General features: G+C 74.6%; 51 protein-coding genes. 24 read left to right on the top strand and 27 right to left on the bottom strand.

Annotated features, from left to right (window positions below; genetic code table 11):
- The 5 genes from DT057_RS16045 to DT057_RS16025 form a co-directional block, all read right to left on the bottom strand.
- A partial coding sequence (locus tag DT057_RS16045; protein ID WP_128563108.1) for a biotin/lipoyl-containing protein occupies positions 1-508 on the bottom strand: 508 nt, incomplete at its 3' end.
- 40 nt (positions 509-548) lie between these two features.
- Positions 549-833: a DUF5076 domain-containing protein gene (locus tag DT057_RS16040; protein WP_128563107.1), complete on the bottom strand. Its 285-nt coding sequence runs from the start codon at positions 831-833 to the stop codon at positions 549-551.
- A gap of 5 nt (positions 834-838) precedes the next feature.
- Positions 839-2,362, bottom strand: a complete 1,524-nt coding sequence (locus DT057_RS16035; protein ID WP_128563106.1) for a pyruvate dehydrogenase complex E1 component subunit beta — start codon at positions 2,360-2,362, stop codon at positions 839-841.
- Positions 2,363-2,401: 39 nt separating this feature from the next.
- Positions 2,402-3,448: a pyruvate dehydrogenase (acetyl-transferring) E1 component subunit alpha gene (gene pdhA, locus DT057_RS16030; protein WP_128563105.1), complete on the bottom strand. Its 1,047-nt coding sequence runs from the start codon at positions 3,446-3,448 to the stop codon at positions 2,402-2,404.
- 141 nt (positions 3,449-3,589) lie between these two features.
- Positions 3,590-3,901 (bottom strand): FtsB family cell division protein, encoded by a 312-nt coding sequence (locus DT057_RS16025; protein WP_128563104.1) that lies wholly within the window; start codon positions 3,899-3,901, stop codon positions 3,590-3,592.
- 147 nt (positions 3,902-4,048) lie between these two features.
- Here DT057_RS16025 and DT057_RS16020 point away from each other — a divergent pair, with 147 nt between their 5' ends.
- Positions 4,049-4,279 (top strand): addiction module antidote protein, encoded by a 231-nt coding sequence (locus tag DT057_RS16020; protein WP_128563103.1) that lies wholly within the window; start codon positions 4,049-4,051, stop codon positions 4,277-4,279.
- Positions 4,280-4,302: 23 nt separating this feature from the next.
- On the opposite strand, the gene DT057_RS16015 is transcribed toward DT057_RS16020, so the two are convergent.
- Positions 4,303-5,169 carry a helix-turn-helix transcriptional regulator gene (locus DT057_RS16015; protein ID WP_128563102.1) on the bottom strand — a complete coding sequence of 289 codons (867 nt, stop codon included), beginning with the start codon at positions 5,167-5,169 and terminating at the stop codon, positions 4,303-4,305.
- 184 nt (positions 5,170-5,353) lie between these two features.
- On the opposite strand from DT057_RS16015, the gene DT057_RS16010 reads away from it, so the two are divergent.
- Entirely contained in the window at positions 5,354-6,277 is a 924-nt protein-coding gene (locus DT057_RS16010; protein WP_128563101.1) for a DMT family transporter, read from the top strand.
- Between the two features lie 43 nt (positions 6,278-6,320).
- Here DT057_RS16010 and eno read toward each other — a convergent pair whose 3' ends face one another.
- Entirely contained in the window at positions 6,321-7,601 is a 1,281-nt protein-coding gene (gene eno, locus DT057_RS16005; RefSeq protein ID WP_128563100.1) for a phosphopyruvate hydratase, read from the bottom strand.
- Between the two features lie 140 nt (positions 7,602-7,741).
- On the opposite strand from eno, the gene queF reads away from it, so the two are divergent.
- On the top strand, positions 7,742-8,209 hold the full coding sequence (gene queF, locus DT057_RS16000) for a preQ(1) synthase (protein WP_128563099.1): 468 nt from the start codon (positions 7,742-7,744) through the stop codon (positions 8,207-8,209).
- An 82-nt stretch (positions 8,210-8,291) separates the two neighbouring features.
- Here the strand turns inward: queF and DT057_RS15995 are convergent, their stop codons facing one another.
- The 5 genes from DT057_RS15995 to DT057_RS15975 all read right to left on the bottom strand — a co-directional run bounded on the left by DT057_RS15995 (position 8,292) and on the right by DT057_RS15975 (position 12,088).
- Entirely contained in the window at positions 8,292-8,651 is a 360-nt protein-coding gene (locus DT057_RS15995; RefSeq protein ID WP_128563098.1) for a hypothetical protein, read from the bottom strand.
- Positions 8,652-8,771: 120 nt separating this feature from the next.
- The gene (locus DT057_RS15990) at positions 8,772-9,944 is read right to left on the bottom strand and encodes an MFS transporter (RefSeq protein WP_128563097.1); all 1,173 of its coding nucleotides are present in this window, start codon (positions 9,942-9,944) and stop codon (positions 8,772-8,774) included.
- A gap of 14 nt (positions 9,945-9,958) precedes the next feature.
- Positions 9,959-10,816 carry a 3-deoxy-8-phosphooctulonate synthase gene (kdsA, locus tag DT057_RS15985; RefSeq protein WP_128563096.1) on the bottom strand — a complete coding sequence of 286 codons (858 nt, stop codon included), beginning with the start codon at positions 10,814-10,816 and terminating at the stop codon, positions 9,959-9,961.
- Positions 10,817-10,934: 118 nt separating this feature from the next.
- Positions 10,935-11,153 (bottom strand): hypothetical protein, encoded by a 219-nt coding sequence (locus DT057_RS15980; RefSeq protein ID WP_128563095.1) that lies wholly within the window; start codon positions 11,151-11,153, stop codon positions 10,935-10,937.
- Positions 11,154-11,404: 251 nt separating this feature from the next.
- A complete protein-coding gene (locus DT057_RS15975) occupies positions 11,405-12,088 on the bottom strand; it encodes a gamma-glutamylcyclotransferase (RefSeq protein WP_128563094.1) in 684 nt (227 codons plus the stop codon).
- A gap of 255 nt (positions 12,089-12,343) precedes the next feature.
- On the opposite strand from DT057_RS15975, the gene DT057_RS15970 reads away from it, so the two are divergent.
- Both DT057_RS15970 and DT057_RS15965 read left to right on the top strand, forming a co-directional pair.
- Positions 12,344-12,652, top strand: coding sequence for a hypothetical protein (locus tag DT057_RS15970; RefSeq protein WP_128563093.1), 309 nt, complete (start codon positions 12,344-12,346; stop codon positions 12,650-12,652).
- A 105-nt stretch (positions 12,653-12,757) separates the two neighbouring features.
- Positions 12,758-13,042, top strand: coding sequence for a hypothetical protein (locus tag DT057_RS15965; protein WP_128563092.1), 285 nt, complete (start codon positions 12,758-12,760; stop codon positions 13,040-13,042).
- A 60-nt stretch (positions 13,043-13,102) separates the two neighbouring features.
- Here DT057_RS15965 and DT057_RS15960 read toward each other — a convergent pair whose 3' ends face one another.
- Both DT057_RS15960 and DT057_RS15955 read right to left on the bottom strand, forming a co-directional pair.
- On the bottom strand, positions 13,103-13,837 hold the full coding sequence (locus DT057_RS15960; protein WP_128563091.1) for an alpha/beta fold hydrolase: 735 nt from the start codon (positions 13,835-13,837) through the stop codon (positions 13,103-13,105).
- Positions 13,838-13,970: 133 nt separating this feature from the next.
- Complete coding sequence (locus DT057_RS15955; protein WP_203236293.1) at positions 13,971-14,453, bottom strand: hypothetical protein; 483 nt, start codon at positions 14,451-14,453, stop codon at positions 13,971-13,973.
- 324 nt (positions 14,454-14,777) lie between these two features.
- Here DT057_RS15955 and DT057_RS37520 point away from each other — a divergent pair, with 324 nt between their 5' ends.
- From DT057_RS37520 to DT057_RS15925, 7 genes are all read left to right on the top strand, one after another.
- Positions 14,778-15,029 (top strand): ATPase domain-containing protein, encoded by a 252-nt coding sequence (locus DT057_RS37520; protein ID WP_407068076.1) that lies wholly within the window; start codon positions 14,778-14,780, stop codon positions 15,027-15,029.
- Positions 15,013-15,378: a P-loop NTPase family protein gene (locus DT057_RS15950; RefSeq protein ID WP_407068075.1), complete on the top strand. Its 366-nt coding sequence runs from the start codon at positions 15,013-15,015 to the stop codon at positions 15,376-15,378. Before DT057_RS37520 ends, DT057_RS15950 begins: the two co-directional genes overlap by 17 nt.
- A complete protein-coding gene (locus tag DT057_RS15945; RefSeq protein WP_128563090.1) occupies positions 15,365-16,405 on the top strand; it encodes a sensor histidine kinase in 1,041 nt (346 codons plus the stop codon). Before DT057_RS15950 ends, DT057_RS15945 begins: the two co-directional genes overlap by 14 nt.
- A gap of 143 nt (positions 16,406-16,548) precedes the next feature.
- Positions 16,549-17,346, top strand: coding sequence for an alpha/beta hydrolase (locus tag DT057_RS15940; protein WP_128563089.1), 798 nt, complete (start codon positions 16,549-16,551; stop codon positions 17,344-17,346).
- 184 nt (positions 17,347-17,530) lie between these two features.
- A complete protein-coding gene (locus DT057_RS15935) occupies positions 17,531-17,821 on the top strand; it encodes a GlsB/YeaQ/YmgE family stress response membrane protein (protein WP_128563088.1) in 291 nt (96 codons plus the stop codon).
- 159 nt (positions 17,822-17,980) lie between these two features.
- On the top strand, positions 17,981-18,943 hold the full coding sequence (gene lipA / locus DT057_RS15930) for a lipoyl synthase (protein ID WP_128563087.1): 963 nt from the start codon (positions 17,981-17,983) through the stop codon (positions 18,941-18,943).
- A gap of 7 nt (positions 18,944-18,950) precedes the next feature.
- Positions 18,951-19,406 carry a type II toxin-antitoxin system RatA family toxin gene (locus DT057_RS15925; protein WP_128563086.1) on the top strand — a complete coding sequence of 152 codons (456 nt, stop codon included), beginning with the start codon at positions 18,951-18,953 and terminating at the stop codon, positions 19,404-19,406.
- 36 nt (positions 19,407-19,442) lie between these two features.
- On the opposite strand, the gene DT057_RS15920 is transcribed toward DT057_RS15925, so the two are convergent.
- The 3 genes from DT057_RS15920 to DT057_RS15910 all read right to left on the bottom strand — a co-directional run bounded on the left by DT057_RS15920 (position 19,443) and on the right by DT057_RS15910 (position 22,642).
- Positions 19,443-20,771 (bottom strand): GDSL-type esterase/lipase family protein, encoded by a 1,329-nt coding sequence (locus DT057_RS15920; RefSeq protein ID WP_128563085.1) that lies wholly within the window; start codon positions 20,769-20,771, stop codon positions 19,443-19,445.
- A gap of 147 nt (positions 20,772-20,918) precedes the next feature.
- Positions 20,919-21,419 (bottom strand): CinA family protein, encoded by a 501-nt coding sequence (locus DT057_RS15915; RefSeq protein ID WP_128563084.1) that lies wholly within the window; start codon positions 21,417-21,419, stop codon positions 20,919-20,921.
- Positions 21,416-22,642: a bifunctional 2-C-methyl-D-erythritol 4-phosphate cytidylyltransferase/2-C-methyl-D-erythritol 2,4-cyclodiphosphate synthase gene (locus DT057_RS15910; RefSeq protein WP_407068074.1), complete on the bottom strand. Its 1,227-nt coding sequence runs from the start codon at positions 22,640-22,642 to the stop codon at positions 21,416-21,418. The genes DT057_RS15915 and DT057_RS15910 overlap by 4 nt, the downstream gene beginning before the upstream one ends.
- Before the next feature lie 206 nt (positions 22,643-22,848).
- Here DT057_RS15910 and dusB point away from each other — a divergent pair, with 206 nt between their 5' ends.
- The 8 genes from dusB to hflX all read left to right on the top strand — a co-directional run bounded on the left by dusB (position 22,849) and on the right by hflX (position 33,926).
- Positions 22,849-23,898 carry a tRNA dihydrouridine synthase DusB gene (gene dusB / locus DT057_RS15905; protein ID WP_128563083.1) on the top strand — a complete coding sequence of 350 codons (1,050 nt, stop codon included), beginning with the start codon at positions 22,849-22,851 and terminating at the stop codon, positions 23,896-23,898.
- A gap of 68 nt (positions 23,899-23,966) precedes the next feature.
- Entirely contained in the window at positions 23,967-25,070 is a 1,104-nt protein-coding gene (locus tag DT057_RS15900; RefSeq protein ID WP_128563082.1) for a two-component system sensor histidine kinase NtrB, read from the top strand.
- Between the two features lie 4 nt (positions 25,071-25,074).
- Positions 25,075-26,529: a nitrogen regulation protein NR(I) gene (ntrC, locus tag DT057_RS15895; protein ID WP_128563081.1), complete on the top strand. Its 1,455-nt coding sequence runs from the start codon at positions 25,075-25,077 to the stop codon at positions 26,527-26,529.
- Positions 26,530-27,448: 919 nt separating this feature from the next.
- Positions 27,449-27,886 carry a Ros/MucR family transcriptional regulator gene (locus DT057_RS15890; protein WP_128563080.1) on the top strand — a complete coding sequence of 146 codons (438 nt, stop codon included), beginning with the start codon at positions 27,449-27,451 and terminating at the stop codon, positions 27,884-27,886.
- Positions 27,887-28,187: 301 nt separating this feature from the next.
- Positions 28,188-30,452, top strand: a complete 2,265-nt coding sequence (locus tag DT057_RS15885; protein ID WP_238312950.1) for a sensor histidine kinase NtrY-like — start codon at positions 28,188-28,190, stop codon at positions 30,450-30,452.
- 121 nt (positions 30,453-30,573) lie between these two features.
- Positions 30,574-31,944 carry a nitrogen assimilation response regulator NtrX gene (ntrX, locus tag DT057_RS15880; RefSeq protein ID WP_128563078.1) on the top strand — a complete coding sequence of 457 codons (1,371 nt, stop codon included), beginning with the start codon at positions 30,574-30,576 and terminating at the stop codon, positions 31,942-31,944.
- Positions 31,945-32,186: 242 nt separating this feature from the next.
- A complete protein-coding gene (hfq, locus tag DT057_RS15875; protein WP_048429571.1) occupies positions 32,187-32,441 on the top strand; it encodes an RNA chaperone Hfq in 255 nt (84 codons plus the stop codon).
- Positions 32,442-32,549: 108 nt separating this feature from the next.
- Positions 32,550-33,926, top strand: coding sequence for a GTPase HflX (gene hflX, locus DT057_RS15870; RefSeq protein ID WP_128563077.1), 1,377 nt, complete (start codon positions 32,550-32,552; stop codon positions 33,924-33,926).
- Positions 33,927-34,091: 165 nt separating this feature from the next.
- Here the strand turns inward: hflX and DT057_RS15865 are convergent, their stop codons facing one another.
- From DT057_RS15865 to mazG, 4 genes are all read right to left on the bottom strand, one after another.
- Positions 34,092-35,072 carry a catalase family peroxidase gene (locus DT057_RS15865; RefSeq protein ID WP_128563076.1) on the bottom strand — a complete coding sequence of 327 codons (981 nt, stop codon included), beginning with the start codon at positions 35,070-35,072 and terminating at the stop codon, positions 34,092-34,094.
- 232 nt (positions 35,073-35,304) lie between these two features.
- Positions 35,305-35,868 carry a GNAT family N-acetyltransferase gene (locus DT057_RS15860; protein ID WP_128563075.1) on the bottom strand — a complete coding sequence of 188 codons (564 nt, stop codon included), beginning with the start codon at positions 35,866-35,868 and terminating at the stop codon, positions 35,305-35,307.
- Positions 35,869-35,882: 14 nt separating this feature from the next.
- Positions 35,883-36,500 (bottom strand): helix-turn-helix domain-containing protein, encoded by a 618-nt coding sequence (locus tag DT057_RS15855; protein WP_128563074.1) that lies wholly within the window; start codon positions 36,498-36,500, stop codon positions 35,883-35,885.
- Between the two features lie 171 nt (positions 36,501-36,671).
- Positions 36,672-37,499 (bottom strand): nucleoside triphosphate pyrophosphohydrolase, encoded by an 828-nt coding sequence (gene mazG, locus DT057_RS15850; RefSeq protein ID WP_128563073.1) that lies wholly within the window; start codon positions 37,497-37,499, stop codon positions 36,672-36,674.
- 1,136 nt (positions 37,500-38,635) lie between these two features.
- Here mazG and DT057_RS15840 point away from each other — a divergent pair.
- Positions 38,636-39,733, top strand: coding sequence for a replication protein RepA (locus DT057_RS15840; protein WP_128563071.1), 1,098 nt, complete (start codon positions 38,636-38,638; stop codon positions 39,731-39,733).
- A gap of 91 nt (positions 39,734-39,824) precedes the next feature.
- Positions 39,825-40,280, top strand: a complete 456-nt coding sequence (locus DT057_RS15835) for a winged helix-turn-helix domain-containing protein (protein WP_128563070.1) — start codon at positions 39,825-39,827, stop codon at positions 40,278-40,280.
- Between the two features lie 46 nt (positions 40,281-40,326).
- On the opposite strand, the gene DT057_RS15830 is transcribed toward DT057_RS15835, so the two are convergent.
- From DT057_RS15830 to DT057_RS15810, 5 genes are all read right to left on the bottom strand, one after another.
- Positions 40,327-41,316, bottom strand: a complete 990-nt coding sequence (locus tag DT057_RS15830) for a glucokinase (protein ID WP_128563069.1) — start codon at positions 41,314-41,316, stop codon at positions 40,327-40,329.
- Between the two features lie 94 nt (positions 41,317-41,410).
- Positions 41,411-42,361, bottom strand: a complete 951-nt coding sequence (locus DT057_RS15825) for a 3-hydroxyacyl-CoA dehydrogenase family protein (RefSeq protein WP_128563068.1) — start codon at positions 42,359-42,361, stop codon at positions 41,411-41,413.
- 39 nt (positions 42,362-42,400) lie between these two features.
- Positions 42,401-43,534 (bottom strand): NADH:flavin oxidoreductase/NADH oxidase, encoded by a 1,134-nt coding sequence (locus DT057_RS15820; protein ID WP_128563067.1) that lies wholly within the window; start codon positions 43,532-43,534, stop codon positions 42,401-42,403.
- A gap of 14 nt (positions 43,535-43,548) precedes the next feature.
- The gene (locus DT057_RS15815) at positions 43,549-44,583 is read right to left on the bottom strand and encodes a cyclase family protein (protein WP_128563066.1); all 1,035 of its coding nucleotides are present in this window, start codon (positions 44,581-44,583) and stop codon (positions 43,549-43,551) included.
- A complete protein-coding gene (locus DT057_RS15810) occupies positions 44,580-45,824 on the bottom strand; it encodes an ABC transporter substrate-binding protein (RefSeq protein WP_128563065.1) in 1,245 nt (414 codons plus the stop codon). The genes DT057_RS15815 and DT057_RS15810 overlap by 4 nt, the downstream gene beginning before the upstream one ends.
- Before the next feature lie 208 nt (positions 45,825-46,032).
- Here DT057_RS15810 and DT057_RS15805 point away from each other — a divergent pair, with 208 nt between their 5' ends.
- Positions 46,033-46,386 (top strand): DUF1428 domain-containing protein, encoded by a 354-nt coding sequence (locus tag DT057_RS15805; RefSeq protein WP_128563109.1) that lies wholly within the window; start codon positions 46,033-46,035, stop codon positions 46,384-46,386.
- 57 nt (positions 46,387-46,443) lie between these two features.
- On the opposite strand, the gene DT057_RS15800 is transcribed toward DT057_RS15805, so the two are convergent.
- Entirely contained in the window at positions 46,444-47,133 is a 690-nt protein-coding gene (locus tag DT057_RS15800; protein WP_128563064.1) for a histidine phosphatase family protein, read from the bottom strand.
- 345 nt (positions 47,134-47,478) lie between these two features.
- Here DT057_RS15800 and DT057_RS15795 point away from each other — a divergent pair, with 345 nt between their 5' ends.
- The gene (locus DT057_RS15795) at positions 47,479-47,916 is read left to right on the top strand and encodes a PaaI family thioesterase (protein ID WP_128563063.1); all 438 of its coding nucleotides are present in this window, start codon (positions 47,479-47,481) and stop codon (positions 47,914-47,916) included.
- Positions 47,917-47,994: the final 78 nt, after the last annotated feature.

Below are 47,994 nucleotides of genomic sequence, written 5' to 3'. Positions count from 1 at the left end.
GCGCGGCACTGGCCGCCTGCGGCGCGGCGCCGGGCTTGGCCGACGGCACGGCCCCGTCCGGCGCCGCGTCCACCCGCCCGTACGCCATGGTGCCGCCGCCGGGCGTCCGGTTCTCGCCCGAGGCCGCCGGGGCGGGCGTCTTGCCGGAGGCCTCGCCGGCGGGCTTGCCGGAGGCCTTGCCGGGCGCGGCCTCTCGGGGGGGCGCCTCCTGGGCGGGGGGCGTGCGCGCCTCCGCGGCGCCCGCCTGCACGCTCCCCGGATCCTCGCCCTCGCCGGCGATGAGGGCGATCAGGTCGTTGACCGGCACGTCGGCGGTGCCCTCCGGCACCACGATGCGGGCGAGCACGCCCTCGTCGACGGCCTCGACCTCCATGGTGGCCTTGTCGGTCTCGATCTCCGCCAGGACGTCGCCCGACTTGACCGCATCGCCCTCCTTCTTCAGCCACCTGGCGAGGTTGCCCTTCTCCATCGTGGGCGACAGGGCGGGCATCAGGACGTTGATCGGCATGGGTTTTCCGGATGCTGAAGGGCTGGCGTGCGAGGGGCGGTCAGTTCAGGGGGCCGGACGGGTCCTCGCCCCCGGCCTCCAGCCCGTCGCGGATGCGCGCGAAGGCCTCCTCCTCCGAGAGGTCGGTCTCCAGGGCGTAGACCCGGGCGGCCTGCCGGGCGAGGTCGATCAGCAGGACGCCCCAGGTGAAGGGGTCGTCGAAGGAGCGCCGCAGGGCCACGCTCACCGCACCGTCCACCACGGCGGCGCGCAGGACCTCGTGGCCGCCCTTCTCCAGGGCGTCGGGCGGGACCGCGAGGGCCTCGAAGGGGGGAGCGTCCGCCATGCCGCCTACCGGTAGCAGACGGCCTTGGCCGCCTCGACCACCTCGCCGACGGTCGGCAGCGCCAGCTTCTCGAGGTTCGCCGCGTAGGGCATCGGCACGTCCTTGCCGGTGATGCGCAGGACCGGCGCGTCGAGGTAGTCGAAGGCGTCGACCATCAGGCGCGCGGCGAGCTCGGCGCCGACGCCCGATTGCGGGAAGCCCTCCTCGACGGTGACGCAGCGGCCGGTCTTCTTCACCGAATCCACCACCGTCCCGGAATCCATCGGCCGGATGGTGCGCAGGTCGATCACCTCGGCCTCGATGCCCTCCTCGGCGAGGGCGTGGGCGGCCTTGAGCGCGTACGTCATGCCGATGCCGAACGACACCAGGGTCACGTCGGCTCCCTCGCGGTGGACCTTCGCCTTGCCGATCGGCACCGTGAAGTCGTCGAGCTTCGGCACCGGGAAGGACTGGCCGTACAGGATCTCGTTCTCGAGGAAGATCACCGGGTTGGGATCGCGGATGGCGCTCTTGAGCAGGCCCTTGGCGTCCGAGGCCGTGTAGGGCATCACCACCTTGAGGCCCGGCACGTTGGAGTACCAGGCGGCGTAGTCGTGGCTGTGCTGCGCGGCCACCCGGGCGGCGGCGCCGTTGGGGCCGCGGAACACGATCGGGCAGCCGAGCTGCCCGCCCGACATGTAGAGGGTCTTGGCGGCCGAGTTGATGATCTGGTCGATCGCCTGCATGGCGAAGTTGAAGGTCATGAACTCGACGATGGGCTTGAGGCCCGTGAAGGCCGCGCCGACGCCGACGCCCGCGAAGCCGTGCTCGGTGATCGGCGTGTCGACGACGCGCTTGGCCCCGAACTCCTGCAGGAGGCCCTGGGTGATCTTGTAGGCGCCCTGGTACTCGGCGACCTCCTCGCCCATGATGAAGACGCCGGCATCCCGGCGCATCTCCTCCGCCATGGCGTCGCGCAGGGCCTCGCGCACGGTCTGGGTCACCATCTCGGTGCCCTCCGGGACCTCGGCCATCGCCCGGTCGTCGGTGCGGCTCGCGACCACGGCCGGGGCGGCCGGCGTCCCGACCGGCCCGTCGTCGCCGGACTTCGTGGCGGGGGCCGGGCGCCCGGCCCGGCCCTCGGCCTGCATGTCGGGGCTCGGCGCCGGCTGGCCGCCCGACTTGGCGTCCCCGGACTTGGCGTCGCCCGCCTTGGCATCGGCCGCCCTGGCATCGGCCGAGTTGGCGCCCCCGGACCCGGCCGCGCCGTTCGGCTTGGGGCCGGCCTCGACGCCGGCCGGGTCCTCGCCCTCGCCGGCCAGCACCGCGATCGGGGTGTTGACCGCGACGTTGTCGGTGCCGTCGGCGATCAGGATCTTGGCGAGCACGCCCTCGTCGACGGCCTCGACCTCCATGGTGGCCTTGTCGGTCTCGATCTCCGCCAGGATGTCGCCGGCCTTGACCGGGTCGCCCTCCTTCTTGAGCCACTTCGCCAGCTTGCCCTGCTCCATCGTCGGCGAGAGGGCAGGCATCAGGATGTCGGTCGCCATGGGGTACTCTGTCGATCCGGGAGGAGGGGCGGGCTCTCGTCAGCCCAGCAGGATGTCGGTCCAGAGCTCGGAGGGATCCGGCTCGGGATCGCTCGTGGCGAACTCCGCCGCCTCGTTCACGACCCCCCGCACCTTGGCGTCGACTGCCTTGATCTCGTCCTCCGGCACCCCGTGGGGGCCGAGGAGCCGCTTGCGCACCTGCTCGATGGGATCGGATTCCTCGCGCATGCGCGCGACCTCGTCCTTGGTCCGGTACTTGGCCGGGTCGGACATGGAGTGCCCGCGGTAGCGGTAGGTCTGCATCTCGAGGATGTAGGGTCCCTCGCCGTCGCGGGCGTGGCCGATGGCGCGCCGGGCGGCCTCGCGCACGGCGCGCACGTCCATGCCGTCGACCTGCTCGCCCGGGATGCCGAAGGAGACGCCGCGCTTCGAGAAGTCGGTCTGGGCCGAGGCGCGCGAGACCGAGGTGCCCATGGCGTAGCGGTTGTTCTCGATCACGTAGACCACGGGCAGCTTCCAGAGCTGCGCCATGTTGAAGCTCTCGTAGACCTGGCCCTGGTTGGCCGCGCCGTCGCCCATGTAGGTCAGGCTGACGGCGCCGTCCTCGCGGTACTTGTTGGCGAAGCCGATGCCGGTGCCGAGCGAGACCTGGGCGCCCACGATGCCGTGGCCGCCGTAGAAGTTCTTCTCGCGGGAGAACATGTGCATCGAGCCGCCCTTGCCGCGGGAATACCCGCCGCGGCGGCCGGTCAGCTCGGCCATCACGCCCTTCGGCTCCATGCCGCAGGCCAGCATGTGGCCGTGGTCGCGGTAGCCGGTGATCACCTGATCGCCGTCCGTCGACGCCATCTGGACGCCGATCACCACGGCCTCCTGGCCGATGTAGAGGTGGCAGAAGCCGCCGATCAGGCCCATGCCGTAGAGTTGGCCGGCCTTCTCCTCGAAGCGGCGGATCAGGAGCATCTCGCGATAGGCGTGCAGGTCCTCGTCGCGGCTGAAGGCCGGCGCGTTCGAGGCCGGCACCGGTGGAGCCGCCTTCTCGCGGGTCTTGTCGCTCCCGCGGCGCGCCTCTTTCGCGGCATCCATCGGCACCCTCCCGGCTGCTACCTTAGTCGGACAGCTTCTAGGGCACGGATCGGCGGAAATCGAGGGCTTGGGGGCCGAAAGCCGCACGGGAGACGCCGTGCCGGCCGGCCGACAGGGGCGTTTCGCGCCCGGTTCGCCCGCTCAGGGCGCGATGATCACGACGTCGTTCGGGTGGACCCGGCCGAGGATGACCCGGGCGCGCTCCTCCAGGAGGTCGCGGTCGATCTGGTCGCTGCGCAGCAGGGCCACGCGCCGCTCCCACTCGCCCCGGTCGGCCCTGGCGGCGTCGAGCTCCTGCTGGAGCCCGTAGGCCTGGATCTTGAGCGCGCGCTTGGCCTCGAGGCCGCGGTTGCCGCTCTCCGCCTCGTGCAGGAAGTAGCCGACGACGAGGACCGACACGGCGTAGAGGCCGAGGGGCAGCAGGATGGCACGGGCGCGGCGACGGACAACCATGCGGGCGAGGATGGGACCGGAGGGTTAAGGAAGGCTCAAGGTGGATTGCAGCCCTGCCTCGATGCGGCGCGCGCACCCTGGCGGTTCCGTAGCCCTCGGGGTTCAACAAGGTAGGGTCGAGAACCACCGCCTGCGGCGCCGGGATCGATGGCCTCTCCGACCGGAAGGCAGCGCTGCGGATCGAGGCACGAACCAACCGGGATCGTCGCCCGGGCCCGCGGGATGACCCGGATCGCCCGCGAGGCGGGCCTGAGCCGCGAGAGCCTGTACAAGGCGCTCCCGCGGACCGGCGATCCGAACTTCGAGACCGTGCGGGCGGTCCTGCGGGCGCCCGGCCTGCAGCTCAGCGTGAGGCGCGCCGGCGAACCGGCGGCGTGACGCGGGACGCTGATCCGCACGGGTCAGGCGGCACCGCGCCACGCCGCCGGCGTGAGGCCGGTCGCCTGGGCGAAGCGGCGGGTGAAGTGGCTCTGCGAGGCGAAGCCGCAGGACAAGGCGATCGCCGCGAGGCTCGCCCGCCGCTCCAGCAGCAGGTCCTTCGCCCGCGCGATCCGCCGCTCGGTCACGTAGCGGTGCGGCGCCAGGCCGAAGCTCGCCTTGAACATCTTGGCGAAGTGGAAGGTGCTCAGGCCCGCCTCGTCGGCCAGCATCTCGAGGGTCAGCGCCTCGGCGAGGCGCGCCTCGATCAGCGCGGCGATGCGACGGCGGACCGCGGGTGCGAGGCCGCCCCTGACCGCCCGCGCCTGCCCGAGGCCGGCATGGCGCCGCAGGATGGCGTGGAGCAGGAGGTGGCAGGCGGCGCCGAGCGCCATCCGGTCGGCGCCCGCCGCCCAGTCGAGGGGCAGCACGGCGCCGCGCATCAGCATCGCGGTGGCGGGATCCTCCGCGAAGGTCAGCTCGCGCAACGAGACGGCGCGGGGATCGACGTCGAGGGTGCTCGCCGCCTGGTAGGCCAGGGTCTCGGGCGCGACGTAGAGATGGACCATCCGCAAGGGCCCGCCGATCAGCCACCGGCTCTCGTGGCCGGCGGGAAGCAGGCAGAGCCTGTCCGGCCCGCCGCCCGACAGGGCGCCGTCCTCCCGCACCACGCCTTCGCCGCCCTCGAGGTAGAGGCTCAGGGTGTGGTGGTCCGGCCGGTCGTAGCGGGCGCGGTTGTCGCGGTTCCGCCACTCGGCGAGCGAGAGCCCGCGCCCGATCTCGGCGCTGCGCAGGAGCGCCGCTCCGGTGCGGGACAGGGCATCGCGGACGTCGGGGTTCGGCTCGGTCATGCGGCGTGGATCGGGAGTCGCGCACCGACCGTAGGGCCCGGCCGCCGTCGGCGGCAACGGAGCCGGCCGCCTCCCGGATGAGAAAGCCCCAAGAACGGGCAACGCCGCCGCCGGGACGGGGGAGCCGGCCGGTCCGGACCCGGTCTATCCGGGGGTCTCGCCCCCGCCATCGGAACCCGGAACCGTGACCGCCTTCCTGTACGCCCTGACCGTGCTCATCTGGGGTACGACCTGGATCGCCATCAAGCACCAGCTCGGCCCCGTCGCCCCCGAGGCCTCGATCGCCTACCGCTTCGCCCTCGCGGGCGCCGTCCTGGTCTGCGCCCTCGGGCTGACCGGGCGGCTGAGACCGATTCCGTGGCGGCACCAGCCCTTCGTGCTCCTGCAGGCGCTGTGCCTGTTCTCCTGCAACTTCGCCTGCTTCTACCTGGCGGCGCGCTCGGTCCCGAGCGGGATCGTCTCGGTGGTGTTCTCGGCAGCCACCGTGTTCAATGTCGCCAACGCCGCCCTGTTTCACCGCCGCCGCCCGGCACCCCGGGTGCTCGCCGGGGCGGTGATCGGGCTTCTCGGCATCGCCTGCCTGTTCCGGGACACCCTCGTCGGCACCGCGCTCGACCGGGACACCGCTCTCGGCCTCGGCCTGGCGCTCCTCGGCACCTGGTTCTTCTCGGCCGGGAACCTCGTCTCGGCCCGCAACCAGCGCCACGGGCTGCCCGTCGCCACGGTGAACGCCTACGGGATGCTCTGCGGCGCCGCCCTGGTGGCGACGGTCGCCGCCCTGCGCGGCGTGCCGTTCGGCTTCGACCCGTCGCCCGCCTATGTCGGGGCGCTCCTCTACCTCGCGATCCCCGGCTCGGTGATCGGCTTCACCGCCTACCTGACGGTGGTGCACCGGATCGGGCCCGAGAAGGCCGCCTACATGACCGTGCTGTTCCCGGTGGTGGCGCTCACGATCTCGGTCTTCGCCGAGGGCTACCGGGTGACGCCGCTCGCCGCCCTCGGCTTCGCCCTGGTGCTCGCCGGCAACGCGGTGGTGTTCGCGCCCCTGCGGGCCCGAGGCATCCGCGCTCGAGCCAAAGGCCGCCCGGAGGCGGCCTGCGACGCGTGATCGCGTCGGCGCGCAGGGGCCGGAAAGCCCCTGCGCCGAGAAGTCAGGCGACCTTCAGCGCCCCGCGCCCCAGGTAGCGGCCCTGCGCGCCCAGGCCCTCCTCGATGCGGATGAGCTGGTTGTACTTGGCGAGCCGGTCGGAGCGGGCGAGCGAGCCGGTCTTGATCTGCCCGCAATTCGTCGCGACGGCGAGGTCGGCGATCGTCGCGTCCTCGGTCTCGCCGGAGCGGTGGGACATCACCGCGGTGTAGCCGGCGCGGTGGGCCATGTCGACGGCCGAGAGCGTCTCGGTGAGGGAGCCGATCTGGTTGACCTTGACCAGGATCGAGTTGGCGGTGCCCTTCTGGATGCCCTCGGACAGGCGCGCGACGTTCGTGACGAACAGGTCGTCGCCCACGAGCTGGCAGCGGCCGCCGACCGCGTCGGTGAGCGCCTTCCAGCCGGCCCAGTCGTCCTCCGCCATGCCGTCCTCGATCGACAGGATCGGGTAGGCGTCGACGAGCTTGGCCAGGTAGGCGGCCTGGGCCCCGGGGTCGCGGGTCTGGCCCTCGCCCTCGTACACGTAGGCGCCGTTCCTGAAGAACTCGGTCGCCGCGCAGTCGAGCGCCAGCACGATGTCCCGGCCCGGCTCGAAGCCGGCGGCGCGGATCGACTCCATGACGAAGTCGAGCGCGGCCTCGGCCGAGGGCAGGTTGGGGGCGAAGCCCCCCTCGTCGCCCACGTTGGTGTTGTGGCCGGCCTTCTTCAGGGCGCCCTTGAGGGTGTGGAAGACCTCCGAGCCCCAGCGCACCGCCTCGGCGAGCGAGCCGGCGCCCACCGGCATGATCATGAATTCCTGGAAGTCGATCGGGTTGTCGGCGTGCGCGCCGCCGTTGATGATGTTCATCATCGGCACCGGCAGCACGCGGGCCTGCGTGCCGCCGACGTAGCGGTAGAGGGGCAGGCCGGCGGCCTCGGCGGCGGCCTTGGCGACCGCCAGGGAGACGCCCAGGATGGCGTTGGCGCCGAGGCGCGCCTTGTTGGGCGTGCCGTCGAGCTCGATCATGGCCTCGTCGATGGCGACCTGCTCCTCGGCGTCCATGCCGCCGACGGCGTCGAGGATCTCGCCGTTGACCGCCGCCACGGCCTTGAGCACGCCCTTGCCGCCGTAGCGGCCCTTGTCGCCGTCGCGCAGCTCCACTGCCTCGTGGGCGCCGGTCGAGGCCCCGGAGGGCACGGCGGCGCGGCCGAAGGAGCCGTCCTCCAGGAGCACGTCGACCTCGACCGTGGGGTTGCCCCGGCTGTCGAGGATCTGGCGGGCGGCGATGTTGGTGATCGCGGTCATGAGGAGGGATCTCTCGGGCAGGCTGCCGTCACGGCGGGCTTATCTGCCAAGACGACGCCCGCGGCAAGCACCCCAGGAGTGTGCGGGGCGGGGGCGCGGGGCCGGTACCGCCCGGGCCCGCGCGCGCCTATATGGGCGGCATGACGCACGCCTCACCCTCGCCGCACGCTTCCCCTCAGCTCGGGCGCGCCAGCGCGCAGCCGCGCTCGCCCGAGGAGGCGCAGCTCGACCGCGTGCCGAACCCGCACCCGGACACGGACTACCTCGCCCGCTTCACGGCGCCGGAATTCACCTCGCTCTGCCCGGTCACCGGCCAGCCGGACTTCGCCATCCTGGTGATCGACTACGTGCCGGACCGCTGGCTCGTGGAATCGAAGTCGCTGAAGCTCTACCTGCACAGCTTCCGCGACCACGGCGCCTTCCACGAGGACTGCACCGTGGGCATCGGCCGCCGCCTGACGGCGCTGCTGGAGCCGCGGTTCCTGCGCATCGGCGGCTACTGGTACCCGCGCGGCGGCATCCCGATCGACGTGTTCTGGCAGACCGGCGCCCCGCCGGCCTCCGTCTGGCTGCCCGACCAGGGCGTGCCGCCCTACCGGGCCCGGTAGCCCCCGCGCGCGACAGGCTCCGCGCGCGACGGGGGCGGCCGGTTCGCCCCGGCCGCCCCCGGTCCGGAACCGGCGGTCCGGCTCAGTACTCGGGATCGTAGCCGTACGCGGGGGCGCCGTAGCCGTAAGCCGGAGCACCGTACCCGTAGGCCGGGGCGGGCGCGCCGTAGTAGCCGTTGCGGCGGGCGGCGTCGGCCGCGGCCGCGCCCGCGATCGTCGCCGCGGCGGCGCCCGCGATGCCGAGGCCGACGGCGGCCCCCGTCGAGAGGCCGCGGCGGCGCTGCCCGTAGGCGTAGGGCCGTCCGGCGTAGCCGCGGCCGTAGCCGTGGCCCTGGCCGTAATGGCCCCGCTTCCAGCCCTGGGCCTGCGCCGGGGACGGCGCGGCGGTCGCCACCATGCCGAGCGCCACGGCGACGGCCGGGATGAGTGCCAGCTTGCGCATCAGGATCTCCGGGTTGCTGAGGCCATATGGGGAGGGCAACGAGCGTGGCCGCGCTCGGTTCCGGATCGGGCCGCGACGGGCCGCGCCCGTGCCCGTGCCCGTGCCCGCGGGCGGCGGCCGTCAGCCCGGCCGGGCGAGCCGCCAGGCCGTGCCGAGGCCGAGCAGCGCGATGGCGAGGGCGCAGAGCGCGAGGGCCGGGAACTGGCCGAGCGTGGTCAGGCCGAACCCCAGCACCGCGACCCCGAGGGCCTGCCCGCAGAAGAACGAGAAGGCGTGCAGCGCCACCGCCGAGGCGCGGGCCTGCGGGGCCACCTCGGTCACCTGCACCTGGTAGGTGTTGTGCAGCATGTAGTAGCCGAGGCCGAGCACCATCAGCGCCGCGGCGTCGACCTGCCAGGCTCCCGCCAGGCCCACCACCACGAGGGCGAGTCCCGCGGTCGCGCCGCCGACGACGAGCATCCGGGTCTGGCCGAGCAGGCGCAGGATGAGCCCGACCGCGAGGGAGTAGACGAGCCCGCCGGCCGCGAAGCCCGCCAGCACCAGGCCGGCCTCGCGGGGTCCGCCCTCGCCGCGGGCCTCGATCAGGTGCGCGAGGTGCGGGAATATCCCGAACACCGCGATCGCCTCGACGAAGACCGCGCCGAACAGCACCCGGGCGCGGGGATTGGCGAGGATCGCGCGGTAGCGCGCGAGGGCGGGCCCGAAGGCGAGGCGCCCGCCGGCCGCCCGCAGGGCGCGGCCGAAGCCCAGGGTCACGGCCCCGCAGCCCAGGCCCCCGACGACGGCCGCGAGCACGAACACCCCGCGCCAGCCGATCTCCCCCTCGATCAGGCCCGCGAAGGTCGAGCCCGAGAGCTGGCCCAGGATCACCGCGACGAGGAAGCGGCCGATGGCCACCTGCCGGCGCTCCATCGGGATGCGGTCGCCCATCATGGCAAGCGAGAGCGGGATGACGCCCCCGGCCGCGGCGCCCGCCAACATGCGCAGGCCGAACAGCGGGCCGATGCCCCCGGCGAAGACGCAGGCGACGAGCGCCAGGGTCAGGACCCCCAGGCAGGCCGCCATGACGCGCTCCTTGCCCAGGGCGTCGCCGACGGGGCCGAGCACCGGCTGGATCAGCGCGTAGGGCAGCGCGAAGGCGGTGGAGAGCAGCGCCACGGTGGCGGGCGGGCTCGCGAGGTCGCGGGCCAGCACCCCGACCAGCGGCTCGACCACGCGGCCCGCGAAGGTGCTGGCGAAGCCGCCGGCGGACAGGACCGCGATCAGGCGGGCGGGCGAATCGGCGGCGCGCACGGCCGGGCCGGACGTCAGGTGCCGCGCCCCTTCGCCAGCCGGTCGAAGGCCTGGAGCTCGGCCATGAGCGCCGGCATCTCGCGCAGCGGCACCATGTTGGGGCCGTCCGAGGGCGCCCGGTCGGGATCGGGATGGGTCTCGATGAAGACGCCCGCGACCCCGACGGCCACCGCGGCCCGGGCCAGCACCGGCACGAACTCCCGCTGGCCGCCCGAGGTCGCGCCCTGGCCGCCCGGCTGCTGCACCGAGTGGGTGGCGTCGAACACCACCGGCAGGCCGCCGGTGACCCGGGCCATGATCGGCAGCGACCGCATGTCCGACACCAGGGTGTTGTAGCCGAACGAGGCGCCGCGCTCGGTGACGAGCACGTTCGGGTTGCCGGCCCCGGTCAGCTTGGCGGCGACGTGCGCCATGTCCCAGGGGGCCAGGAACTGGCCCTTCTTGACGTTCACAACCCGCCCGGTGGCGGCGGCGGCGAGCAGCAGGTCGGTCTGGCGGCACAGGAAGGCCGGGATCTGCAGCACGTCGACGGCCTGCGCCACCGCGGCGCACTGCCCGGCCTCGTGCACGTCGGTGAGGACCGGGAGACCGAGGCGCTCGCGGATCTCGGCGAAGATCGGCGCGGCCTCGGCGAGGCCGAGGCCGCGGGAGGAGCCGGCGGAGGTGCGGTTGGCCTTGTCGAAGGACGCCTTGAAGACGAGGCCGAGGCCGAGGCCGGCCGCGATCTCCTTCAGGGCCGCGGCGACCTCGAGGGCGTGGCTGCGGCCCTCGAGGGCGCAGGGACCGGCGATCAGGGCGAGCGGCAGGTGGTTGCCGAAGCGGACGGCACCGACCGCGACGGCGATGGACCCGGGGGAGGATTCGGTCGACATGGCGTCGAGCCCTATCGGGTTTGCGTCCCGGCGGGAAGGCGCCCCGGCGGCCGGGGGACCCGCGCGCCGGGCGGGGCGCCGCGGCCCCGCCGGGCCGGCGCCGTCACCCCGGCGCTCCTCAGCCGGGCGCGTCCCGGGCCGTGAGCGGGACCGCGGCGAGCCCGTCGGGCGTCCCGGCGGCGGTCGCGGCGCCCGGGCCGAGCAGGCTCACGGCGACGTGCAGGCCGATGGCGGGGCCGAAGACCAGGGCCAGCATCAGGAGGAGGACCACGGCAACGCTGCGGTCACGGCGGAGGGCGGCTACGCCCGGGCGGGGGCGCGTCGTCGTCAGGGTCATGGCTCACCTCGTTCGACCGGCCGCGTCCGGGCCGGTTGCGGGCGAGCCGGATCAGGCGATCAGGCGCGGGTCACGCAGGAGGCACCGAGGCGGGCGGTCCGTCGACTACTGTCGCTGGGCATGGGGTCGTTGGATGTCCGGTGATGCCGCGCGCCCGATTCGAGTCCGGGCGGCGCGGACCCGACGGACATGCGTGCGATCCCCCACTTCGTCAAGGCGTGCGCCGCGCATTTTCCGGTGGACATTCCGGGTCAGGGGCCGGCGCCGAGCCGCTCGGCCACCAGGGCCTGCATGGCCCAGAGGTGGCGGTCGCGGATGCCGAGCGCCTCGCAGGCCGCCACGGTGTTGAGGAGGTACTCGGCGCTCGGGCCGAGATGGCCGCAGGCGAGGGCGATGCGCTCGGCGATCTGCGCGTCCGGGAGCCGGCCGGCGTAGCGCGGGCCGGCCCGGTCGGCCACGAAGGCGAGGGCCGGCACCGCGCCCTCGGGCGCCGCGGCGACGAGCCAGCGGGCCGCGTAGCCGCGGCCCCGCATCTCGCGCCGCCAGACCGGCCGCACGACCGCCCGCAGGTCGTCGCCGGCGAGCCGGTAGGCGATCCCCCGGCACTGGCCGCCCCGGTCGAGGGCCAGCATCACCCCGGGCCGCTCCGGCGTGCCCCGGAACCGCCGCTGCCAGAGGCAGAAGCGGCGGTGCCAGCCCCGCACCGTCGCGGTCCGGCGCTCGGCGAAGGCGAAGTCCGGCCGCCACATCAGGGAGCCGTAGGCGAAGAGCCAGAGCACCCCGGGATCGCCGGGCCCGGCGGCCAGGGCGGCGTCGAGGCGCGCGTCGGTCTCCGCCTCGTCGAGGAGCGCCATGCCGCCCGCGTCGTCGGCGACGGGCGCCGGGTGGGCGCGGGCGATCAGGTCCGCGGTGAGGGCGAGGCGGCGAGGGGGCATCGGCGGGGCGGTCCCGAGGCGGCCGGGCCGCGCGGCCCGCGGGGAGGCGACGCGGCACGGGGGCGAGGTGGCGGGGGACGAGGTGCGGGGGGAAAGGTGCAGGGAGCCAAGGTGTAGGGGGGCGGGGGCGGGGAGAAAAGCGCCGCCGCGGCGCCCCGGGCCGACCCGGGGCCGCTTTCCCGCCGCCCCGCGCCGCCCCATGTTAGTGTGATGCTAAGCCGCGTGGGCCAGGCTGGCCCGAGTGGAGGACGCGTCATGGCCGTCACGGGTCGCTTCAATTTCCGCAAAACCCTGACGGGCAGGCTCGTCCTGCAGGTCGAGATGGAGCGCCGGTCCTGGTGGCCCTTCGCCCGGGCGGCCTCGCCGGGCCACGTCTGGCGCGACGCCACGCTGAAGGACCTCGCGGCGGTGGAGCTGCAGCCGCTCCTCAACCTGCGCCGCAATCCCGGCTATATGCCCCGCAGCCCCGTGATCTTCATGATGAACCCGGGCCCGAAGGGCGAGGCGCCCTCGGCCGAGGTGGTGGAGCTCGCCACCCACCGGGCCGCCGGCCAGTCGGGCTGAGGCCCCGCGGGACCGGCCGCCGGCACCGGGCCGGCTCGGCCGCGTTGTCAGGGCAACGCGGCGCGGACCGGGACCCGGCCGGCGCCCCACGGGGAGGAGACGGGCATGGCCATGACGTTCGTGAACCAGGCCGTGATCGAGGCCTTGTCGCAGCAGATCGTCGCCGCCTATTGCGGCGCCGCGGGGCCGGCGGACGGCCCGGCCCGGGAGCGGCTGATGGGCGACGTCATGCACGCGATCGAGGAGCCGGTCGGCAGCCGCACCCTCGCGGAGGACGGACCCGACCGGGTCAACGCGGCCCTCGCCGACTGGGAGGCCCAGGAGGGCCGGGCCTTCGGCCTGCGGCTGATCGAGATCGACCCCGCCCACACCACCGTGACCATGGGGTAGGCCGGCGGCCCTCGAGCCCGCGGCCGGGGCGCGGGGACGAGGCGCGCCCGGCCGCGCGGATCAGGCGCGGCCGAGCCCGCAGAGGAGCGCCGCGAGCGCGTCGGGCGCGCTCACCATGGCGTCGTGGCCCGTCGCGAGCTCGCGCCAGCCCCACCCGGGCTGGCGGCGCACCCAGGCCTTGACGCCGTCGAGGGCCGGATAGGACGGGTCGGTGCAGTCGACGTAGGTGCGGGGCAGCCCGTTGCCGACGGGGCCGCGGATCGTCAGCGGGCTCTCGTAGGTGCCGAGCGGGTGCGGGGTCAGGCGCCGCTCCACCCAGGCGGCATCGTCCGGGTCGAGGACCCCGAAGGCCGCGGCCGGCGGCGCCGGCAGGCTCAGGGACCCGCTCGACTCCGCGGCGGCCCGCCGGCGGGCCGCCGCCACCTCGGGGGGCAGCACGTCGAACGGCGCCCGGCCGGGCTCGACGATCATGGCGTCGAGGTAGACGAGGTGGCGCAGGCGCTCCGGCATCGCGTCCGCGACGGCGCTGATGGCGAGGCCTCCGAACGAGTGCCCGACCAGGATCACGTCCCGCAGCTCCTCCGCCACGATCACCCCGGCGACGTCGCGCCCGAAGGTGTCGAGGGTGAGGTTGCGGTCGAGGAGGTGGGCGCGCTCCCCCAGGCCCGTGCAGGTGGGGGCGAGGACCCGGTGGCCCGCCGCCCGCAGCCGGTCGGCGACCCGGACCCAGCACCAGCCGCCGTGCCAGGCCCCGTGCACCAGCACGAAGGTCAGGCCATCCAAGCCCACGCCCATCCCCGCCTCCCGGTCGTCCCGGGACAGCCAAGCCCGAACGGTCCCCCGGCGCAAGATCCCCGGGCGAAAGCCCGAGGTCACGATCCCCGGCGGGCGCCGCATCGGGGCGTCGCCCGCGCGAGCGGGCGGGCCCTCAATCCTCGCGGTCCTCCCGGTCCTGCCGCCGGCCGTCGAGACCGGCGATCATCCGCTCGAGGGCCTGGAAGCTGCGCACGGCCTCCCGGGTGCTGCCGGCCGCGCAGCCGCTCTCGGCGGAGCGGTACCAGAGCAGGAGGCTGTTGAAGGCGTTCTGGTTCGGCGACGACCCGACCCGGGCCCGGCGCGCGGTCTCGGCCTCGAACCAGACCCGCACCGCGTGGCCGGCATTGGCGCAGACGTCGGCGGACCGCGGCAGGGCGGCCCGGGAGACCGGCGGATCGCCCAGCATGGTCAGCCAGAACGCCGCGACGGCGAGCCCGAGGGCCGCCGTTCCCACGCCGGCGCCCGACCGGAGGCGCGAGCCCCACCCCGCCGCGGCGGGAGGCTCGCAGGCCGGCAGGGCCTCGACGGTCTCGGGCCAGCAATAGGTGTAGTGGACCGAGCCGTCGGCGTGGTGATGGAGCTGCGGGTTGCCCATCGAACACCCCCTGAGGCGGTTTGCGGGACGCGTCACCCGGCGAGGGACACGCCCTGGAGCCGTACCACGGTCTAACAAGATGCACCGGTTCGGGATGTGCTCCCGCGCACACGAAACCGTATTCGCCCGACCCATGACGTTAGGTCTTGCAGGCATAACATCGCATTACGAGCGGTCACGTCAATACAGACCCCGATTCCGGCGGCCTGGGCCGGCCGCCGAAGCTTCGCGGCGGCGGGGCCGGCCGTCGGGACGGGGTGCAGGCGGGTGCGCCATCTGGCGGGGGCGGGACGGACAGGCCTCTCCTGCCGACCGCTCCCGTCCGTGACGACACCATCCCCTGCCGACCCGGCCCCGGCCGGCGTGCTGGGGCTCGACGACATCCTGGAGGGCGGCGCGGCCGACCGCGCCCGCCTGATCGAGGGCAGGCCCGGCTCGGGCAAGACCACGCCGGCGCCGCAATTCCCGCTCGACGGCGCGCTCAAGGGCGCGCGCTGCCTCTCGCTGCCGGGCCACCACACCGCGAGGCCCGGGGCGCAGTTCCTGCTCCTCCAGAGGCATGAGCTCCTGGCTTAACCTCAACCAGCAGGGCGTGACGACGCTGCTGGTCCCCGCCCGGCACGGGCCCGCCGGCCAGATGTCGGCGACCGTCGACCTGACCTACCTCAGCGACACCATCGTGCTGTTTCGCTTCGTCGAGGCGTCCGGGCACTTGCGCCGGGCCGTCCGCGTGGTCAAGAAGCGGGCGGGACCGCACCAGGACACCATTCGGGAACTCGGGATCGACGGCGGGGGTTTGCGTGTCGGCGAGCCGCTCACGGCCTCTCGGGGTGTCCTGACCGGCGTGCCGACCTTCGAGGGCAAGCCCGGCCAGCCCCTGGCCCGGCAGGACGCGGCCGACCGGAACACCGATGAGAGAGAGTGACCCTCCGGTCCTGGTTCTCGCCCCTTCGGGCCGCGACGCCGCGGTCGCGACCGCGATCCTCTCCGAGGCCGGCATCCGGTCGCGGACCTGCGCCTCGCTGCCCGGGCTCGTGGCCGAGCTCGGCGCGGGCAGCTGCGCGGTCATCACCGAGGAGGCCCTGCTGGCCGTCGACCGGCAGGCGCTGGCGGCCTTCATCGCCGGGCAGGAGCCGTGGTCGGACTACCCGTTCGTGCTCCTGACCCTGCGGGGCACGCCGCCCGACCCGGGCCTGATGGAATCCCTCGGCAACGTCACCCTGCTGGAGCGGCCGTTCCACCCCGCGACCCTCGTCACGGCGGCCCGCTTCGCCGTGCGGGCGCGCCGGCGCCAGCGCGAGGCCGCGGCCTTCCTGCACGAGCGCCAGCAGACCGCCGAGCGCCAGGCCCTGCTGATCCGCGAGCTGCACCACCGGGTGAAGAACACGCTCGCCACCGTGCAGGCCCTGCTCGGGGCCTCGGCCCGCTCGGCCACCAGCGTCGAGGGGTTCTACCAGAGCTTCTCGGCCCGGGTGATCTCGCTCGCCAAGACCCACAACCTCCTGACCGAGGATTACTGGCAGATGGCCTCGCTCCAGGAGATGCTGGAGAACGAGCTCGGCCCCTACAACGACGCCTCCGGCCGGCGCATCGCCCTGGAGGGGCCGGCGGTCGAGCTGACGGCCGACCTCGCGGTGCCGACCGGGATGGCGATCCACGAGCTGACCACCAACGCCGCCAAGCACGGCGCGCTCTCGGTGCCGGAGGGGCACATCGCGGTGAGCTGGAGCATCGCCCAGGCCGGGGCCGGCCGCAGCCTGCGCCTCGACTGGACCGAGCGCGGCGGTCCCCACACCCGGGAGCCGACCCGCCGGGGGTTCGGCTCGACCCTGCTCCAGCGCGTGCTGACGGTGCAGTGCGGGGCCGACATCCGCTTCGACTTCAAGCCCACGGGCCTGCACTTCCGCATGGAGGCGCCCCTGGTGGAGCGCCGCACGGTGCCGCACTATTGAGCGGGCGGGCGCCGCGGGACGGGCCGCCGCAGGGCCCCGCGACCGGCGCCGCCCCGCCCGACGACCCCTCGCGAGAAAGCCCCTCGCGAGACAGCGCTCCGCGCCAAAGCCCCTCGCGCCAAAGCCCCCCGCACGACGAGCCCGTGACCCTGCCGGGCGCGGTGCGGTTCGACCTCGCGCCCGCGGCCGGCGGCGCGCCGTACCGCATCTTCCTGCGCCGGCCCGCCGGCGCGGCGCCGGAGGCCGGCTGGCCCGTCCTCTACCTCCTCGACGGCAACGCCGTCTTCGCCACGGCCGTCGACGCCCTGCGGGTCCAGGAGGCCTATCCGGGCGGGACCGGCACGGCGAGGGCGGTCCTCGTGGCGGTCGGCTACCCGACCGAGGCGCCCTACGACGCCCTGCGCCGCGGCTTCGACCTCAGCCCGCCGCCCGGCCGGACCTATCCGCCCTTCGCGCCCGGCGGGCCGGAGGTCCGCACCGGCGGCGCCGCGCGCTTCCTCTCCTTCCTCGAGTCCGACCTGAGGCCCGCGGTCGCGCGCCGGCTGCCCGTCGACGCGGGGCGCCAGGGGATCTACGGCCACTCCTTCGGCGGCCTGTTCGTGCTCTACGCCCTGTTCAACCGGCCGGAGGCCTTCACCCACTGGGTCGCCGCGAGCCCGTCGGTCGGGTGGGAGGACGGCATCCTGCTGCGATCGGCCGAGCGCTTCGCCGCTTCGGGCGGCGGGCCGGCGGGAAGGCGCGTGCTCGTCACGGTGGGCGGGTGCGAGCAGGAGGGACTCGTGGCGGATGCCCGCCGCATGGTGGAGCGCCTGCGGGGCCTCGCGGGCATCGAGGCCGCGTTCGCGGAGGTGCGCGGGGAGACCCACATGTCGGTGCTGCCCGCCACGGTGAGCCAGGCGGTCCGCTTCTGCCTCGGCACGTGGCCGGGCCCGGGGCCCTGAGGGACGCCGCCGCAGGGAGCTGCCGCGTCCCGCGCCGGCCTGCCCCTGCGGCACCGGGCCGGCGCGGCGATGCAACCGGGGCCGCGCCGTCGCCGTTAGGTGCCGGGGGCCCGCGAGCGGCCCCGCTCGCGGGCCTCGGGCCGGCCCGCGCAGCCGTGCAGGGCTTCACGCAAGGGGACACTACATGGACGGGCACGTGTACGGGGCGCTCGGGCAGCCGGGCGTGGGCTTCCTGATGGCGATCGTCATCGGGGCGCTGGCGGGCTGGCTCGCGGAGAAGTTCACCTCCTCCAACATGGGCCTGCTGGCCAACATCGTGATGGGGATCATCGGCGGCCTCGTCGGCAATTTCCTGGCGGCGCAGTTCCACATCCCGATCTTCGGCTTCTGGCGCAACCTGATCTCCGCCACGGTCGGCGCCATCATCGTCATCACGGTCTTCCGGGCCGTCCGCGGGCAGCGGTCGACGTACTGACGGCCGGCACGCCGGCCCGGAGCGGCCGGAGGCCGGAGGCCGGCGGCGGGGCGGCACGCGGCGGCGCGTCACGCCCCATTTGCCCCGGGGGCGCGGACACCTTAAGTCAGGGCCGCGCCGCGAGGGGTTCGCGGGCGCTTCCGCCGGGCCCATCCCTCCATGGCTGTCGTCCTCGACCTCCTGCGCAACGACCAGCGGCCGCGTCATCCGGAGAAGGCGCACCGGCCCGACCAGCCGATCCTGCGCAAGCCGGACTGGATCCGCGTCAAGGCGCCGGGCTCGCCCAAGTGGGCCGAGACCCACGCGATCGTGCGCGAGAACGGCCTCGTCACGGTCTGCGAGGAGGCGGGCTGCCCCAACATCGGCGAGTGCTGGGAGAAGAAGCACGCCACCTTCATGATCATGGGCGACACCTGCACGCGGGCCTGCGCCTTCTGCAACGTGCGCACCGGGATGCCGGAGGCCCTCGACGCCGAGGAGCCCGGCCGGGTGGCGGAGGCGGTGCGCAAGCTCGGCCTGCACCACGTGGTGATCACCTCGGTCGACCGCGACGACCTCGCCGACGGGGGCGCGGCCCACTTCGCGGCGGTGATCGGGGCGATCCGGGCCGAGAGCCCCGGCACCACCATCGAGGTGCTGACCCCCGACTTCCTGCGCAAGGACGGCGCCCTCGAGGCGGTGGTCGCGGCCCGCCCCGACGTGTTCAACCACAACCTCGAGACCGTGCCGTCGAAGTACCTCACGGTCCGCCCCGGCGCCCGCTACTTCCACTCCATCCGCCTGCTGCAGCGGGCGAAGGAGCTCGACCCGACCCTGTTCACGAAGTCCGGCATCATGGTGGGCCTCGGCGAGGAGCGCAACGAGGTGCTCCAGCTCATGGACGACCTGCGCTCGGCCGAGGTCGACTTCCTCACCATCGGCCAGTACCTGCAGCCGACGCGGAAGCACCACCCGGTCCTGGCCTTCGTGACCCCGGACGCCTTCAAGGCCTACGAGACCACCGCCTACGCCAAGGGCTTCCTGCTGGTCTCGGCGACGCCGCTCACCCGCTCCTCCCACCATGCCGGCGAGGATTTCGCCCGGTTGCAGCAGGCCCGGCGCGACCGGATCGGAACCCGTTAGAGCGACCATGCCGAACTTCCGCACCACCCGCACCGTCCGGCACAGCCCGGCCGAGATGTTCGACCTCGTGGCCGACGTGGAGCGCTACCCGGAATTCCTGCCCCTCTGCGAGTCCCTGCGGGTGCTGCGCCGGCAGGAGGGCGAGGACGGCACCCAGGTGCTCGTCGCCGACATGGGCGTCGGCTACAAGGCGATCTCGGAGCACTTCACCACCCGGGTGCGCCTCGACCGCCCCAACTTCCGCATCGTCGCCGAGTACATCGACGGCCCGTTCCGCCACCTCGAGAACCGCTGGACCTTCCGCGAGGCCCCGGGCGGGGGCTGCGTGGTCGAGTTCTACATCACCTACGAGTTCAAGAGCCTCGCCCTCGGGCTCCTGATGGGCAAGATGTTCGACCGGGCCTTCCGCAAGTTCACCGACGCGTTCGAGAGCCGGGCCGACCGGCTCTACGCCAGGGCCTGAAGGGCGGCAGCAGCCGCCCCGACGCCCGGCCCGCCCTCAGGGGCCGGGCAGCACCGCGGCCGGGTCGAGGCCCGACCCCATCGCCACGTAGCCGGCGCGGTTGGGGTGGAGGCGGTCGCCCCTGCCGCCGGTGGTGCTCTCCGGGACCATCTCGGGGCGCAGGGAGCCCGTCCCCGGGTCGAGGGTCGCCGCGTCGAAGTCCGCCACGGCGTCGAACAGGCCCGAGCCGCGGATGAAGGCGTTGAGGCCGCGGCGCTTCTCGTCCTGCTCGGGATGCCCGTGGGCGGGGCTCGTGCTGCCCTTCGCGCTCGTCAGGGTGGCGCCGACGACCCGCACGCCCGGGATGCCGGCGCGCAGGTGCGCCACGCCCTCGCGCATCCCGGCCTCGACCGCCGCGAGCGTGGCCTCGCCGTTGCGGCTGAAGTCGTTGATGCCCTCGAGCCAGATCACGCTGGCGACGCCCGAGAGGCGGATCACGTCCCGGTCGAGCCGCGCGAGCGCGGAGGGACCGCCCGGGAAGGGCGCGTCCGGCCCGTACTGCGCCGGGCCGACGACCTGGTTGCCGCCGATGCCCGCGTTGACGACCGCGACCCGGTTGCCGCGCAGGGCGTGCAGGCGGCGCGAGAGTACGTCGGGCCAGCGGTCGTCGCCGTTCATGGTCGAGGCGGTGCCGTCGGTGATCGAGTCGCCGAACGCCACCACGACGGGCGTCGGCGCCGTCGCCGCCATGTCGACGGCGTCGAGGAAGAACCACGAGGCGGTCGCGTACGGGAAGGCGGCCTCGCCCTCCTCGGCGCCCCGGGCGCCGGCGCCGGGGGCGGTGACGTAGGAGGTCTGGAGCGCCTTGGCGTGCCAGGTCATCGGGCCGCTGGCGCCGGCGACGTGCAACGAGACCGCGAGCTTGCGGCCGGCGAGCAGGGGGGCGTCCGGATCGGCCGCGAAGGGCAGCGCGACGGGATCGGACCAGGCCTCGCCCCCGGGCGGAACGGTCACGCGGGCCTGCCCGCCGAACAGGACCGGCCGGTTGGTGCCCGGCACCACGGCGCCGCCGCCGAGGTGCAGGCCGGCATGGACGCCGTCGAGGGTGAGGGGCCGCGTCCCGAAGGCGTTCGAGACGCGCAGGCGGGCCTGCCGCCCCCAGGCGTCGGGCCGCAGCACGAGCCGCAGGGTCTGGTCGCGGGCGCCCTCGCGGGGGTCCGGGAAGGCGAAGGCCTGGTCGGGCTGCGCCGACGGGTTGCCGACCGGGTAGGGACCCTGGACGGAGGCCGCCCAGGCCGTGACCCAGCGCGGCTCGGCCGCCTGCGCGTCGGCCGCCGCGGGGCGCAGCAGCACGGCGGCCAGGACGGCCGCTCCGATCCACAGCATCGCACGTCCTCCCGGGAGCCGCGGCGCGGGCGGCCGCGGGCGTTACCGTCCGTCGAGGGCGCCCGTTCTACGCGCCCCGGCCCGCCGGCGCCAGCGCGGCCGTCCCCCGCCGGGGAGAGCGCCGCCCGAGGGGATCGCCCGGGGCGCTCACACCTCCTCCAGGGCGGTCTCCAGGAGCCCGAGCGCGTCCGCGACGGCGCGGCGGCGCACCTCGGAGCGGCCGAGGTCGCCGTAGCGCCGCTCCAGGTGGCGCGTCGCCCGGCCGGCCGCCACGAGGCCGAAATGCACGAGGCCGACCGGCTTCGCGGCGGTGGCGCCCCCCGGCCCGGCGATGCCCGTGACGGCGAGCGCGACGTCGGCGCGGGACTGCGCCAGGGCGCCCTCCGCCATGGCGCGGGCGACGGGCTCGCTCACCGCGCCGTGCGTGGAGATCAGGCAGAAATCGACGCCCAGGATCTCGGCCTTGGCCTCGTTCGAGTAGGTGACGAACCCGCGCTCCACCACCGCCGAGGACCCCGCCACCTCGGTGAGCAGGGCCGCCACGAGGCCGCCGGTGCAGGATTCGGCGGTGACGATCCGGCGCTGGCGCTCGCGGTAGGCCGCGATCAGGACGCCCGCCCGGGTGACGAGGGCCGGATCGGCGATCATGCGCCGGCCTCCGCCGGCAGCCGCACGGTGGCGGCGGCCTGGGCCGCCAGCCCCTCGGCCCGGCCGACGAAGCCGAGCGCCTCGGTCGTGGTCGCCTTGATGGAGACCGCCGACAGCGGCACGCCGGCGACCGCCGCGATGCGGGCCCGGATCGCCTCCCGGTGCGGGCCGATGCGCGGCGCCTCCGCCAGCACGGTGATGTCGAGGTGGTCGATCACGCCGCCGCGCTCGGCGACGCGCCGCACGGCGTCGGCGAGGAACCGGTCCGAGGAGGCGCCGCGCCAGCGCGGGTCGCTCGGGGGGAAGTGGACCCCGATGTCGCCGTCGGCGAGCGCCCCCAGGATCGCGTCCGTGAGGGCGTGCAGCACCACGTCGCCGTCCGAGTGGGCGAGCACGCCCCGGTCGGCCGGGATGCGCACGCCGCCGAGCCAGACGTGGTCGCCCTCCGTGAAGGCGTGCACGTCGAAGCCGGTGCCGAGGCGGGTGAGAAGGGTCATGGCTGCGTCCTGGCTGGCGCCGGGCGCGAAGGCGCGGTCGGCCTCCGCGAGGTCGGCGGCCTGGGTGATCTTGCGGTTGCGCAGGTCGCCGGGGAAGACCGCGACCGCGAGCCCGGCCCACTCGGCGAGGGCCCCGTCGTCCGTGAAGGCGTCGAGCCCCTCCGCGGCGGCGGCCCGGTGCGCCGCGTGGAGCGCGGGGAAGCGGAAGGCCTGCGGGGTCTGCACCGCGCGCAGGCTCTCCCGCGGCGGCGTCCCGCGCACGCGGCCGTCCGCCTCCACCACCTTGATGGTGTCGCTGACGGGCACGCCCGGCACCGCGGCGCCGTGGGCCCCGGCCGCCGCGAGCGCCCGGTCGATCAGCGGCGCATCCACGAAGGGGCGGGCGGCGTCGTGCACCAGGACCAGGTCCGGGGCGCCGTCCCGGGCGAGCGCCTCGAGCCCCGCCCGCACCGAGGCCTGGCGGGTCGCGCCGCCCTCCACGGGCGCGGCGAGCTTCGCCCGCGCCGCGGGATCGAGGTCGCCGAGGCAGTCGCGGTAGAACGCCGCCGCGTCGGCGGCGATCACCGCCTGGATGCGGCCGATCCCCGGATGGGCGGCGAGCGCCGCCAGGGTGCGGGTCAGGACCGCCTGGCCGCCGACGCGCCGGTACTGCTTGGGCGTGCCGCCGCCGACGCGGATGCCGCGGCCCGCGGCGACGACGACCGCGGCGATCTGGTGAGGGGTCAACGCAGGCGCTCCCGGAACGCCCGCTCCTTAGCGGCGGCGTGCCGCCGACGCAAATGCGCCGGGCCGCGCGTGCAGCCTGCGCCGGTCCGCGCCGGGCGGGCGCGATCCCGGCAGGCGCTGACGGGGATGCCTGCGACGAAATCAAACCGGCGGCCGAGCCGAACGCCGCTTGCTAACGGCGGGTTTTTGGCTATTTGTTGGGCAGAATGACGAGTGACCATTATTTGAGCGCCGCGGGTGCGAGGGCAGGGGTGGCAGCGCTGCCGCCCGCCTCGCCGTCGACCCCGCGCGGGGCCCTGCTCGCCCCGCTGTCGGGCGTCACCGACCTGCACATGCGCCGCATCGCGCGCCGGCTCGGCGCCACCGCCACCGTCTCCGAGATGGTGGCGGCGGAGGATCTCGCCCGCGGCGCCGAGGAGGCCCGCCTGCGGGCCGAGGGCGAGGGGGTGCTGCCGCACGTGGTGCAGCTCGCCGGCTGCGACCCGGGCTGGATGGCGGAGGGCGCGCGGCTGGCCGAGGCCAACGGCGCCGACGTGATCGACGTCAACATGGGCTGCCCGGCCAAGGCCGTGACGGGCGGGCAGGCGGGCTCCGCCCTGATGCGCGACCTCGACCACGCCGCCCGCATCCTCGCGGCGGTGCGCGGGGCGGTGGCGGTGCCGGTCACCGTCAAGATGCGGCTCGGCTGGGACCACGCCCGCCTCAACGCGCCCGACCTCGCCCGGCGGGCGGAGGCGCTCGGCTACGCCGCCGTCACGGTGCACGGCCGCACCCGGCAGCAATTCTACACCGGCCGCGCCGACTGGGCGGCGATCCGCGCCGTGGTCGCGGCGGTCGGCATCCCGGTGGTGGCCAACGGCGACGTGGCGAGCCTCGGCGACGCCCGCGCCTGCCTGGCGGCCTCGGGCGCCGCCGCCGTGATGGTCGGGCGGGCGGCCGTCGGGCGGCCCTGGCTCGTCGGCGCGATCGCGGCGGGCCTGTCGGGGCGGGCGGCGCCGGAGCCGGACGCCGCCGCGCGGGCGGAGCTCGCGGCCGAGCACTATGCCGGGCTCCTCGCGCTCTACGGCGCCCGGATGGGCGTGCGCCACGCGCGCAAGCACCTCGCGGCCTACGCCGACCACGCCGGCGGCCTCGCGCCCGCCGAGCGCGCCCGGCTCGTCACCACCACCGATCCGGACGAGGCGCTCCGTCTCCTGCGGCGCGCCTTCGAGGCGCCCGGGGCGCAGGCGGCACCGTCTGCGTCGCAGGCGGCATGAGGATGAGCGATGCCCCTGCGGCCCCCGCACCCCGGACAGCCCGCGCCCGCCCCGGGAGGGCGCCTGCCATGAGCGCACCCACGAGCGAGATGATCATCAACGCCCTGCCGCTGCCGGTGCTGACCATCGGGCCGGACGAGCGCATCCTCCAGGTCAACATGGCGGCGGAGCACTTCTTCGACCACTCGCGCCGCCTGATGCAGCGCCAGCGCCTGCGCGACATCATCCCGTTCTCCTCGCCGATCATCGCCCTCGTGAACGAGGTGCGCCGGCGCCGCGCCAGCGTCAGCGAGTACCGGGTCGAGCTCGCCTCGCCGCGCTCCGGGGTGGAGCGCAGCGTCGACGTGTTCGCGACCCACCTCGACGACGACCTCGTGGTGCTGATGCTCCAGGAGCGCACCATCGCCGACAAGATGAACCGCCAGCTCACCCACCGGGGCGCGGCCCGCTCGATGGTGGCCCTCGGCGCGATGCTGGCCCACGAGATCAAGAACCCGCTCGCCGGCATCCGGGGGGCGGCCCAGCTCCTCGAGCAGTCGGCCGGCGAGGACGACCGCCTGCTCACGCGGCTCATCTGCGACGAGTCGGACCGCATCGTGCGCCTCGTCGAGCGCATGGAGCTCTTCGGCGACGAGCGCCCGGTGGAGCGCGGGCCGGTCAACGTCCACGGCATCCTCGACCAGGTGAAGCGCTCGGCCCAGTCGGGCTTCGCCCGCCACATCCGCTTCGTCGAGAACTACGACCCGTCCCTGCCGCCGGTGCTGGGCAACCGCGACCAGCTCGTCCAGGTGATCCTGAACCTCGTCAAGAACGCCGCCGAGGCGATCGGCGCCGACGCGGTCGACGGCGAGATCACCCTCTCGACGGCCTTCCGCACGGGACTGCGCCTCCAGGTGCCGGGCTCGCGCGAGCGCGTCAGCCTGCCGATCGAGGTCGCGGTGCGCGACAACGGCCCGGGCGTCAGCGCCGAGCTCCTGCCCGACCTGTTCGACCCCTTCGTGACCACGAAGGCGCAGGGGAGCGGCCTCGGCCTCGCGCTGGTGGCCAAGATCGTGGGCGACCACGGCGGCATCGTCGAGTGCGACCCCGCGCCCCGCCGCACCACCTTCCGGGTCCTCCTGCCCATGTCGCACGCCCGCGACGGGCGCGAATCGTCTCCCGACACCGAGTAGCCCCATGCCCAACGGACACATCATCGTCGCGGACGACGACGCCGCCATCCGCACCGTGCTCAACCAGGCGTTGTCTCGCGCCGGCTACGAGGTGCGCTCGACCGGCAACGCCGCCACCCTGTGGCGCTGGGTGGCGCAGGGAGAGGGGGACCTCGTCATCACCGACGTGGTGATGCCCGACGAGAACGCCTTCGACCTGCTGCCGCGGATCAAGCGGGTGCGGCCGGACCTGCCCATCATCGTGATGAGCGCCCAGAACACCTTCATGACGGCGATCCGGGCTTCCGAGCGCGGCGCCTACGAGTACCTGCCCAAGCCCTTCGACCTGAAGGAGCTGACGGCGATCGTCGGGCGGGCCCTGTCGCGCCCCCGCGGCGCCGCGGCGCCCGGCGCCGCGCCCGAGAACGAGGACATCCCCCTCGTCGGGCGCTCGCCCGCCATGCAGGAGATCTACCGCTCGCTCGCCCGCCTGATGCCCACCGACCTCACGGTGATGATCACCGGCGAGTCGGGCACCGGCAAGGAGCTGGTGGCGCGCGCGCTCCACGATTACGGCCGCCGCCGCGCCGGGCCGTTCGTGCCGGTCAACATGGCGGCGATCCCCCGCGACCTGATCGAGTCCGAGCTGTTCGGCCACGAGAAGGGGGCCTTCACCGGGGCCACCGCCCGCTCGGCCGGCCGCTTCGAGCAGGCCGAGGGCGGGACCCTGTTCCTCGACGAGATCGGCGACATGCCGATGGAGGCCCAGACCCGCCTGCTGCGGGTGCTCCAGCAGGGCGAGTACACCACCGTCGGCGGGCGCGTGCCGATCAAGACCAACGTGCGGATCATCGCGGCGACCAACAAGGACCTGCGCATCTCGATCCAGCAGGGCATCTTCCGCGAGGACCTGTTCTTCCGCCTCAACGTGGTGCCGCTGCGCCTGCCGGCCCTGCGCGAGCGCTCGGAGGACGTGCCCGACCTGATCCGGCACTTCTTCGTGCTGGTCGAGCGCGAGGGCCTGACCCGCAAGCAGCTCGACGGCGACGCCATGGAGCGGCTCAAGCGCTACCGCTGGCCCGGCAACGTCCGCGAGCTCGAGAACCTCGTCCGGCGCCTCGCCGCGCTCTACCCGCAGGAGACGATCACCGGGCCGGTGATCGAGGCCGAGCTCGACACGCTGCCCCTCGCCGCGCCCTCGCAGGGACAGTCCCGCAAGGGCGGGGCCGAGGCCGAGGGGCTGTCGGCGGCGGTGGAGCGGCACCTGTCGGAGTACTTCTCCGGCTACCGCGACAGCCTGCCGCCGCCCGGCCTCTACCACCGCGTCCTGCGCGAGATCGAGGGGCCGCTGATCGGCGCGGCCCTGGCGGCCACCCGCGGCAACCAGATCCGCGCCGCGGAGCTGCTCGGGGTGAACCGCAACACCCTGCGCAAGAAGGTGCGCGACCTCGATCTCCAGGTCTTCCGGACCCCGCGGTAGCGTCTTCCGGACCCCGCGGTAGCGTCCTCACGACCCCGATCGGGATCTCCCGGGCGCCCGGGCGCGCAGGGCCTCGGCGCGGGGTCCCGCGCTCCGCGGAGGCGGGGGCGGCTCACGAGGCATTTCGCCGCATCGGGCGCCGGACGCCCGCCTCCGCGACGGGCGGGCGGACCGGCCGCCCGGCGCACGCGGGGGCGACCCGGCCGGGTGCGGGCCGCAATCGACGAGATACAATTTCAGATTGTAAATCCATTGGAACCCGGTCTTCCGGGGATCCCGGCCCGGTGGGATGCCCGCCCGGACGCTCCCGGCGAAGATCTTCCCAAGTCTCGCGGCCCCGCGGCGCAGTCCCGGCGAGTCGGCCGCCGCGCGCTCGAGCGCGCCTCTCCTTGCCTGACCGGTGCGGCATTGCCGGTCCGGGTCTCGTGCGCGCCGCCGCCGCGGATAGGACTTCGATCCCGCCCCTCGTGCCCGGCTCGAGCACCCGCTATAGCGGGTTTTCTCAACGGATCTCTGACCATAAAGTGTTAAATCAAGGCAACGTGGTCGCGCGTTTTTTGCTCTTGGCAACCTGACGCAGCGTTAGTTGGCCGCACGACGGCGCCACGACGGCAACACACCTGCCGGGACGGCGCGGGCGCGGCGCGGCCTCCCGGCGCTCCTCATATCCGATTGATCCTGCACGCGTTTTCGTAACCATCCGGGAAGGTCCGGCAAGCCCGCAGGTCTCGCGGCCCCCGGCCCCGGCCGCGGAGGTGTTTCGTCAATCCGGCGGCCCTGCCCCAGCGCATGACCCTACGAAATGCACCGGTCCACAGCCAGATATCCCTCGTTGGTCGAACCTGACACCTTGCGATTGACGGAGACTGGCGTAACATCCATCAGAGTGAGTGGGGGCTCGCACTTTCGAGGATCGCACATGAGTGCCGTTGACCAGACCGAGATGCCTCAAATGATTGATCTGGTGTCCGACATCGTGTCGGCCTACGTGTCGAACAACAGCGTGCCGGTGGGCGAGCTGTCGGGTTTGATCCGGAGCGTTCACGACGCCGTGGCGCGGCTGGGCACGCCGGCGGCGGCGGAGCCCGAGCGCCTGAGCCCGCCCGTGCCGATCAAGAAGACCGTGACGCCGGATTACTTGATCAGCCTGGAGGACGGGCGCCGCTACCGGACCCTGAAGCGGCATCTGGCCGGCCGCGGGCTCACCCCCGAGCAGTACCGCCAGAAGTGGGGCCTGCCGCCGGACTACCCCATGGTGGCGGCGAACTACGCCGCCCAGCGCTCCGAGCTCGCCAAGAGCATCGGCCTCGGCCAGAAGCCGGTGGTCCGCCGCGCCCGCTCGCCCCAGGCCGCCTGACGGGCCGGCCTGTTCGCCGCCCCGGGTCCGGCCGCCCCCGGCCGGGGGCGGCGACGGGGCCGCTCCGGCGCGCCTCCGGGAGGATCGACGCGGGATGATCAACGTCTGATTGCGCCGCCACGGCTCCGTATTAATTTCGCCACAGTGTAGTGGCCTTGCATCACGGATGCTGTTTTCGCGACGCGCCCGGGAACCGGCGCTCCCCTCCGGCGCCGCCGGCCCTCGCCCCGGACCAGGTCCGGAGACCGCGCCGCGCGGGAGCACCGCGCCGCGCGGGAGCACCGCGCCGCGCGAGAGCGCGGTGCCGCCCGGGAGCGCGGTGCCGCGCCGGGACGCGGCGCCGCGGGGACCGGGCTGGTTCGGCGCCCTCGTGGTCATCGTCGCGCTCGCCCTGGCGCTCGCCACCTTCCTGATCCTGGTCGGCGCCACCGGCATCGCCCCGACCCACGTGGTCGTGGTGACGCTGCTCCTGAGCAACGTCGCCCTGGTCGTGCTGCTGATCGTGGTGATCGCCTGGGAGGCCCGGGTCTTCCTGCGCGCCCGGCGGGGGAACGCCGCGGTGGCGCGGCTGCACACCCGGATCGTCGGGCTGTTCAGCCTCATCGCCACCCTGCCCACCGTGCTCCTCGCGGTGGTGGCCTCGATCACCCTGGAGCGCGGCCTCTCGCCCTGGTTCTCGGACCGGATGCGCAGCGTCGTGCTGATGTCCGTCGACGTCGCCGACGCCTACCTGACGAACCAGTGCCAGAGCCTCGCCCGCGAGGCCCGCATCCTCTCGGACGACCTGACCCGGGCCCGGCCGGCCTTCGAGGTCGAGCGCGCCTGGTTCGAGACCTTCCTGACCGCCCGGGCGACCTCGCTCGGCCTGCCGGTCGCCCGGATCATGCGCTCGCCGCAGGAGACCGTGGCGCGGGCCAACATCGACGTGCTGAAGGACCCGCCGCTGCCCTCGGCCAACGACTTCGAGGAGGCCGCCAAGTCCCCGGACGCCACCTGCCTGCTGCCCCGGGAGGGCCGGGTGTTCGGCACGCTCGTGAAGATGCCGGCCTACGAGGATTCGTTCCTGCTGGTGGAGCGCGAGGTCACGCGCCTCGCGGTCGAGTTCCCGGGCGTGTCGCGGGCCGCCGCGGCCGAGTTCCTGACCATCGACGCCGGGCGGCGCAGCGTGCAGATCGCCTTCGCCACCATGTTCGCGCTGATCGCCCTGATCGCGCTGCTCTCGGCGGTGTGGTTCGGGCTGAACTTCGCCAACCGCTTCGTGGCCCCGATCCGCCGCCTCATCAACGCCGCCGACCAGGTCGCCTCGGGCAACTACTACGCCCAGGTGCCGTTCCGGAAGACGGAGGGCGACCTCCAGCACCTCGGCGAGAGCTTCAACAAGATGACCCAGGAGCTGAGCCGCCAGCGCGCCACGCTCCTCGACCAGAGCGACCAGATCGACCGCCGCCGCCGCTTCACCGAGGCCGTGCTCGCCGGGGTGCCGGCCGGGGTGATCGGCGTCGACGGGCGCGGACTCATCACCATCGCCAACCCGTCCACGGAGCGGATGCTGGGGCGCACGACCGGCGACCTCGTCGGGCAGCCCCTCGCGGCCGCCGTGCCGGAGCTCGGCGCGCTCCTCGGCGACGCCGAGACCCGGGTGCGCCCGACCCAGCAGCAGATCCAGATCACCCGCACCGGCCGCGAGCGCACCATCGACGTGCGGGTGACGAGCGAGCAGGCGCCGGGGGGCGACCGCGGCTACGTCGTCACCCTCGACGACATCACCGACCTCGTGGCGGCCCAGCGCACCTCCGCCTGGGCCGACGTGGCGCGCCGCATCGCCCACGAGATCAAGAACCCGCTGACCCCGATCCAGCTCTCGGCCGAGCGCATCCGGCGCAAGTACGGCAAGGTCATCACCACCGACAAGGAGGTGTTCGACCAGTGCACCGCCACGATCGTGCGGCAGGTCGACGACATCAAGCGGATGGTGGACGAGTTCTCGTCGTTCGCTCGCATGCCCAAGCCGGCGATCGCCCGCAACGACCTGACCGAGATCGTGAAGCAGAACCTGTTCATGATGCGGGTGGCGCATCCCGACATCGCCTTCACGATGGTGGACGAGGGCCCCCGGGTCAGCGCCGCCTTCGACACGCGCCTGCTGTCGCAGGCGGTCACCAACATCCTCAAGAACGCCGTCGAGGCCGTGCAGGCCGTGCCGGAGGACGTGCGCGGCCAGGGCCGGATCGCCCTGCGCCTGTGCGAGGAGGGCGACGGCGTGGTGATCGAGATCACCGACAACGGCAAGGGATTCCCCACCGAAGGGCGCCAGCGGCTGCTCGAACCCTATATGACGACCCGCGAGGGCGGCACGGGCCTCGGATTGGCGATCGTGAGCAAGGTCTTGGAAGAGCACGGCGGCGGCATCGAGCTGAACGACAACCCGGACGGGCGCGGCGGGCAGGTGCGCATGCGCGTCCTGCGGGAGCTGCGGCGCGACGGGACCGACGGGGCGGCCGGCGGGACCCGCGGCGGCGACCGGGCGGCGGGCGGGGTCCCCGCCCGGGAGGGCGCGGCCTCGTGAGGTGTGCTCCTCTCACCGGCGCCGGCCGGCCCGCCAGGGCGGGCCCGCGCGCCATCGACCATCACCAGGACAGGGTGCGAGCCGGCGGACTTGCCACCCGCATCGCGGGGAGGCGTGAGCCATGAGCACCGACATTCTGATCGTCGATGACGAGGCCGACATCCGCGAGCTCGTGGCCGGCATCCTCGACGACGAGGGCCACCGCACCCGCACGGCCGGCTCCTCCGACGAGGCGCTGGCGGCCATCGAGGCGCGCCGGCCCCACCTCGTCTTCCTCGACATCTGGCTCCAGGGCTCGCGCCTCGACGGGCTCCAGGTGCTCGACGTCGTGAAGGCGCAGGCCCCCGACCTGCCGGTGGTGATGATCTCGGGCCACGGCAACATCGAGACCGCGGTCTCGGCCATCAAGGCGGGCGCCTACGATTTCATCGAGAAGCCGTTCAAGGCCGACCGGCTGATCCTGGTGGCCGAGCGGGCGCTCGAGGCCTCGCGGCTCAAGCGCGAGGTGCGCGACCTCAGGGCCCGCTCGGGCCAGGCGAGCCGGATCGTGGGCGCCTCGGTGGCGGCCAACCAGCTGCGCCAGACCGTCGAGCGCGTGGCGCCCACCAACGCCCGGGTGCTGATCGCCGGCGCGCCGGGCTCCGGCAAGGAGCTCTCGGCCCGCACCATCCACGCGACGTCGGCCCGGGCGAACGGGCCCTTCGTGGTGATCAACGCCGCCACCATCACGCCCGAGACCATGGAGGCGGAGCTGTTCGGGGTCGAGGCCGCGGACGGGCGCTCGCGCCGGGTCGGGGCGCTGGAGGAGGCCCACGGCGGCAGCCTCTACATCGACGAGGTCGCGGACATGCCCCGCGAGACCCAGAACCGCATCCTGCGGGTGCTGGTCGACCAGAACTTCCAGCGGGTCGGCGGCACCACCCGGGTCCACGTCGACGTGCGCATCATCTCGTCCTCGTCCCGCGACCTCGCCGAGGAGATCGCGGCGGGCCGCTTCCGCGAGGACCTGTTCCACCGCCTCAGCGTGGTGCCGATCCGGGTGCCCTCCCTCGCCGAGCGCCGGGAGGACGTGCCCGAGCTGATCGGCTTCTTCATGGAGCAGATCTCGGCCGCCACCGGCCTGCCGCAGCGGCGCATCGCCGCCGACGCCATGGCGGTGCTGCAGTCGCACGACTGGCCCGGCAACGTCCGCCAGCTGCGCAACAACGTCGAGCGCCTGATGATCCTCACCCAGGGCGACCCCGAGACCGAGGTGACGACCGAGATGCTGCCGAGCGAGGTCGGGGCGCTCGTGCCCACGACCCCGAGCGGCGCCGGCGGCGAGAAGCTGATGAGCCTCGCCCTGCGCGAGGCCCGGGAGATCTTCGAGCGCGAGTACCTGGTGGCGCAGATCGCCCGCTTCTCCGGCAACATCTCCCGCACCGCCGAGTTCATCGGCATGGAGCGCTCGGCCCTGCACCGCAAGCTCAAGTCGCTGGGCATCGGCGCGTGACCTCGCGGCGGGGCCCGAGGCTCCCGGGGCCGCTGTGTGGCGCGGACGCGACAGGGCCGCGCGCCGGGGCGGGTTTCGGGACCCGGGGCGGGCCCCGGCGGCCGCAGGCCCCTTGCGCCCGGGCGAGCTTCACCGTGTAATGGAGGGGCCGGGCCCAGGGTCGCGCGCCGCGCGTCCCGCACGAGAATCACGGACCAACCCGTCACCCGGGACCGGCAGCGGGTTCACTAAGGACAAGAAGAATGGCGGGCGAACGCGCTCAGAATCTGCAGGACACCTTCCTCAATCACGTTCGTAAGAACAAGATTCCGCTGACGATCTTCCTGGTCAATGGCGTGAAGCTGCAGGGGGTCGTGACCTGGTTCGACAACTTCTGCGTCCTGCTGCGGCGCGACGGGCACTCGCAGCTCGTCTACAAGCACGCGATCTCGACGATCATGCCGGGCCATCCCGTGCAGCTGTTCGAGCAGGGCGAGGAGGGGGCCGAGAAGGCGTGACCCCTGGTCCCGGGCCGCGAATCATCGCGCGCGCCCGCTTGATTGCGGGCGCCCGCCATCCAACCTCTTGCCGACACCCCGCCGGGTAGGAAGAGGTCGGACCCCAGGATGGAACCGCGGACACCGGGCGAGATCCGCCTGCAGCGCCGGGCCGAGCCGGAAGGCACGGTCGCGGCCGAGACACGCACGCTCGTGGTCGGGCCCTACGCGAGCCGCCGCGACGCGGCCGGGGCGGAGCCGCGCCCCGCGGGCGCCCGGCTCGACGAGGCGGTCGGCCTCGCGCGCGCCATCGACCTCGACGTCGTCGACCGGCTGCTCCTCGCGATCCAGGCCATCCGGCCCTCGACCTACCTCGGCAAGGGGCGGGTGGAGGAGATCGCCGGGCGCATCGAGGCCGACGCGGTCCGCCTCGTGGTGATGGATTGCGCCCTCTCGCCGGTGCAGCAGCGCAACCTGGAGAAGGCCTGGGGCGTCAAGGTCATCGACCGCACCGGCCTGATCCTGGAGATTTTTGGCCGCCGCGCCTCGACCCGCGAGGGCGCGCTCCAGGTCGAGCACGCGCACCTCGCCTACCAGAGGAGCCGGCTCGTGCGCTCCTGGACCCACCTGGAGCGCCAGCGCGGCGGCTTCGGCTTCCTCGGCGGCCCGGGCGAGACCCAGATCGAGGCCGACCGGCGCATGATCCAGGAGCGCATGACCCGGATCGAGCGCGACCTCGAGACCGTCACCCGCACCCGCGGCCTGCACCGGCGGAGCCGGCGCCGGGTGCCGTACCCGATCGTGGCGCTGGTCGGCTACACCAACGCCGGCAAGTCGACGCTGTTCAACCGCCTCACCCGGGCCGAGGTGCTGGCCGAGAACATGCTGTTCGCCACCCTCGACCCCACCGCGCGGGCGATCGGGCTGCCCCACGGCGAGACCGCGATCCTGTCCGACACGGTCGGCTTCATCTCGGACCTCCCCACCATGCTGATCGCCGCCTTCCGGGCGACGCTCGAGGACGTGATCGTGGCCGACATCCTGCTCCACGTCCGCGACATCGCCCACGAGGACACCCAGGCGCAGGGGGAGGATGTCGGGGAGGTGCTGGCCGCGCTCGGCATCGCGCCGGATACCGACCGCATCATCGAGGTCTGGAACAAGGCCGACCTGCTCGACGCGCCGGACCGCGAGCGCCTCCTCAACCTCAGCCGCCAGGCCGGCACGAAGCCGGTCCTGCTCTCGGCGCTGACGGGCGAGGGCGTCGACCGCCTGCTCGCCCGCATCGAGGCTCGCATCGCCGCGACCCGCGCGAGCTTCGCGGTGATCCTCGATCCCGCCCAGGGCGCCGAGCTGCACTGGCTCTACGAGAACGCCGAGATCCTCGACCGCCGGGAGGACGCGTCCGGCGCGCTCCACCTCGTGGTGCGGGTCGCGCCCGAGAAGGAGCCGCGCTTCCTCAACCGGTTCGGGGCCGCGCGGCGGCTGAAGGGGGCGGGGGGCTGAGGCTCCCCGGCCGCCAAGGCGGCAGGCGCCGGGCGGGCCTCCGGCGGGATCCCGGGCTCGGCGCGTCGACGCCGGTCCGGTGCCGGCCCCGCGACCGGGACGGGGGCCCGGAGCCGCGCCTCCCGGCACGGGCGCGGCCCGCGCGGATCCCGCCCGACCGGAGCCCTATTGCGACCGCCGCCCGAACGAGATCGCGTAGGTCTGCACCCGCGCGTCGATCAGGGGGTCGTCCGAGACCTCGACGCCCTCCGGCAGGTTGTTCGGCAGGAACAGGAGCGCCTTCTCGGCCGCGGCACTGTCCGGCACCGCCCTCGTCAGGGTGAGCGTGCCGAGGTCGACGAGGCGCCGGTCCTCCGGCCAGGGGATCGTGGCGTCCCGGGTCGAGTCGCCCGGGCCGGCGAGCTGGGCCATCACCGTGAAGGAGACGGGCGCCTTGGCCAGCCGCGCCGGCAGCTCCTCCATCAGGAAGCGCGGCGGGCGCTTGCCGGCCTCCTCGGGCGGCAGCAGGTCGGCGCCGGCCGTCGGCACGAAGCGGTAGCGGAACGGCGTGCGCTTGCCGGCCGCGTCGACGAGCACGAAGGCGTTGACGCCGTTGTAGACCTGCCGGGCGAGGCTCGACGGGGTCGCGATGGCGGCGCTCGCCTTCGGCACCGCCGGGTGGCCGGCGACGAACGCCTGCAGGGAAGCCGGGTTGCCGCCGCCGGCGGCCTGCGCGGCCTGCAGGAGGTCGCGGAACTCCTCGGGCGTGGCGACGGGGAAGAACTTCAGCGAGTTCGTCACCACGTCCATCTCGGCCCCGTCCGCGGGGGCGAACTTGATCGCGAGGCCGTGCGGCTTGGCGTTCGGGTCGCCGTCCGGCATCGCCGGCACGCCGGTCGCGTCCGAGAACCGCACCGTCACCGGCACCGCCGGTCCCCGGAACACGGACGCCTTGCTGAGGGCCGCGGCCTCGGCGCTCGGCGTGAACGAGCCCTCGACCACCACGCCCTTGGCGTGGTTCGCCCGCAGGCCGGGGTGCCGGCCCCAGAGCGCGTTCATCGTGTCGACGATCTGCTCGGACACGGCGGCGTCCTGCGCCTGCGCGCCCGCCGCCAGCAGCAGGCCCGCCCCCGCCGCGAGGGCGCGGCCAATCTTCGCGAATCTCATCGAGTTTCTCCACGACCGGCCGCGGGGGCCGCCGGCGCGACGATGGCCCACGGCCCCGCGGCGACGCAAGGGGAGGACGTGCGCGGCTTCCGGTCCCGGCCCGCCGCGGGACGCCGCCGGACCCGGGGGCCCGCCGCCGGCCGGCGCGGCCGGGTTGGCGTTGCGCCAGGAGGGCACCGCGGGCCGGTCCGGCGGAGTCGCGGGGACGCCGCGGCGGGGATCCCGGGCGCGCTCAGGCCAGCAGCTTGTGCATGAAGGTGCAGGGCTCGGGCACGCCGTGCGGCGAGCAGGCGTAGCCCGGCACCACGCCGGTGACCGCGAAGCCGAGCGCCCGGTAGAGCGCCTCGCCGGCATCGTCCTGGCGGGTGTCGAGGATGAGCAGGCGGCGCCCGGCCGCGACCGCCACGGCCTCGGCGGCCCGCATCAGGTCGCGGCCGAGGCCCCGGCGGCGGTGCCCGGGATGCACCAGCACCTTGGTGATCTCGGCCCGGTGCCGGCCGTTGGGCGGCGCGGCGAGGCCGACCTGCGCGGTGCCGACGAGCCGGCCCCCGTCGCGGGCCACCAGGAGCCGGCGCTCGCCGCGCCGGAGCGCCGGCAGCCCGTCGCGCCAGAAGGCCTCCGCCTCGGGGAGCCCGAAGGGCAGGACGAAGCCGATGCTGGCGCCGTCGAGCACGCAGGCGTGCAGCAGGGCGGCGAGGTCGGGCAGCATCGCCGGCACGGACTCGGGGGAGGCCTCCTCGACCGGCGCGGTCGGGAGAGGCGGCGTCGGGGCAGGGGTCGTCGGGGCAGGGGTCATCGGGGCGGCCATGGTCAGGGGCGGCAGAGCGCGATCAGGTAGCGGGCCTCGGCCGGGCCCGGGCTGGCGAAGCGGGACGGGCCCGAGAGGTGGTAGCGCAGGGCGTCGCCGGGCCGGAGCCGGTGGGTGGCGCCGTCGAGCGTGAGGTCGAGGAGGCCCTCCAGCATCCAGAGATGGTGCTCGAGCCCCCCGACCGGCGGCGCCGCGTAGGCGATGGAGGCCCCGGCCGGCAGCTCCCCGGCCACGAGCTCGGCCAGGAAGCCGTGGGCCGGGGGCGAGACGCTGCGGCGGCGAAACCCCGTCTCGGGATCGACCCAGACGCTCTGGTCGTCGCGGCGGACGAGGCGGGCCGGGTCGGCCTCCACCTCGGCGAGCAGCCGCGACATCGGCCGGCCGTAGACGGTGCAGAGGCGGCCGAGCAGGGAGGCGGTCGGGCTGGTGTCGCCGCGCTCGAGGCGCGAGAGGGTGGCGCGGCTGATGCCGCTCGCCGCCGCGAGCTCCTCCAGGGACAGGCCGCGCTCCCGGCGCAGCCCGGCGAGCCGGGCCGCGAGGCGCAGGTCGATCGCCGTCGCGCGGGCCTCCGGCGCGGCCTCGCCCGGAGGCGGATCGCCGCCTTCGTGAAAAATTCCCATATTCGAGAAATTCTCTCACGCAGGCGCACGGGTCAAGGGGGTGGTGGACGCGTCGCCCGCAAAGGTCTCCGGGCCGCCGTCCCGAGCAGGGCCCGGCGCGTCCGGCGCGCATCGACGGCCCGGGAGCCGCCGGGCGCCCCGGGGAGGCGCGTCCGGGATCCGGGGCGCCCGTCAGCCCTCCCGCCGCTTCACCCGCGCCCAGGCCTCCTCCATGGCGGCGAGGCCGGCCTCCGGCAGGGTGCGGCCCTCGCGGGAGACCTCGTCCTCCATCGCGGCGAACCGGCGCCGGAACTTCACGATCGCCCGGCGCAGGGCCTCCTCCGGGTCGACCCGGGCGTGGCGGGCGAGGTTGGCCACCGAGAACAGGAGGTCGCCGATCTCCTCGGCCAGGGCCTCCGGGTCGCCCTGCGCCAGGGCCTCGGCGACCTCGTCGGTCTCCTCCCGCACCTTGGCGACGACCTGCGCCGCGTCGGGCCAGTCGAACCCCACCGCCGCGGCCTTGCGGGAGACCTTCTCGGCCCGGGTGAGGGCCGGCAGGGCGAGCGGCACGCCCGCGAGCGTGCCGCGCTCCGCCGCCGCGCCGGCGCCCGCCGGAGCCTGGGCCGCTTCGGCCTTCCGGGCCTTGCCGGCCCGTTCCTGCGCCTTGATCGCCTCCCACTGCGCCGCCACGGCGGCGGGGTCGAGGGCCGGGCCCTCGCCGAAGACGTGGGGGTGGCGGCGCACCATCTTGTCGGCGATGGCGGACGCGACGTCGTCGAACCCGAAGGCGCCGGCCTCCTCGGCGAGCCGGGACTGGAACACGACCTGGAACAGGAGGTCGCCGAGCTCGTCGCGCAGGTCGTCGAGGTCGCCCCGGTCGACCGCGTCGGCGACCTCGTAGGCCTCCTCGATCGTGTAGGGGACGATGCTCGCGAAGCTCTGCCGCAGGTCCCAGGGACAGCCGGTCTCGGGGTCGCGCAGGCGCGCCATGATCAGGAGAAGCCGCTCGATCGGGGCCATGCTCGGGTCCGTTTCGGTCTCGACGGGCAGCGCCGCGGGCGCCGGAGGCCCGGTCATAGGCGCAGGCGGCGGCACGCGGAAGCGCCGGGGCCGCGGCGGGGCGGACGAGGCCGACCCGCGGAAGAACCTCGCTTATTCCCAAAATTCCGATTGGCCTAACCCTGTATCCAGAGGTCTCGGAAGCCCTCGAAGATCGTTCTTCAAAACGAACATGATCTCGGCCCTATAGGCGACTTATCAGTCATGGATTCTCAGAGAGTCGGTTATGTGGATTATATGGAGAGGCGAATCGCCCTGGTATTCCATGGGCTTGAGGGGTGATCGCGCATCCGGGTCTGCGTGCCGGCGCATGGGACTCTGCGGGGACCCGCATGGGATTCTGCGGGGATTCCGGCCCGCGGCGCATCGGATTCGGCGTCGTCGCGCATCGGATTCGGCGCCGGCCCGTCCCCGGCCCCTCGGAATCCGGGCGTTTCGGATCCGGTCCCGCGTATCGAACTCTGCGTGCCCGTCGCGCCTCCGGTCCGCCCCCGTATCGAGGTCTGCGCGGGGTTGCCCACCGGCCCGTCGACCGGCTGCCCACAGGACCGTGCACAGGACCGTCCACGGCCCGGCCCACAGGGAGTCCACGGCCCGACCCACAGGGCCGTGCACGGCCAGGCCCACAGAGCATCCACGCCGGCCCCACAAGGCCGTGCACGGGGCCGCCGGGCCGGGGCCGGCGGTCAAGCCCCGCCGGGCGGCCCACGATGCCGCCGGGCCGGCCCACAGGGCCGCGGGCAAGGCGGAGGAGCCCCGGGGGGAACCGCTCGCCGGACGGGGAGGGCCGGTCCCCGGCCGGAGGGCCTGCGCGCCGGGTTCGGGCGCGCCGGTGCCGGGCGGGGCCGTCCGGGCGAACCCGGGCCCACGGGGATCGAAACCTCCCCGGGCGCTCGGGCCGGGGGCGGGCGCCCCCGGCTCGAGGATCGTCGGCGAGGACCGCGGGCGAGGATCATGGGCTAAGGATCATGGGGATGAGTCTCGGGAATCTTGGGATAACCGGGACCCGGGGCCGGAATCCCGGGAGCGGAATCGTGCATGAAGGATTGGGTGTGGGTCCGGCGGGAAGCGCGCCGACCCGGGAACGGCGTCCAGGCATGAGCATCGAGGCCAAGATCGCGGCGATCCACGACGAGGACCTGCGCGCCGAGCTGGAGGCGGCGCGGGGAGGCTTCCTGTTCGCCGTCATCGTCGAGCACATCGCCCACCGGCAGGCCCTGCGCGACGCCGAGCGCAGCGAGAGCGGCCGCCGGGCGCAGGCCCGCGCCGGCATGGGGCGCGACCAGCGCCGGCGCGACGCCGTGCGGGTCGTGCTCGAGGCCGAGCCGACCACGCCCGACACGATCCAGCACATCCATTCCGTGCTGGCGCTCTGCGGCCTGCCCTACCGCGACCCCGGCGACAGCCGGGAATTCTTTCGGGAATACGGCCGCAACACGCTCAGCATCCTGGCGGGCCGCCTGAAGAACCCCGCCAGCGGCCAGATGGAGCTCCAGGGCCTGCCCTACGGCCCGAAGGCCCGGCTGGTGCTGCTGCACCTCTGCACCGAGGCGGTGCGCCAGCGCAGCCCCACGATCGCGGTCGCCGACAGCCTGTCGGGCTTCATGCGCGAGATGGGGTTCGCCGTCACCGGGGGCGAGCGCGGCACCATCCGGCAGTTCAAGGAGCAGCTCCACCGGCTCGCCGCCTGCACCATGCAGATCGGCCTCTGGGACGGGCAGTCCCGCTCCTCCACCATCACCATGCCGCCCTTCCGCCAGCTCGACCTCTGGCGCGCCGGCGGCCAGGACGGCACGGCCTGGTCGAAGAGCGTGCAGTTCCACCAGGATTTCTACGACAACCTGATCAAGCACGCCCTGCCGGTCGACATCCGGGCCGCCCGCGCCTTCTCGGGCTCGGCCCGCAAGCTCGACCTGCTGTTCTGGGTCGGCTACCGCCTGCGCGCCCTCCAGCGCCCCCTGCGGCTCTCCTGGGACATCGTCCACAAGCAGTTCGGCGCCGACAACGCCTCCCTGCGCAGCTTCCGCCAGGCCTTCAAGGCCGACGTGGCGCACCTCAAGGAGGTGTTCCCGAAGCTGCCGGTCAGCCTGGACGAGGCCGGCATGCAGCTGCTGCCGGCCGATCCGGGCACCCTCCTGGTGCCGCCCAAGCCCGTCCGCCGCAAGGCCCCGGCGGCGGGGGCCGGCGCCGCCTGAGGGGCGCCCGGGCGCCACGGGCGCGCTTGCGGTTTTGCGGAATATTCCTATTCTCCGGTACTCGGAATGAAGCCCCGGGTGAGGTTTCGGAATGGAATATTCCACGGAGCGGGGCGCCACGTTCCTGACGGAGGCGGAGGCGGAGGCCCGGCTGGACGAGCTGCGGCGCCAGCGCGCGGCGCTCGACCGGGCCATCGCCGAGCACGAGGCCTACCTCGACCTCGGGCGCCGGCTCGCCCGGCCCGCGCCCGCCGCGCCCCCCGGGCCGGCGCCCCGGGCGGAGCCCGCCCCGCTCCCGCCGGATCCCGAGGCCGGCGGCACGGCGCGCCAGGAGGGGCGGCGGCTGATGGAGGCGGCGGTGGAGATCCTGTCGGCCGCCGGCCGGCCGATGCACGCCGCCGAGATCTGGGAGCGGCTCGCCGCCCGCGGCCTGACCCTGCCGGGCCACGACCCGGTGGCGGCGCTCAACACCCGGCTCTGGAAGCGCGCGCAGGCCGGCACGGTCGTCCGCCGCCTCGGGGACGCGGTCTACGGGCTCGCGTCGTGACCAGGGCGTGCGCCGGTCGTCGCCGCGCCGCTCGTCGCGGCGCCGGTCAGGCCCGCCAGACCTGCCCGTCGTAGGCGAAGCGCGTCGGCTGGCAGGCCAGCGCCGAGAGCCCGGCCAGCGCCGGGTCGGCGACCGTGATGACGCAGGTCGGGATCTGCTCCATCTGCGCCACGAAGGGCGGCTTGCGGGTGAAGGCCTGCCGGAAGGCGCCCTCGGCCAGCACCGGGAGGATGCGGGGCGCGATGCCGCCGCCGAGATAGACCCCGCCGGTGGCCAGGAAGGTGAGGGCGAGGTCGCCGCACAGGCGCCCGAGGAGCTTGGCGAACAGCGCGAGGGTCTCCCGGGCCACCGGGTCCTCGCCGGAGAGGCCCCGCTCGGTGATCTCCGGCGGGCTCGCCTCCCCGCCGCCCAGGCCCGCGTAGAGCCGCGCCAGCCCCGGGCCCGAGAGCAGGGCCTCGACGGTGATGCGGCCCTCGATGCGCGCGAGCCGCGGCCACAGGGCGGCCTCGGCCTCGTCGCTCGGCCCGAAATCCGTGTGCCCGGCCTCGGTCGACACGATGGCCAGCTGCTCGCCGTACGGCACCAGGGCGGCGGCGCCGAAGCCGGTGCCGGGGCCGAGCACCAGCCGGGCGCCGCCCTTCGGGCGCAGCACCGGCCCGACCTGGGCCAGGACGTGCCGGTCCTCGCCCGCCGGGTCGAGGGCGGCGGCGCCGGCCGCGACCGGCACGTAGTCGTTGACGACCGCGCAGGTCGAGAGCCCGAGGTCCCGGCCGATGGCCGCCCCCTCGATCACCCAGTGGGCGTTGGTGAGGTGCACGGCCGGCCCGTCGACCCGCGCCGCCACCGCCAGGATGGCCGAGCGCGGGGCCGCGGTCCGGCCCGCCGAGAGGGCGTCCCGGATCGCCGCGCTCGGGTCCGGGTAGGCGGCGGTCTGCGCGTGGGCGAGCAGCACCGTCTCGGCGCCGGGCGCCTCCTGCACGGCGAAGCGCGCGTTGGTGCCGCCGATGTCGCCGAACAGGACCGGGAAGTCGAACATGGGCCCTCGGGTCTCCGGAACCGCGCCGCGGCGCGCTCCGTTTATAGCACCGCTTCGGGCGAAATCGACCGGGCGCCGTCCGGCCCGCGCGCCGTCAGCGCCCCTCCATCCGGCCGACCTGCCGCATCGCCTGCTTGAGGGCCAGCAGCCGCCGGTCGCGGTCGCGGAACAGCTCGGCCGGGTCGCGCCCGCCCCAGTCGAAGAAGCCGCGGCCCGCCATCACGCCGGTGCGGCCCTCGGCCACGAGCGCGTCGATGGACGCGGATTGCGTGCGGGCGGCGGGCGGGCTGTAGCTGGCGTTGGCGAGGGCGTGGCGCAGGAGCTCGATTCCGGTGAAGTCCGCCTTGGCGAGGTGGCCGAGGATCGGGATGCGCAGCGCGAGCCCGTGCACGATGGCGTCGTCGATCTCCCGCGCCGAGGCGATGCCCTCGTCGAGCAGGTGGTAGACCTCGGCCGAGATCGCCGACTGGATCCGGTTGGCGACGTAGCCCGGGATGAAGCGCGCGAGCACGATCGGCACCTGGCCGAGGCCGAGCACCAGCCGGCGCGCCTCCTCGATCACCGCCGGGTCGGTGCGGGGCCCCGGCACCACGTCGACGAGGTCGACGATGTAGGGGGGCGTGTACCAGTGCATCACCAGCGCCCGGGCCTGGCGCGCCTCCGGGATCAGCGGGAAGACGTCGAGGTAGCTCGTGTTGCTGGCGATCCTGGTCTCGGGGCCGCAGAGGCGGTCGAGCTCGCCGAAGAGGGCGCGCTTGGCCTCCGGGTTCTCGGTGATCGCCTCGATGACGAGCTCCGCCCCCGCGACGGTCTCGCCGAGGTCGGGCGTGAGGCGCACGGCGCGGCCGAGGCGCTCGGGCGTCCATTCCGCCGCGACGGCGCCCGCCTCCCGCAGGGTGTCGAGGGCCGAGGCCATCAGCTCCGGCACCCGCGCGAGGGTCTCGGGGCGGCTGTCGGTGAGCCGCACGGCATGCCCCCCGAGCGCCAGCACCAGGGCGATGCCGTGCCCCATCAGGCCGGCGCCGACGACCGCGATCTCGCTCATGTGGTTCTCCTGCTCGGGTGGCGATCGGGGGAAGCGCCGTCAGGCCGGCCGCCAGGGGCCCAGGCGCTCGATGTCCCGGGCGCGGCGCTCCAGCCACCAGCCGGCCTGCCGCGGCCAGGCCGCGAACTCCGTGCGGGCCCGGAGCGCCCAGTTCGGGTCGGCGAGGGATTCGCGGCCGACGGCGACGAGGTCGGCGCGCCCCTGCGCCACCACCGCCTCGGCCTGGCGGGGATCGACGATGAGCCCGACCGCCATGGTGGCAAGGCCGGTCTCCCGCCGGATCCGCTCGGCGAAGCCGACCTGGAAGCCGTAGTCGCGCCGCACCCGGGCGGCGGTGGCCGAGCCGGCGAGGCCGCCCGAGGAGCAGTCGATCACGTCGGCGCCGAGCCCCTTGAGGGCGTGCGCGAAGGCGAGCGTGTCCTCGAGGGTGAGGCCGCCCTCCAGGCCGTCCACCGCCGAGACCCGCACGAAGAGCGGCTTGCCCGCCGGCCAGGCCTCGCGCAGGGCCCGCGCCACCGCGAGGGGGAAGCGCATCCGCCCGGCGCGGTCGCCCCCGTAGGCGTCCTCGCGCCGGTTCGAGAGCGGCGACAGGAAGGCGTGCAGCAGGTAGCCGTGGGCGGCGTGCAGCTCGATCACGTCGAAGCCGGCCGCCTCCGCCCGGCGCGCCGCCGCCGCGAAGGCGGCGACGAGGTCCGCCATGGCGGCCGGCGTCAGCGCCGTCGGCATCAGCCAGCCCTCGTCCAGGGGGATCGGGCTCGGGGCGACGACGGGCCAGGGCGCGTCGCCGCGGGCGACGTCGTCGGGCGAGAGCGGGCCGTTGCCCTCCCAGGGCCGCTGCATGCTGGCCTTGCGGCCCGCATGGGCGAGCTGGATCCCGGCCGCCGCGCCGTTCGCCCGCAGGAAGGCGGCCACCCGGGCGAGGGCCGCGCCGTGGTCCGGCGACCACAGGCCGAGGTCGCCGTGGGTGATGCGCCCCTCCGGCACCACCGCGGTCGCCTCCAGGATGACGAGGCCGGCGCCCCCGAGGGCGAAGCGGCCGTAATGGACGAGGTGGTAATCCCCCGCGATCCCGTGCTCGGCCGAGTACTGGCACATCGGCGGGACGACGACGCGGTTGCGCAGGGACACGTCCCGGAGGCTGACGGGCTCGAACAGGCGGGGCGGGGCGGTCATCCGGCGCGGGGCTCCTACACGGTGGCGATCGGCGTCGTCGGCGAGCCGACGGCGCCGGGCAGCCGCAGGGGCGGGGCGGTGAGGAGGAAGCGGTGGCGGCCGCGGGCCCTGAGCCAGGCGGCGAGCGGGGTCAGGTGCCAGAGCTCGCCGAGGTTGACCCCGAGGCGGAACAGGCAGTGCTCGTGGAGCGGCAGGGTGGCGCAGCAGCCCTCCGCCGGCGCCGGCAGGGCCGGGTGGACCTCGACCGCGTAGTTGTCGGCGATGAGGGCGCACAGGCCCGAATCGGTGATCCAGTTGAGGAGCCGCCCGTCGCGCCCGTCGAGGCCGGCGCCGAGGCCGTGCACCACCTCCGGGTCGGGGGCCCGCCCCATGCCGAGCAGCCGCTCGGCGAAGCCCGTGTGCAGGCAGACCATGTCGCCGGGCTCGACCACGACGCCGTCGGCCTCGAGGATGCCGCGCAGCGCGTCGTAGCCGACGGCCCGGCGGGCCTCGCCCAGATGCGCGTGCAGGTCGATCATCACGCCGCGGCCCTGCATCCCGCGCTCCGCCAGCCGCTCGACGCCGAGCGCCCTGGCGCGGGAGGGCCGGCCCGCCTCCCCGGGGGTCGACGGGCCGGTGATGTCGGAGCCGGCCCGGAAGCCGTTGTAGTAGACCGGGCGCCGCGTGCCGTCGCCCTGCGCGTCGAACAGGGAGCCGACATGCGCGAGGCTGTCCCACTGCGTCGAGTACTGCAGGTGCAGCACCGCGAGGTCGTCGCTGATCACGTCGGTGGCGTCCGCCACCTCCTCGCAGACCGGGAAGTTCATGTTGGGCCGCCCGGACGCCCGCACGGTCGGGCGGATCTGCGGCGGGTGGCGGCGGGGGTTCAGCACGTTGCCGCCCGGGTAGTCGAGGGGCAGGCTGAGGCAGAAGGTCAGCCCCTCGCGCACCTCGGCCACGCCCTGGCGCACCTTCTCGGGGGTGAGCAGGTTGAGGCGGCCGAGCTCGTCGTCGGGACCGAAATCCCCCCAGGTCGAGCCCGCGGGGCGGCGGCGCCAGCGCGGGCTCACTTCCTCACCAGGGGGCAGCGGGAGGCCGAGAGCGGCTGGAAGGCCTGGTCGCCCGGCACCGTGGCGACGAGGCGGTAGAGGTCCCAGGGGCCCGTCGATTCCTCGGGCTTCTTGACTTGGAACAGGTACATGTCGTGGACCATGCGGCCGTCCTCGCGGATGCGCCCGCCGCGGGCGTAGAAGTCGTCGACGGGCGTCTCGCGCATGGCCTTCATCACGGCCCCGGTCTCGTCGGTGCCGGCGTGCCGGACGGCCTTGAGGTAGTGCGTCACCGTCGAGTAGACGCCGGCCTGGGACATGTTGGGCATCTTGCCCACGCGGTCGAAGTAGCGCTTCGACCAGGCGCGGGTCTCGTCGTTCAGGTCCCAGTAGAAGCCCTCCGTCAGGAACATGCCCTGCGTCGCCTTGAGGCCGAGGCTGTGGACGTCGGAGATGTAGACGAGGAGCCCCGCGAGCGTCTGGCCGCCCTGGGTCAGGCCGAACTCGGCCGCCTGCTTGATGGCGTTGGTGGTGTCGTTGCCGGCATTGGCCAGCCCCACCACCTTGGCGCCGGAGGCCTGGGCCTGGAGCAGGAAGGAGGAGAAGTCGGCGGTGTTGATCGGCGCCCGCACGCCGCCCGCGACCGTGCCGCCGTTGGCCCTGACCACCGCGCTCGCGTCCCGCTCCAGCTCCTGGCCGAAGGCGTAGTCGGCGGTGATGAAGAACCAGGAGGTGCCCCCGGCCTTCACGGTGGCCTGGGCGGTGGCGTTGGCGAGGGCGTAGGTGTCGTAGGCCCAGTGGACCGAGACGGGCGAGCAGGCCTCGTTCGTCAGCCGCACGGCGCCGGGGCCGCTGAAGGCGATGACCTTGTTCTTGGCCCTGGCGACGTCGAGGGCCGCGAGGGCGGTGGCCGAGGCGGCGACGTCCAGGATCGCGTCGACCCGGTCGGTGTCGAACCAGGCCCGCGCCGTGGCGGCGGCGATGTCGGGCTTGTTCTGGTGGTCGGCCACCAGCACCTCGACGGGGGCGCCCAGCACCTTGCCGCCGAAATCCTCCACCGCCATGCGGGCGGCCGCGGCGCTGCCGGGCCCGGTCACGTCGGCGTAGAGCCCCGACATGTCGAGGATGAGGCCGAACCGCACCACGCCGTCGGAGATCGCCGGTTTCGGGGCCGGACCGGGCTGCTGCGCGCGCGCGCTCCCTTGCCACAGGATCCCTTGCCACGCGGCGGCGAGCGCCGCGGCCAGAAGCGTTGTCCTCACCCGTCTTCGTCCTTCGCCGAGGGCGCGTCGTTGTCCGGGGCTCCCGCGGGGCCCGGGCGCATGGTTCGGAGGGCCGGGGCGGGTTGTCAACCGCGCGGCCCGCGCGCGGGGGTCGAAAAAATCCGGTGCCGGACCTGTCGGATCGCGGCCCCGCCCGCCGTCCTCGGGGCTTCCGACCCCCGGGTGGCGATGGATGGCCGAGGCGAGCATGACCTACGTCGACGGTTTCGTGGTGGCGGTCCCCCGGGAGGGGCTCGAGGCCTACAGGGCCCTGGCGCGCCGGGCCGCGGCGATCTGGCGGGAGCACGGCGCGCTGTCGGTCGTCGAGTGCCTCGCCGACGACGTGCCCTACGGCGCGCTCACCTCGTTCCCGCGGGCCGTGCAGGCGCGGGAGGACGAGACCGTGGTCCTGTCCTGGATCGTCTACGCGTCGCGGGCGGAGCGGGACGCCGTCAACGCCAGGGTCATGGCCGACCCGCGCCTCGAGGAGGCGATGGCCGACCGGCCGTTCGACGCCCGGCGCATGATCTACGGCGGGTTCGAGGTCTTCCTGGAGACCTGAACCCGGGCCCCCTCGGGCACGACGCCGGGGTCACGCCCCGGCGTCGTGCCCGAGGGGTCACGCCGGCGGGCCGCCGCCCTCCGGGCCCGCGCCGAGCCAGGGCTGGCCGTTGACCATGCCGACGCGCCAGCCGGCGCCCTCCGGGCTGTCGTAGTGGTCGAGGCGGGTGAGCGAGCAGTTCTCGATGGCGAAGGCGAGGCCCCCCTGCGGCGGCAGGCCGAGCGCGAGGGCGATCGCGGCGCGGATCGTGCCGCCGTGGGCCACCGCCACGATGTCGCCCCCGCGGTGCTCGGCGGTGAGGTCGCGGATGGCGCCGCCCACCCGGTCGCAGAGCTCCGCGAAGCTCTCGCCCCCCGGGGGCCGCTCGTCGGCGGGGGCGAACCAGTGGCTCGCCGCCGCCGGCTGGCGCTCGGCGAAGAAGCGGGCCCGGTCCTGGCCCTGCCAGTCGCCGAGGTTCTGCTCGGCGAGGGCCGGCAGGGCCGTCAGGACGGGGGCCGCCCCGTCGCGCGAGAAGTCGCGGGCCTGCCAGAGGGCCTCGGCGGTCTGCCGGGTGCGCCCGAGATGGCTCGCGACCCAGACGGCGCCCCCGGGCAGCACGGGCGCGAGGCCCGCGAAGACGTGGGCGTCGCCGCAATCGCACGCGATGTCGGCGCCGCCGTAGATGCGGCCGCCGTCGCCCCGCACGGGGGCGTGGCGCACCCACCACCAGCGGGTGCGGACGAAGGGGAGGCGGTGCCGGGTGCTCATGTCGCCTCGCGCGTGCGTCGGACGGGGCCGAGGAGGCTCACGCGGCCCCGCCGCCTGGGCCCCGGGAGCCTCCCCGGCGCGGGCTGGATCTCGTCGGCCGCCATCGCTCGCGTGCATCCCAAACGGACCGGTCGCGGGCGGGACGCCGAACCCCCGCGGGCCGGCATCCCTCGCGGGCCGTCATCTAACGTCAGATCGGCCGCCCCGGGCAAGAGCGGCGGCCCGGCGCCCGCGGGGCCCGGGGCCCGGGGCCCGTGGGGCCGGCCCACGGGCCGCCCGCCCCCGAATTGCCAGGCCCGCAAACTCTCCCCATACGTCCCGCCAGCACGGGACGGGAGGAGACGGATGAGCGGCCAGGAACCGCCACGGGACGAGGCGCCGCGGGACGACGCCCCCGAGGAGACGATCTTCGGCGCGGACATCCCGTTCGCGCGCCTGTGCGGCATCGAGGCGCTCGGGGTGTTCGAGGGGCGCACGCGCCTGCGGCTGGCGCTCGCGCGCCGGCACGGCAACAACCTCGGCATCGCGCACGGGGGGGTGATCTGCACGCTCCTCGACATTGCCATGGGGACGGTGGCCCGGCTCACCGCCGGCCGGCCGGTGGTGACCCTCGACATGCAGACCCGGTTCCTCGCGCCGGGCCACGGCACGGTCCTGGCCGAGGGCTGGGTGGTGCGGGCCGGTCGGTCGATCCTGTTCTGCGAGGCGGAGATCCGCGCCGAGGGCGGCGGGCTCGTGGCGAGCGCGAGCGGGCTGTTCAAGCCGGTCGGGGCCCGGGGCTAGGGCCGCGCCCCGGCCGCGCCGCAGGCGGGCGCCCCTCGCGGGCCGCCGTGCCCGGCGGGCGTCCCTCGCGGGCCGCCG

The organism is Methylobacterium crusticola (assembly GCF_003574465.1).
GTDB lineage: Bacteria > Pseudomonadota > Alphaproteobacteria > Rhizobiales > Beijerinckiaceae > Methylobacterium > Methylobacterium crusticola.
Note: the sequence above shows the minus strand (reverse complement) of the source record. Positions and strands in the feature narration are given on the sequence as shown.

Coding starts and splice junctions, on each gene's coding strand:
- DT057_RS16040 (WP_128563107.1), bottom strand. CDS start 833: ATGGCGGACGCTCCCCCCTTCGAGGCCCTCGCGGTCCCGCCCGACGCC.
- DT057_RS16035 (WP_128563106.1), bottom strand. CDS start 2,362: ATGGCGACCGACATCCTGATGCCTGCCCTCTCGCCGACGATGGAGCAG.
- pdhA (WP_128563105.1), bottom strand. CDS start 3,448: ATGGATGCCGCGAAAGAGGCGCGCCGCGGGAGCGACAAGACCCGCGAG.
- DT057_RS16025 (WP_128563104.1), bottom strand. CDS start 3,901: ATGGTTGTCCGTCGCCGCGCCCGTGCCATCCTGCTGCCCCTCGGCCTC.
- DT057_RS16020 (WP_128563103.1), top strand. CDS start 4,049: ATGGCCTCTCCGACCGGAAGGCAGCGCTGCGGATCGAGGCACGAACCA.
- DT057_RS16015 (WP_128563102.1), bottom strand. CDS start 5,169: ATGACCGAGCCGAACCCCGACGTCCGCGATGCCCTGTCCCGCACCGGA.
- eno (WP_128563100.1), bottom strand. CDS start 7,601: ATGACCGCGATCACCAACATCGCCGCCCGCCAGATCCTCGACAGCCGG.
- queF (WP_128563099.1), top strand. CDS start 7,742: ATGACGCACGCCTCACCCTCGCCGCACGCTTCCCCTCAGCTCGGGCGC.
- DT057_RS15995 (WP_128563098.1), bottom strand. CDS start 8,651: ATGCGCAAGCTGGCACTCATCCCGGCCGTCGCCGTGGCGCTCGGCATG.
- kdsA (WP_128563096.1), bottom strand. CDS start 10,816: ATGTCGACCGAATCCTCCCCCGGGTCCATCGCCGTCGCGGTCGGTGCC.
- DT057_RS15980 (WP_128563095.1), bottom strand. CDS start 11,153: ATGACCCTGACGACGACGCGCCCCCGCCCGGGCGTAGCCGCCCTCCGC.
- DT057_RS15975 (WP_128563094.1), bottom strand. CDS start 12,088: ATGCCCCCTCGCCGCCTCGCCCTCACCGCGGACCTGATCGCCCGCGCC.
- DT057_RS15970 (WP_128563093.1), top strand. CDS start 12,344: ATGGCCGTCACGGGTCGCTTCAATTTCCGCAAAACCCTGACGGGCAGG.
- DT057_RS15965 (WP_128563092.1), top strand. CDS start 12,758: ATGGCCATGACGTTCGTGAACCAGGCCGTGATCGAGGCCTTGTCGCAG.
- DT057_RS15960 (WP_128563091.1), bottom strand. CDS start 13,837: ATGGGCGTGGGCTTGGATGGCCTGACCTTCGTGCTGGTGCACGGGGCC.
- DT057_RS15955 (WP_203236293.1), bottom strand. CDS start 14,453: ATGGGCAACCCGCAGCTCCATCACCACGCCGACGGCTCGGTCCACTAC.
- DT057_RS15950 (WP_407068075.1), top strand. CDS start 15,013: ATGAGCTCCTGGCTTAACCTCAACCAGCAGGGCGTGACGACGCTGCTG.
- DT057_RS15945 (WP_128563090.1), top strand. CDS start 15,365: ATGAGAGAGAGTGACCCTCCGGTCCTGGTTCTCGCCCCTTCGGGCCGC.
- DT057_RS15935 (WP_128563088.1), top strand. CDS start 17,531: ATGGACGGGCACGTGTACGGGGCGCTCGGGCAGCCGGGCGTGGGCTTC.
- lipA (WP_128563087.1), top strand. CDS start 17,981: ATGGCTGTCGTCCTCGACCTCCTGCGCAACGACCAGCGGCCGCGTCAT.
- DT057_RS15925 (WP_128563086.1), top strand. CDS start 18,951: ATGCCGAACTTCCGCACCACCCGCACCGTCCGGCACAGCCCGGCCGAG.
- DT057_RS15920 (WP_128563085.1), bottom strand. CDS start 20,771: ATGCTGTGGATCGGAGCGGCCGTCCTGGCCGCCGTGCTGCTGCGCCCC.
- DT057_RS15915 (WP_128563084.1), bottom strand. CDS start 21,419: ATGATCGCCGATCCGGCCCTCGTCACCCGGGCGGGCGTCCTGATCGCG.
- dusB (WP_128563083.1), top strand. CDS start 22,849: ATGACGAGTGACCATTATTTGAGCGCCGCGGGTGCGAGGGCAGGGGTG.
- DT057_RS15900 (WP_128563082.1), top strand. CDS start 23,967: ATGAGCGCACCCACGAGCGAGATGATCATCAACGCCCTGCCGCTGCCG.
- ntrC (WP_128563081.1), top strand. CDS start 25,075: ATGCCCAACGGACACATCATCGTCGCGGACGACGACGCCGCCATCCGC.
- DT057_RS15890 (WP_128563080.1), top strand. CDS start 27,449: ATGAGTGCCGTTGACCAGACCGAGATGCCTCAAATGATTGATCTGGTG.
- ntrX (WP_128563078.1), top strand. CDS start 30,574: ATGAGCACCGACATTCTGATCGTCGATGACGAGGCCGACATCCGCGAG.
- hfq (WP_048429571.1), top strand. CDS start 32,187: ATGGCGGGCGAACGCGCTCAGAATCTGCAGGACACCTTCCTCAATCAC.
- hflX (WP_128563077.1), top strand. CDS start 32,550: ATGGAACCGCGGACACCGGGCGAGATCCGCCTGCAGCGCCGGGCCGAG.
- DT057_RS15865 (WP_128563076.1), bottom strand. CDS start 35,072: ATGAGATTCGCGAAGATTGGCCGCGCCCTCGCGGCGGGGGCGGGCCTG.
- DT057_RS15860 (WP_128563075.1), bottom strand. CDS start 35,868: ATGACCCCTGCCCCGACGACCCCTGCCCCGACGCCGCCTCTCCCGACC.
- DT057_RS15855 (WP_128563074.1), bottom strand. CDS start 36,500: ATGGGAATTTTTCACGAAGGCGGCGATCCGCCTCCGGGCGAGGCCGCG.
- mazG (WP_128563073.1), bottom strand. CDS start 37,499: ATGGCCCCGATCGAGCGGCTTCTCCTGATCATGGCGCGCCTGCGCGAC.
- DT057_RS15840 (WP_128563071.1), top strand. CDS start 38,636: ATGAGCATCGAGGCCAAGATCGCGGCGATCCACGACGAGGACCTGCGC.
- DT057_RS15835 (WP_128563070.1), top strand. CDS start 39,825: ATGGAATATTCCACGGAGCGGGGCGCCACGTTCCTGACGGAGGCGGAG.
- DT057_RS15830 (WP_128563069.1), bottom strand. CDS start 41,316: ATGTTCGACTTCCCGGTCCTGTTCGGCGACATCGGCGGCACCAACGCG.
- DT057_RS15825 (WP_128563068.1), bottom strand. CDS start 42,361: ATGAGCGAGATCGCGGTCGTCGGCGCCGGCCTGATGGGGCACGGCATC.
- DT057_RS15820 (WP_128563067.1), bottom strand. CDS start 43,534: ATGACCGCCCCGCCCCGCCTGTTCGAGCCCGTCAGCCTCCGGGACGTG.
- DT057_RS15805 (WP_128563109.1), top strand. CDS start 46,033: ATGACCTACGTCGACGGTTTCGTGGTGGCGGTCCCCCGGGAGGGGCTC.
- DT057_RS15800 (WP_128563064.1), bottom strand. CDS start 47,133: ATGAGCACCCGGCACCGCCTCCCCTTCGTCCGCACCCGCTGGTGGTGG.
- DT057_RS15795 (WP_128563063.1), top strand. CDS start 47,479: ATGAGCGGCCAGGAACCGCCACGGGACGAGGCGCCGCGGGACGACGCC.